The organism is Streptomyces sp. NPDC050416 (genome assembly GCF_044458845.1).
GTDB lineage: Bacteria > Actinomycetota > Actinomycetes > Streptomycetales > Streptomycetaceae > Streptomyces.
Window position 1 is genome coordinate 691681 of the sequence record NZ_JBITII010000004.1, and the last position, 44443, is coordinate 736123.

Annotated in this window: 43 protein-coding genes and 1 pseudogene (1 of these 44 cut by a window edge); 22 read left to right on the forward strand and 22 right to left on the reverse strand. The window is 70.9% G+C overall.

Features of this window, described 5'->3' with window-relative positions; translation table 11 throughout:
- Positions 1–1510 carry the 3' portion of a carbon starvation CstA family protein gene (locus ACIBL4_RS16450; protein WP_399410483.1) on the forward strand. It extends 638 nt beyond the left edge of the window, so the window shows 1510 of its 2148 coding nt (coding positions 639–2148); its start codon lies off the left edge, out of view; its stop codon occupies positions 1508–1510.
- Between the two features lie 165 nt (positions 1511–1675).
- On the opposite strand, the gene ACIBL4_RS16455 is transcribed toward ACIBL4_RS16450, so the two are convergent.
- From ACIBL4_RS16455 to ACIBL4_RS16465, 3 genes are all read right to left on the reverse strand, one after another.
- A complete protein-coding gene (locus tag ACIBL4_RS16455; protein ID WP_399410485.1) occupies positions 1676–2473 on the reverse strand; it encodes an SURF1 family protein in 798 nt (265 codons plus the stop codon).
- A 49-nt stretch (positions 2474–2522) separates the two neighbouring features.
- Entirely contained in the window at positions 2523–2756 is a 234-nt protein-coding gene (locus tag ACIBL4_RS16460; RefSeq protein ID WP_082319948.1) for a hypothetical protein, read from the reverse strand.
- Between the two features lie 137 nt (positions 2757–2893).
- Positions 2894–3895, reverse strand: coding sequence for a DEDDh family exonuclease (locus ACIBL4_RS16465; RefSeq protein ID WP_399410488.1), 1002 nt, complete (start codon positions 3893–3895; stop codon positions 2894–2896).
- A gap of 246 nt (positions 3896–4141) precedes the next feature.
- Here ACIBL4_RS16465 and ACIBL4_RS16470 point away from each other — a divergent pair, with 246 nt between their 5' ends.
- Together ACIBL4_RS16470 and ACIBL4_RS16475 are read left to right on the forward strand one after the other, a co-directional pair.
- Positions 4142–5026 carry a sterol desaturase family protein gene (locus tag ACIBL4_RS16470; RefSeq protein WP_399410490.1) on the forward strand — a complete coding sequence of 295 codons (885 nt, stop codon included), beginning with the start codon at positions 4142–4144 and terminating at the stop codon, positions 5024–5026.
- Positions 5023–5703 (forward strand): lysoplasmalogenase, encoded by a 681-nt coding sequence (locus tag ACIBL4_RS16475; protein ID WP_399410492.1) that lies wholly within the window; start codon positions 5023–5025, stop codon positions 5701–5703. The genes ACIBL4_RS16470 and ACIBL4_RS16475 overlap by 4 nt, the downstream gene beginning before the upstream one ends.
- Positions 5704–5721: 18 nt before the next feature.
- Here ACIBL4_RS16475 and ACIBL4_RS16480 read toward each other — a convergent pair whose 3' ends face one another.
- The 4 genes from ACIBL4_RS16480 to ACIBL4_RS16495 form a co-directional block, all read right to left on the reverse strand.
- Positions 5722–6735: a CopD family protein gene (locus ACIBL4_RS16480; RefSeq protein WP_399410494.1), complete on the reverse strand. Its 1014-nt coding sequence runs from the start codon at positions 6733–6735 to the stop codon at positions 5722–5724.
- A 51-nt stretch (positions 6736–6786) separates the two neighbouring features.
- Entirely contained in the window at positions 6787–7317 is a 531-nt protein-coding gene (locus ACIBL4_RS16485; RefSeq protein WP_399410496.1) for a hypothetical protein, read from the reverse strand.
- A gap of 77 nt (positions 7318–7394) precedes the next feature.
- A complete protein-coding gene (locus ACIBL4_RS16490; protein ID WP_399410498.1) occupies positions 7395–8915 on the reverse strand; it encodes a S8 family peptidase in 1521 nt (506 codons plus the stop codon).
- A 58-nt stretch (positions 8916–8973) separates the two neighbouring features.
- Positions 8974–10503, reverse strand: coding sequence for a S8 family serine peptidase (locus tag ACIBL4_RS16495; RefSeq protein ID WP_399410500.1), 1530 nt, complete (start codon positions 10501–10503; stop codon positions 8974–8976).
- A gap of 256 nt (positions 10504–10759) precedes the next feature.
- Here ACIBL4_RS16495 and ACIBL4_RS16500 point away from each other — a divergent pair, with 256 nt between their 5' ends.
- The 3 genes from ACIBL4_RS16500 to moaA all read left to right on the forward strand — a co-directional run bounded on the left by ACIBL4_RS16500 (position 10760) and on the right by moaA (position 13863).
- On the forward strand, positions 10760–11116 hold the full coding sequence (locus tag ACIBL4_RS16500; protein WP_399410502.1) for a DUF485 domain-containing protein: 357 nt from the start codon (positions 10760–10762) through the stop codon (positions 11114–11116).
- Positions 11113–12738 (forward strand): cation acetate symporter, encoded by a 1626-nt coding sequence (locus ACIBL4_RS16505; protein ID WP_399410504.1) that lies wholly within the window; start codon positions 11113–11115, stop codon positions 12736–12738. Before ACIBL4_RS16500 ends, ACIBL4_RS16505 begins: the two co-directional genes overlap by 4 nt.
- A gap of 135 nt (positions 12739–12873) precedes the next feature.
- On the forward strand, positions 12874–13863 hold the full coding sequence (gene moaA, locus ACIBL4_RS16510; RefSeq protein WP_399410506.1) for a GTP 3',8-cyclase MoaA: 990 nt from the start codon (positions 12874–12876) through the stop codon (positions 13861–13863).
- A gap of 20 nt (positions 13864–13883) precedes the next feature.
- On the opposite strand, the gene ACIBL4_RS16515 is transcribed toward moaA, so the two are convergent.
- Together ACIBL4_RS16515 and ACIBL4_RS16520 are read right to left on the reverse strand one after the other, a co-directional pair.
- Entirely contained in the window at positions 13884–14099 is a 216-nt protein-coding gene (locus ACIBL4_RS16515) for a hypothetical protein (protein WP_399410508.1), read from the reverse strand.
- Positions 14100–14315: 216 nt separating this feature from the next.
- Positions 14316–14711 carry a DUF3099 domain-containing protein gene (locus ACIBL4_RS16520; protein ID WP_399410510.1) on the reverse strand — a complete coding sequence of 132 codons (396 nt, stop codon included), beginning with the start codon at positions 14709–14711 and terminating at the stop codon, positions 14316–14318.
- 243 nt (positions 14712–14954) lie between these two features.
- Between ACIBL4_RS16520 and ACIBL4_RS16525 the strand changes: the two genes are divergently transcribed.
- A complete protein-coding gene (locus ACIBL4_RS16525; protein ID WP_399410512.1) occupies positions 14955–15230 on the forward strand; it encodes a GlsB/YeaQ/YmgE family stress response membrane protein in 276 nt (91 codons plus the stop codon).
- 89 nt (positions 15231–15319) lie between these two features.
- Here ACIBL4_RS16525 and tyrS read toward each other — a convergent pair whose 3' ends face one another.
- The 3 genes from tyrS to ACIBL4_RS16540 all read right to left on the reverse strand — a co-directional run bounded on the left by tyrS (position 15320) and on the right by ACIBL4_RS16540 (position 19645).
- On the reverse strand, positions 15320–16588 hold the full coding sequence (tyrS, locus tag ACIBL4_RS16530) for a tyrosine--tRNA ligase (RefSeq protein ID WP_399410514.1): 1269 nt from the start codon (positions 16586–16588) through the stop codon (positions 15320–15322).
- Between the two features lie 56 nt (positions 16589–16644).
- Positions 16645–18039 carry a metallopeptidase TldD-related protein gene (locus ACIBL4_RS16535; RefSeq protein ID WP_399410516.1) on the reverse strand — a complete coding sequence of 465 codons (1395 nt, stop codon included), beginning with the start codon at positions 18037–18039 and terminating at the stop codon, positions 16645–16647.
- Positions 18040–18121: 82 nt separating this feature from the next.
- The gene (locus ACIBL4_RS16540; protein WP_399410518.1) at positions 18122–19645 is read right to left on the reverse strand and encodes a TldD/PmbA family protein; all 1524 of its coding nucleotides are present in this window, start codon (positions 19643–19645) and stop codon (positions 18122–18124) included.
- A 273-nt stretch (positions 19646–19918) separates the two neighbouring features.
- Here ACIBL4_RS16540 and fabG point away from each other — a divergent pair, with 273 nt between their 5' ends.
- From fabG to ACIBL4_RS16555, 3 genes are all read left to right on the forward strand, one after another.
- On the forward strand, positions 19919–20638 hold the full coding sequence (fabG, locus tag ACIBL4_RS16545) for a 3-oxoacyl-[acyl-carrier-protein] reductase (protein WP_399410520.1): 720 nt from the start codon (positions 19919–19921) through the stop codon (positions 20636–20638).
- Positions 20639–20643: 5 nt separating this feature from the next.
- Positions 20644–21411, forward strand: a complete 768-nt coding sequence (fabI, locus tag ACIBL4_RS16550) for an enoyl-ACP reductase FabI (protein WP_399410522.1) — start codon at positions 20644–20646, stop codon at positions 21409–21411.
- Positions 21412–21590: 179 nt separating this feature from the next.
- Entirely contained in the window at positions 21591–21941 is a 351-nt protein-coding gene (locus ACIBL4_RS16555) for a hypothetical protein (RefSeq protein WP_399410523.1), read from the forward strand.
- On the opposite strand, the gene ACIBL4_RS16560 is transcribed toward ACIBL4_RS16555, so the two are convergent.
- Positions 21919–22611, reverse strand: a complete 693-nt coding sequence (locus tag ACIBL4_RS16560; protein ID WP_399410525.1) for a FadR/GntR family transcriptional regulator — start codon at positions 22609–22611, stop codon at positions 21919–21921. The genes ACIBL4_RS16555 and ACIBL4_RS16560 overlap by 23 nt on opposite strands.
- 91 nt (positions 22612–22702) lie before the next feature.
- On the opposite strand from ACIBL4_RS16560, the gene ACIBL4_RS16565 reads away from it, so the two are divergent.
- From ACIBL4_RS16565 to ACIBL4_RS16580, 4 genes are all read left to right on the forward strand, one after another.
- Positions 22703–24319, forward strand: a complete 1617-nt coding sequence (locus ACIBL4_RS16565) for an MFS transporter (protein ID WP_399410527.1) — start codon at positions 22703–22705, stop codon at positions 24317–24319.
- Positions 24320–24387: 68 nt separating this feature from the next.
- Positions 24388–24504 (forward strand): SGM_5486 family transporter-associated protein, encoded by a 117-nt coding sequence (locus ACIBL4_RS16570; protein ID WP_086012488.1) that lies wholly within the window; start codon positions 24388–24390, stop codon positions 24502–24504.
- Between the two features lie 167 nt (positions 24505–24671).
- Positions 24672–24881, forward strand: a complete 210-nt coding sequence (locus ACIBL4_RS16575) for a hypothetical protein (RefSeq protein ID WP_399410530.1) — start codon at positions 24672–24674, stop codon at positions 24879–24881.
- 65 nt (positions 24882–24946) lie between these two features.
- Complete coding sequence (locus tag ACIBL4_RS16580) at positions 24947–25465, forward strand: histidine phosphatase family protein (protein WP_356923301.1); 519 nt, start codon at positions 24947–24949, stop codon at positions 25463–25465.
- An 83-nt stretch (positions 25466–25548) separates the two neighbouring features.
- Here ACIBL4_RS16580 and serB read toward each other — a convergent pair whose 3' ends face one another.
- Positions 25549–26763 carry a phosphoserine phosphatase SerB gene (serB, locus tag ACIBL4_RS16585; protein WP_399410532.1) on the reverse strand — a complete coding sequence of 405 codons (1215 nt, stop codon included), beginning with the start codon at positions 26761–26763 and terminating at the stop codon, positions 25549–25551.
- Between the two features lie 119 nt (positions 26764–26882).
- Positions 26883–29342 (reverse strand): streptophobe family protein, encoded by a 2460-nt coding sequence (locus ACIBL4_RS16590; RefSeq protein ID WP_399410534.1) that lies wholly within the window; start codon positions 29340–29342, stop codon positions 26883–26885.
- Positions 29343–29583: 241 nt separating this feature from the next.
- Between ACIBL4_RS16590 and ACIBL4_RS16595 the strand changes: the two genes are divergently transcribed.
- Positions 29584–32145 (forward strand): FHA domain-containing protein, encoded by a 2562-nt coding sequence (locus tag ACIBL4_RS16595; RefSeq protein ID WP_399410536.1) that lies wholly within the window; start codon positions 29584–29586, stop codon positions 32143–32145.
- A gap of 93 nt (positions 32146–32238) precedes the next feature.
- On the opposite strand, the gene ACIBL4_RS16600 is transcribed toward ACIBL4_RS16595, so the two are convergent.
- The 3 genes and pseudogenes from ACIBL4_RS16600 to ACIBL4_RS16610 form a co-directional block, all read right to left on the reverse strand.
- Complete coding sequence (locus ACIBL4_RS16600) at positions 32239–32967, reverse strand: transglycosylase SLT domain-containing protein (RefSeq protein ID WP_399410538.1); 729 nt, start codon at positions 32965–32967, stop codon at positions 32239–32241.
- A 355-nt stretch (positions 32968–33322) separates the two neighbouring features.
- Complete coding sequence (locus ACIBL4_RS16605; protein ID WP_399410540.1) at positions 33323–34366, reverse strand: S-adenosylmethionine:tRNA ribosyltransferase-isomerase; 1044 nt, start codon at positions 34364–34366, stop codon at positions 33323–33325.
- A pseudogene (locus ACIBL4_RS16610) lies at positions 34363–35060 on the reverse strand (SDR family NAD(P)-dependent oxidoreductase). Before ACIBL4_RS16610 ends, ACIBL4_RS16605 begins: the two are co-directional and overlap by 4 nt.
- A 223-nt stretch (positions 35061–35283) precedes the next feature.
- On the opposite strand from ACIBL4_RS16610, the gene ACIBL4_RS16615 reads away from it, so the two are divergent.
- The 3 genes from ACIBL4_RS16615 to ACIBL4_RS16625 all read left to right on the forward strand — a co-directional run bounded on the left by ACIBL4_RS16615 (position 35284) and on the right by ACIBL4_RS16625 (position 37462).
- Positions 35284–36429 carry a GAF domain-containing sensor histidine kinase gene (locus tag ACIBL4_RS16615; RefSeq protein WP_399410542.1) on the forward strand — a complete coding sequence of 382 codons (1146 nt, stop codon included), beginning with the start codon at positions 35284–35286 and terminating at the stop codon, positions 36427–36429.
- Complete coding sequence (locus tag ACIBL4_RS16620; RefSeq protein WP_399410544.1) at positions 36422–37063, forward strand: response regulator; 642 nt, start codon at positions 36422–36424, stop codon at positions 37061–37063. The genes ACIBL4_RS16615 and ACIBL4_RS16620 overlap by 8 nt, the downstream gene beginning before the upstream one ends.
- Positions 37064–37219: 156 nt before the next feature.
- A complete protein-coding gene (locus ACIBL4_RS16625) occupies positions 37220–37462 on the forward strand; it encodes a chaplin (protein WP_086847493.1) in 243 nt (80 codons plus the stop codon).
- 293 nt (positions 37463–37755) lie between these two features.
- On the opposite strand, the gene ACIBL4_RS16630 is transcribed toward ACIBL4_RS16625, so the two are convergent.
- Entirely contained in the window at positions 37756–38541 is a 786-nt protein-coding gene (locus tag ACIBL4_RS16630; protein WP_399410546.1) for a hypothetical protein, read from the reverse strand.
- A 161-nt stretch (positions 38542–38702) separates the two neighbouring features.
- Between ACIBL4_RS16630 and ACIBL4_RS16635 the strand changes: the two genes are divergently transcribed.
- From ACIBL4_RS16635 to ACIBL4_RS16645, 3 genes are all read left to right on the forward strand, one after another.
- Entirely contained in the window at positions 38703–39500 is a 798-nt protein-coding gene (locus ACIBL4_RS16635; RefSeq protein ID WP_020272309.1) for an ABC transporter ATP-binding protein, read from the forward strand.
- A gap of 95 nt (positions 39501–39595) precedes the next feature.
- Entirely contained in the window at positions 39596–40027 is a 432-nt protein-coding gene (locus ACIBL4_RS16640; RefSeq protein ID WP_399410549.1) for an NfeD family protein, read from the forward strand.
- 131 nt (positions 40028–40158) lie between these two features.
- Positions 40159–41118 (forward strand): SPFH domain-containing protein, encoded by a 960-nt coding sequence (locus ACIBL4_RS16645; protein WP_306968239.1) that lies wholly within the window; start codon positions 40159–40161, stop codon positions 41116–41118.
- Between the two features lie 63 nt (positions 41119–41181).
- Here ACIBL4_RS16645 and ACIBL4_RS16650 read toward each other — a convergent pair whose 3' ends face one another.
- The 3 genes from ACIBL4_RS16650 to ACIBL4_RS16660 form a co-directional block, all read right to left on the reverse strand.
- Positions 41182–41688 (reverse strand): HNH endonuclease, encoded by a 507-nt coding sequence (locus ACIBL4_RS16650; RefSeq protein ID WP_399410551.1) that lies wholly within the window; start codon positions 41686–41688, stop codon positions 41182–41184.
- A 209-nt stretch (positions 41689–41897) separates the two neighbouring features.
- Positions 41898–42437 (reverse strand): YbhB/YbcL family Raf kinase inhibitor-like protein, encoded by a 540-nt coding sequence (locus ACIBL4_RS16655; protein WP_399410553.1) that lies wholly within the window; start codon positions 42435–42437, stop codon positions 41898–41900.
- 52 nt (positions 42438–42489) lie between these two features.
- Positions 42490–43272, reverse strand: a complete 783-nt coding sequence (locus ACIBL4_RS16660) for a sporulation protein (RefSeq protein ID WP_355844194.1) — start codon at positions 43270–43272, stop codon at positions 42490–42492.
- A gap of 145 nt (positions 43273–43417) precedes the next feature.
- Here ACIBL4_RS16660 and ACIBL4_RS16665 point away from each other — a divergent pair, with 145 nt between their 5' ends.
- The gene (locus ACIBL4_RS16665; RefSeq protein WP_399410556.1) at positions 43418–44068 is read left to right on the forward strand and encodes a DNA-3-methyladenine glycosylase; all 651 of its coding nucleotides are present in this window, start codon (positions 43418–43420) and stop codon (positions 44066–44068) included.
- The last annotated feature ends 375 nt before the right edge of the window (positions 44069–44443 follow it).

Genomic DNA, 44443 nt, shown 5'->3' on the forward strand with positions numbered 1-44443 from the left:
GACCGTCCCCATCGCCTTGTTCATGGGCTTCTGGCTGCACGTCATCCGCCCGGGCCGGGTCGTCGAGACCAGCCTGATCGGCGTGGTCCTGCTGCTGCTCGCCATCGTCGGCGGCAGCTGGATCCAGGAGTCCTCGCTGGCCTCCGCCTTCACGCTCAGTCCCACGACCCTGGTCTTCTGCCTCGTCGGCTACGGCTTTATCGCCTCCGTCCTGCCGGTGTGGATGCTGCTCGCGCCGCGCGACTACCTCTCCACCTTCATGAAGATCGGCACCATCGCCCTGCTCGCGGTCGGCGTGCTCGTCGCGGCGCCGGTGCTGCGCACGGACGCGGTGAGCGACTTCGCCTCCTCGGGCGCCGGGCCCGTCTTCGCCGGGGCGCTGTTCCCCTTCCTCTTCATCACCATCGCCTGCGGCGCGCTGTCCGGCTTCCACGCGCTGGTCTCCTCCGGGACCACCCCGAAACTGATCCGGAAGGAGTCCCAGGTCCGGATGATCGGCTACGGCGCCATGCTGATGGAGTCCTTCGTCGCGATCATGGCGCTGATCGCCGCGGCGACCCTCGAACCGGGCCTCTACTACGCCATGAACGCCCCGGCTGCCCTCCTCGGCACGACCGCCGAGTCGGCCTCCCACGCCGTCGCCGGTCTCGGCTTCGCCATCACCCCCGACCAGCTCACGCAGGCCGCCAAGGCCGTGGAGGAACAGACGCTGATCGCCCGCTCCGGCGGGGCCCCGACCCTGGCCGTCGGCATGTCGGAGATCTTCTCCGGGGTCTTCGGCGGCGCCGGGATGAAGGCCTTCTGGTACCACTTCGCCATCATGTTCGAGGCGCTGTTCATCCTCACGACGGTGGACGCGGGCACCCGCGTCGGCCGCTTCATGCTCCAGGACATGCTCGGCAACGTGTGGAAGCCGGCCGGCCGGGTCAACTGGAAGCCGGGCATCTGGATGTGCAGCGCCCTCGTCGTGGCGGCCTGGGGCTACTTCCTCCACACCGGCGCCACCGACCCGCTCGGCGGGATCAACCAGCTCTTCCCGCTCTTCGGCATCGCGAACCAGCTCCTCGCCGCGATCGCCCTCGCCGTCTGCACCACGATCCTGATCAAGTCCGGCCGGCTGCGCTGGGCGTGGGTCACGGGCGTCCCGCTCGCGTGGGTCGTCGCCATCACCTTCACCGCGGGCTGGCAGAAGATCTTCTCCGCCGACCCGAAGATCGGCTTCTTCGCCCAGCGCGCGCGGTACGCCGACGCCCTCGAAGCAGGTCAGGTGCTGCCGCCCGCCAAGAACCTCGACGACATGCACACCGTGGTCACCAACTCCACGGTCGACGGGGTGCTGATCGCCCTGTTCCTGCTGCTGGTCGCCGTGGTGATCGGCAACGCGGCGGTGGTCTGCGTGCGCGCGATACGGGCCCCGGGTTCCACTCCGGTCACCGAGGCGCCGTACGTCGAGTCCCGCCTCGACGTGCCGGATGTGCCGGACGAGCCGCTGGCGGGAGTCCGTACGTGAGGGCGGTGCACGGGTCACGGGCGGTGCACGGGTCAAGGGCGGTGCGCTGGGCGCGGGCGGTGCGTTGGTACGTGCGGGAACTGACGGAGGTGCTGAACCGGTCGCACCGCGAGGAGTGCCGGCAGGGGCGCTGCTGCTGACGCGGCCGGGGGAGGCCGGCGGGGGTCACACCGCCGCCGGCTCCGTCTCACTCGCGTCGGCTTCCCGGGCCGCCGCCTGCGCCCGGTCACGGGCCTCGCGGCGGGCCAGGACCACCCAGCCCACCGGGACGGCGGCGGAGAACAGCCACCACTGGATGGCGTACGCGTAGTTCAGCGCCGCGTCCTCCTTGCCGGGGTCGCCGAGCAGCTCGGGGATGTCGCCCTTGGGCTCGGGCGCCGTCTGCGCGATGTAGCCGCCGAGCACCTGCGCGTCCAGGCGCCGGGCCTCCTGCTCGCTGTTGATCAGCATGATCTGCCGGTCCGGCAGGCCCTTGAGGTCCTTGATCCCGCTCGCCGCGGTCGTCTCACTCGGCATCAGCCGCCCCTCGACGGTCACCTCGCCGCTCGGCGGTGCGGGGACCTTCGGGAACGTGGTCTGGCTCGGGCCGTCCGAGGGGATCCAGCCCCGGTTGACCAGCAGGACCTTGCCGTCGTCGAGGACGAACGGGGTCAGCACGTGGTAGCCGACCTCGTCGTCGGAGTTGGTGCGGCGGCGGACGACGACCTCGTCCTCCGTGTCGAAGCGGCCCTTCGCGGTCACGGTCCGGTACCGCTCGGTGCTGGTGACGGTGTGCCCTGGCGCGGTGAGCTTCTCCACGGGCACCGGCTCGGCCGACAGCGCGTCGGTGACCAGCTGGTTCCGGGCGGTGCGCTCCTCGTAGCGATGCATCTGCCAGATGCCCAGCCTGATCATCGTGGGGATGAGAAGCAGGGCGATCAGCGTCAGGATCACCCACTGCCGGGACATCAGGAAGCGGTACACCCCACGACCGTACAACTCGGTCGTGGGGTGTTCTCAGGCGGGTACGGGTTCAGACCTTGTCGACAATTCCCACCTTTCCCTCCGCGCGGGCGCAGTGGGCTCCGCAGAACCAGTGGCCCTCGACCTCGACGCCCTGGCCGATGATCTGGACCCGGCAGTGCTCGCAGATGGGGGCCATGCGGTGGATCGCGCAGGCGAAGCAGTCGAAGACGTGCACCGCCCCCTGCGCATGCACCTCGAAGGTCATTCCGTACTGATTGCCACATACCTCACAGGTCGCCATGCGCCACAGGGTGAGCCGTCACCCCGGCCGGGGCGAGCGGCCGCCGGGCGAGTCGCCCGTCAATCACCCGTCCGTACGGTCGCCCCCGCGACACCGCGCCGTCCGCGGTCGCTCCCGCAGCACCGCGCCGCGTACGGTCACCCCTCCGCCGCCGGCTCCACATCCGCGAGGAGTTGCCCGAACGCCGCCTCGTCCACGATCGGCGTGCCGAACTGCCGGGCCTTGACCACCTTGGACGTGCCCGAGTCCGGGTCGTTCGTGACGAGCAGGCTGGTCAGCCGGGACAGGCTGGTGGCCACATGCAGCCCGGCCTCGCTCGCCCGGTCCTCCAGCAGCTCCCGCTCGGTCGAGGTGTCGCCGGAGAAGGCGACCCGCATGCCCTGCTTGAGCCGCCCGCCCGCCTCGTAGCGCCCCGGGTTGGGGTACGGGCAGGCGGGGCGCTTCCGGGAGGGGCGCCAACTGCTCTGGCGGTAGCCGCCGTAGCCGCGCGGTCCCGCCTGCTGCCCGATGCGGGGCGTGGCGGGGCGGTCCGACCACTCCGTCAGCGGCCGGCACTCGTGCAGCGGCAGCCGTACGCCGCTCGCCGCCGCGGCCCTGAGGCTGGGGCGGAACGCCTCCGCCAGCACGCGCGCGTCGTCCAGCGCGTGGTGCGCCTGCCGCTGGACGACGCCGAAGTGCGCGGCGAGCGACTCCAGCTTGTGGTTGGGCAGCGGAAGCCCCAGTTCCTTGGAGAGCGCGATGGTGCACAGCCGCTGCCGCACCGGCGCCTCGCACTTCGCGCGTGCGTACTCCCGGGCGATCATCTGCCAGTCGAAGACGGCGTTGTGCGCGACGAGTACCCGCCCCTCGAGCCGGGCCGTGAACTCCTCGGCGATGTCCTGGAAGAGGGGCGCGCCTTCGAGCGCCTCGCTCGTCAGTCCGTGGATCCACACGGGGCCGGGGTCGCGCTCCGGGTTGACCGTCGTGTACCAGTGGTCCTCGACCTCGCCGCGCGCGTCCAGCCGGTAGACGGCCGCCGAGATGATGCGGTCGTCCCGGGCGAGGCCCGTGGTCTCCACGTCAACGACCGCGTAACCCTTGGGATACGCGGCCGGCCACGCCGTGGGAGAGAACGCTGCGGTCGTCAGGTCTTCCAGCATGGTCACTGAGGATACGGGCCGCGACTGACACCGCCGTCCGCCAGGTGCGCGAGCTCCGCCCTTCCGATACCCCCTCAGGCGCCTTGTCCGGTCTGTCCGTTCCTGAGGCGTACGTCTGACCGAGGCTCAGGAACCGCCGTTCGATTCGCTTTGGCGGAGATCACCAAGAAGCAAGCGCGTACCGTCGGTAATACTTGTCGGTAACAACGTCTGGCCGGGACGGGACGGCCGCCCTACGGTTCAGGCATGCCGAACCTGCCCGATGTCGTGCTGTGGTCGATACCCGCATTTGTGCTGCTCACCGTGGTCGAGATGGTGAGCTACCGTCTCCACCCCGACGAGGACGCGGCGGGCTACGAGGCGAAGGACGCCGCGACGAGCGTCGGCATGGGGCTCGGCAGTCTCGTCTTCGACTTCGTCTGGAAGATCCCGATCGTCGCCGTCTACACGGCCCTCTACGAACTCACGCCCCTGCGCGTGCCCGTCCTGTGGTGGACCGTCCCGCTGATGCTGCTCGCGCAGGACTTCTTCTACTACTGGTCCCACCGCGGCCACCACGTCATCCGTATCCTGTGGGCCTGCCACGTCGTCCACCACTCCAGCCGGAAGTTCAACCTCACGACCGCGCTGCGCCAGCCCTGGACGTCCCTGACGGTGTGGCCGTTCTACGTCCCCCTCATCGCCGCCGGAGTCCACCCGGCCGCGCTGGCGTTCTGCTCCTCCGCGAACCTCGTGTACCAGTTCTGGATCCACACCGAGCGGATCGACAAGATGCCCCGCTGGTTCGAGTTCGTCTTCAACACCCCGTCGCACCACCGGGTCCACCACGCCTCCCAGGGCGGTTACCTCGACCGCAACTTCGGCGGCATCCTCATCGTCTGGGACCGGCTGTTCGGGTCCTTCGTCGCCGAGACCGTGCGGCCCGTGTACGGACTGACCAAGAACATCGACACGTACAACCCTCTGAAGGTGGCGACCCACGAGTACGTGTCCATCGCGAAGGACCTGAAGGCGGCGCGCGACTGGCGTGAGCGCGCGGGGCGCGTGTTCCGGGGGCCGGGGTGGGGGCCCGCGCCGGCCGCGGCGCCGGTGTCCAAAACCACTACGACTGCTGAAAGCGCGTCGGCGTGAGCCACTCCCGGCTCCTCCTCGGCGCCTTCGGTCTCGCCGTCGTCGTCGACCTCGCCTCACTCGCGGCCGGCTTCGGCGCCGGACACGCCGTCGCCAAGCCGCTGCTGATGCCGCTCCTGGCGCTCTGGGCCGTCCTGCGCCGGGCGCCCCGGCCGCTCGTGGCCGCCCTGCTGTTCGGCTGGGGCGGGGACGTGCTGCTGCTGTCCGACGCCGAGCCGGCCTTCCTCGCCGGAATGGGCTGCTTCGCGGCGGGGCACGCCTGCTACCTCGTCCTCTTCGCACGGCACGGCAGCCGGTACGCGGTCCCACGCGCGCGTGCGGCCCTCCTCGCCCTGGGCTACGCCACCGCCCTCGTCACGACCGTCACGCTGCTGTGGCCGGACCTGCCCGCGGATCTGCGCCTGCCCGTCGCCGGGTACAGCCTCCTGCTCACGGCCATGGCGTACCGGGCCGCCCTCCGGCTCGGCCTCTTCACCGGACTCGGAGGCGCGCTCTTCCTGCTGTCCGACACGCTCGTCGCGACCGGCGTCGCCGACTGGCCGCAGCCGCCCGGGCCGGACTTCTGGATCATGCTCACGTACGTCGCCGCCCAGGCCCTGCTGGCCGGCGGCACGCTCGAAGCACTCAACGCGCGCAGGGCACCGGCCGCGACGTACGGAGAGATGCGCGCCGTCTGAGGCTCACCGGCGGCGGGGTCACCAGCGGATGGGGAGCGGAAGGGCCGTCAGCAGTCCGGACACGGCGACCACCAGGCCCAGCGCGACCACCTCCGCCCGCGCCGGCGCACAGGCGGTCAGCGGGTCGGCCGCCCGGCGCAGCCGCCGCCGGGCCCACAGGGCGAGGGCGGCGACGGCGGCCACGAGAAGCACCTTGGCGAGCAGCGTCCGCCCGTACGCCGTCGTCGTCAGCTGCTCCAGGACCGTCTCCGGCGGCATCCGGCGCAGGGAACTCCACACGCCCGTAGCGGTGATGGCGGCGAGCAGAACGGTTGCCACGCGCGCGTAGAGACCCAGCAGGGCCGCGCCCGCCTCCGTGCCGTACCGGCCGTGCCACAGCCGCAGGGTCCGCAGCGCGTGCAGCAGACCGCCCGTCCACAGTGCCGCACAGGTCAGGTGGACGAGCGTCAGCCCGGAGCCGGTCAGCGGGGTGTGCTCGGTCGCGGGGTGCGCGCGCAGGGCCTCGGCGACGACCACGGCGCCCAGCGGCCACAGCTGCGTGGCCGGCCGGCGCGAGACGGCACACAGCCCGGTCACGAGGAACGCGTTGACCTCCAGCAGGGCCAGCTTGCCGTCCCGGGAGGCGTAGAGCCCGCCGACGTCGATGTCCGACAGGCTGTCAGGGACGAGATAGCCCGTCGCCACGACCGAGGCGAGCCCGAGCGCGGCGACGAAACCGGTGACGGCCGCGAACGGCGACCAGCTGCGCGGCACGGCCGGGCGGCCGGCGGCTTCCTCCGTACCCGGCACGGAACGCGCCGGTGGCCCGTTCACGAACGCACCCGGCACGGACCGCGCCAGCCGGTTCACGAACAGCTCGCCGACCGGTATGCACAGGGCCGCGAACAGCGCCGTGCGCAGCAGGGCCATGCCACCGGTGCCGGGCGCCGCGGCCTCCCCGGTGCCGTGCAGCGCGGTGGACGGCCCGAGCAGCGGGATCAGCGCGGCCAGTGCCGCCAGCACCAGGACGGTGACGGGTCTTGTCAAGGTCACCCCGGGATCTTCACCAGCTTCACACGGCTGGGCAAATCCCCGGGGACGGACTCAGGCGGCCTTCGACGCGGCCGACCACCACAACCGGACTTCCTTGCGCACGTCCGTCGGCCGCAGCTCCCACCCCTGCGCGAGCGCGACCTCGGCGACGTACCAGCCGCCGACGCCCCGGTAGGCCCGCAGCGGTATCGCGCACTCGGCCGGCGGCCGCGGCTTGTTCGGCTCGACCGGAGCCGAGGCCCGGGCGGTCCGCTTCGCGACCGCCTTGTCGACGCGCGCCTTGTAGTACTCGGCATCTCCCTCATGCCGCAGCTCCGGCCAGGACACGCACCAGGAGGCCAGGCGTGCGACCCGGGTCGCCATCACCTCCATGGCGCGGAGGTAGCCCCGTTCGAGTTTGTCGCTGAACGCCGTGACCACCTCGGCGAACATGCCGACGACGAGAAACGCGGCCACCACCGCCGCCCACAGCACACACACCACCGGAAACCACACCAAGCTCCCGGCGAACCGCAGGGCCAGCTCCCATCTCGGCCGGACCGGTCGAGCCGTCCAGGTCGAGGAATCCACGTACACGTCCATGACGAGGAATCCTGCCCCAGACAGGAAACGGGCCGGGCGGGTGCCCCCGCCCGGCCCGGACTACCTCCACACGAGCTCTACTTGGTCACCGCGTCCAGCGCGTCCGCGATGCCCCGGCCGTAGAAGCCGTTGCGGTTCTTCGAGCCCTCGCACACCGCGTCGATCTTGCCGTCGGCGTCGATGTCGTACGGGTCCGTGCACGGCGTGGCGTCGGCCTCGGCGTACAGGAGGGCCTTCACCAGGGCCGGAGAGGCGTACGGGTGCGTCGACTTGATGAGGGCGGCGACGCCCGCGACGTGCGGGGACGCCATCGACGTACCGGCCATGTACCCCCACTTGCCGCCCGGCAGCGTGCCCAGGATGAGGCCGCTCGTGGCCGGCGCGTCCGGCTTCTGGTAGGCGGTCGAGTCGCCGCCCGGGGCGGCTATGTCGGCGACGCCGAGACCGTAGTTGGAGAAGGACGACTTGATGCCCTTCGCGCCCGTCGAGGCGACCGTGACGACGCCCGGCAGCTGGGTCGGGATGTCGAGGCACTTCGAGGGGTCGACGACCCGGTCGCCCGGCGTGGAGTCGTTCGGGGACGACGGGTCGGTGATCTCGTCGGAGGCCAGGTCGTAGTTCTCGTTGCCGGCCGCCGCGACGTTGACCGCGCCCTTCTTCTCCGCGTACCGCGAGGCCCGGCCGACCGCGTCCAGCAACGCCTTCTGGTCGGGGTCGTTCTTGCAGTTGAAGTACCAGGGGTCGGTGTAATAGCTGTTGTTCGTCACGTCGACCCCGTGCTCGGCCGCCCACACGAAGCCGCACACCACGGCCTCCGTGTAGAAGAAGCCGTCCGGGTTGGACACCTTGATGCCGGAGACCTTCACCCCGGGCGCGACACCGGTCATGCCGACGCCGTTCTTCGCGGCGGCGATCTCACCCGCCACGTGCGTCCCGTGCGGGCTCTCCGCCGCGCTCGGCCGCCAGGCCCCGTCGGACGTGTCCGGCTTGCCCGAGACGCAGTTGACCGACGCGCCCCGGTCGAAGTTGGGCGCGATGTCGGGGTGGGTGTCGTCGACACCGGTGTCGATCACGGCGACCGTGACCTTCTTGCTGCCCAGCGACTTCTGGTGCGCCTTGTCCGCCTTGATGGCGGGCAGGTCCCACTGCTGCGGCTCCAGCGGGTCCTGGCCGGCCGGGGCCTCGGCCCTGGCGACCTCGGCCGCGCTCAGCGCCTTCGGCGTTCCCAGGTCACCCGTCGACGCCGACGGCAGCGGCTTGGTGCGGGTGGCACCGGCCGACTGCACCCCGCGCACCTTGCGGATGGTCTTGGCGAAGTCGGGGTTCGAGGAGTGGACGACGATGACGCCGATCTGGTCGTACGACGTCACGATCGTGCCCCCGGCCTTGCCGACGGCCTTCTTCACGTACGCCGAAGTGCCGTCGCCCGGCTTGACGTTGACGACGTAGCTGAGCGAGGTCGCGTCGGCCGAGACCGGCGCGGGCGCCTCGTCGGCGGCCGTGGCCGTGGTGTTCGGCAGGAACGCGAGGGCCGTGGCCACGGCCATCCCGACCGGGATCGCGACGGCGCGGCGGTAGCGCGCGTGCGGCGCAGTCATGGTGTCTCCAGTTCGTTCGCGGTTCGAGCGGGTTGTGCGGAAGGTCTGGGAAGCCGCGTCACTTGACGGCGCGCAGCGCGTTGACGATGCCGTACCCGTAGAAGCCGTTGACGCGCTTGCCGCCCTCGCACACCGCGTCCTGCGTGCCGTCACCGTCCTGGTCGTACGACTCGGGGCAGGCCGTCCGGTCGGCCTGGGCCTTCATCAGGACCTGGAGCTGGGCCGGGGACGCCCACGGGTGCTTGGACTTCAGCAGCGCGGCGACGCCGGAGGCGTGCGGGGAGGCCATCGAGGTGCCCTGCAGGAAGCCGTACGCGCCGTTCGGCAGGGTGGACAGGATGCGGCCGTCCTTCGAGGGCGTGTCGGGTATCTGGTAGCGCCGGTCGCCACCCGGCGCCGCGACGTCGACGACGCCCTTGCCGTACGTCGAGAAGTACGACTTGACGCTGTCGACGCCCGTCGAGCTCACCGTGACGACACCCGGCAGCTGGTTCGGCACGTCGAAGCACTCGTGCGGGTCGATGGTGCGCTCGACGGGGGTGGAGTCGTCCGGGCTGGAGTCGTCGACGATCGCGTCCGCGTCCAGGTCGTGGTTGGAGTTGCCCGCCGCGGCGACGTTGAGCGTGCCCTTCTTCTGCGCGTACAGCTGCGCCCGGTTGACCGCGTCGACGATGGCCCGCTGGTCGGGGTCGTCCATGCAGTTGTACAGCCACGGATCGACGTAGTAGCTGTTGTTCGTGATCTCGACGCCGTGGTCGGCGGCGAACACGAAGGCGCACACCACGCTCTCCGGGTAGAAGAGACCGTTCGCCCGGTCGGTCACGTTGATGCTGGAGACCTTCACACCAGGTGCGACGCCGGCCACGCCGATTCCGTTGCGCGCGGCGGCGATCTCACCGGCCACGTGCGTGCCGTGGTAGTCCTCCGGGGTGTACGGCCGCCAGGCGCCCTCGCTGGTGTCGGGCTTGCCGCCCGCGCAGTTGGCGGACTGGGACGCGGAGAAGTTCGGGGCGATGTCGGGGTGGGTGTCGTCCACGCCGGTGTCGATCACGGCGACGGTCACCTTGCTGCTGCCCGGGTCGATCTTCGCGGCCTTGTCGGCGCCGATCGCGCGCAGGTCCCACTGGTCGGCCTCGAGGGGCTCGCTCTCTGGCGTCTTCGCCGAGGCGGCCTCGGTGCGCTTCTCCTGAGCGGCCGTCAGGTACTCGACCGCGCCCTCCTCCTTGGTCCCCGCGGCCGTCAGGGGCGTCGTACGCGTGGCACCCGCCGACTGGACCCCGCGGGCCTTTCGTACGGTCTTGGCGAAGTCGGCGTTCGAGGAGTGGACGACGATCACGCCGATCCGCTCGTACGTCGCCACGACCGAGCCGCCGGCCTGCCCGATCGCCTTCTTCACCGACGCGATCGTGTGCCGGTCCGTCTTGGTGTTGACGACGTACGCCAGTGTCGGCGCCTCCGCCGTCCGGGTGGCCGACTCCGCCTGCGGGGCGGCCGACGCGGCGGCGGGCAGGAAGCCCAGCGAGGCAGTCAGAGACAGCACGACGGGCACGGCGAGGGCGAGCCGGCGTCTGGAACGCAAGTGAGACATGGGGTCTCCACATCCTCCGGAAACGAAACCGGCCCGAGGCACAGGTGGTGCTCGGGCAGGTACATGACGAGGTGGTGCAGGGCGAAGCTATCCCGCGCTCTCGCTGGCCAGCAACGTTTTGTCGAAACGACTTCGGAAAGAACGCCGCGCGGTTGAACCGGTTCTCATGTGCCGCCGTGACGTTGGACAAGGAGCGCGAGGACACTCGCCTCCGTCCCTGATCACAACCGCTTCCGTCATCGCGAGGAGACTCTCCGTGGCCACCGACGCACCGCCCCCCTCGAAAGAGCAACACAAACTCCCCTCGCCCGAGGAGTTCAGCGAGGTGCAGGAGAGCGCGGAGTTCGGTGAACTGCGCCGCTCCTACCGCTCCTTCGCCTTTCCGCTGACCATCGCCTTCATCGCCTGGTACCTGCTGTACGTCCTGCTGTCGAACTACGCGGGCGGCTTCATGGGCACCAAGCTGTTCGGCAACATCAACGTCGCCCTCGTCTTCGGCGTCGCCCAGTTCGTCACCACGTTCCTCATCGCCTGGTGGTACTCCAAGCACGCCGCCGCGAACCTCGACCCCAAGGCCGAGGCCATCAAGTCCCGGATGGAGGGCGGCGCATGAGCACCGCACAGCAGACCCTTCTCGCCGCGAACGAGGCCAGCCAGCACCGCCCGCTGATCATCACTCTGTTCGCGCTGTTCGTCCTCGCCACCCTCGGCATCACCATCTGGGCGGGCCGCCAGACCAAGGACGCCGCCGACTTCTACGCGGGCGGACGCCAGTTCAGCGCCTTCCAGAACGGTCTCGCCGTCTCCGGCGACTACATGTCGGCCGCGTCGTTCCTCGGCATCGCCGGCGCGATCGCCATCTTCGGCTACGACGGTTTCCTCTACTCCATCGGCTTCCTGGTCGCCTGGCTGGTCGCCCTCCTCCTGGTGGCCGAGCCGCTGCGCAACTCCGGCCGCTACACCATGGGCGACGTGCTCGCGTACCGCATGCGCCAGCGCCCGGTCCGCACCGCCGCCGGCACGTCCACGATCGTCGTGTCGATCTTCTACCTGCTGGCCCAGATGGCCGGCGCGGGCGTCCTCGTCTCGCTGCTGCTCGGCATCACCTCCGACGCCGGCAAGATCCTCATCGTCGCCCTCGTCGGCGTCCTGATGATCGTCTACGTCTCCATCGGCGGCATGAAGGGCACCACCTGGGTCCAGATGATCAAGGCCGTGCTGCTCATCGGCGGCACCATCCTGATCACCTTCCTGGTGCTGCTGAAGTTCAACTTCAACATCTCCGACCTGCTCGGCACGGCCGCCGAGAACAGCGGCAAGGGCGCCGCCTTCCTGGAGCCCGGCCTCCAGTACGGCGCGACCGGCACCTCCAAGCTGGACTTCATCTCCCTCGGCATCGCCCTGGTGCTCGGCACCGCCGGCCTGCCCCACATCCTGATCCGCTTCTACACGGTGCCCGACGCCAAGGCGGCCCGTAAGTCCGTGAACTGGGCCATCGGCATCATCGGCGGCTTCTACCTGATGACGATCGCGCTCGGCTTCGGCGCCGCCGCGCTCATCTCGCAGGAAGAGATCATCGCCTCCAACCCGTCCGGCAACACGGCGGCACCCCTGCTCGCGCTGCACCTCGGCGGCGTCGACTCGACCTGGGGCGCGATCCTGCTCGCCACGATCTCGGCCGTGGCCTTCGCGACGATCCTCGCCGTCGTCGCCGGCCTCACCCTGGCCTCGTCGTCGTCCTTCGCGCACGACATCTACGCCAACGTCATCCGCAAGGGGAAGGCCTCCGGCGCCGAGGAGGTCCGCGCGGCCCGCTGGGCGACCGTCTTCATCGGCGTCGTCTCCATCGGCCTGGGCGCCCTCGCCCGCGACCTGAACGTGGCCGGCCTGGTCGCGCTCGCCTTCGCCGTCGCGGCCTCCGCCAACCTGCCGACGATCCTCTACAGCCTGTTCTGGAAGCGGTTCACCACCCAGGGCGCCCTGTGGTCGATCTACGGCGGTCTGATCGTCGCCGTCGGCCTGGTGCTGTTCTCGCCCGTCGTCTCCGGCGACCCCAAGGCGATGTTCCCCGAGGTCGACTTCGCCTGGTTCCCGCTGAAGAACCCGGGCATCATCTCCATCCCGTTCGGCTTCCTCATGGGCTGGCTCGGCACGGTCCTGTCCAAGGAAGAGCCGGACGTCAAGAAGTACGCCGAGCTGGAGGTCCGGTCCCTGACCGGTACCGGCGCCCACTGAGCACGAACCCCCTCACGCGGCCGCGTCCCGTGTCGTGGGATCGGGCCTGTGGTGATGTCAGTGGTGTCACGTAGGCTCTCAGGTGTCGGAGAAGAAGTGCTCCGGGCACGATCCGCGTCGAGGGAGGGGGCCCACGTGCTCATCGACACCTACGGCCGAGTGGCCACCGACCTGAGGGTCTCGCTGACCGACCGGTGCAACCTGCGCTGCACGTACTGCATGCCCGAGGAGGGCCTGCAGTGGCTGGCCAAGCCGGACCTGCTCAGCGACGACGAGATCGTCCGCCTGATCGACATCGCGGTCACCTCCCTCGGTATCGAGGAGGTCCGCTTCACCGGCGGCGAGCCCCTGCTGCGCCCCGGCCTGGTCGGCATCGTCGAGCGCGTCGCGGCCCTGGAGCCGCGCCCCCAGATGTCCCTCACGACCAACGGCATCGGCCTCAAGCGCACCGCGGCGGCCCTGAAGGAGGCGGGCCTGGACCGGGTCAACGTCTCCCTCGACACGCTCCGCCCGGATGTCTTCAAGACCCTCACCCGCCGCGACCGCCACAAGGACGTCATCGAGGGCCTGCACGCCGCGCGCGACGCCGGTCTGACCCCGGTCAAGGTCAACTCGGTCCTGATGCCCGGCCTCAACGACGACGAGGCCCCCGACCTCCTCGCCTGGGCCGTCGAGCACGACTACGAGCTGCGCTTCATCGAGCAGATGCCTCTGGACGCCCAGCACGGCTGGAAGCGCGACGGCATGATCACGGCAGGCGACATCCTGACGTCCCTGCGCACGCGCTTCGAGCTGACCCCCGAGGGCGACGAGGCACGCGGCTCGGCACCGGCGGAGCGCTGGCTGGTCGACGGCGGCCCGCATGTCGTCGGTGTGATCGCCTCCGTCACCCGTCCCTTCTGCGCGGCCTGCGACCGCACCCGCCTCACCGCAGACGGACAGATACGCACGTGTCTGTTCGCCCAGGAGGAGACGGACCTGCGCGCCGCCCTCCGCTCGGACGCCCCGGACGAGGAGATCGCCCGCATCTGGCGCCTGGCGATGTGGGGCAAGAAGGCGGGAGCGGGCCTGGACGACCCGACGTTCGTGCAGCCGGACCGGCCCATGTCGGCGATCGGTGGTTAGAGGTACTCAGGCGCGAAGCCTCAGCCGTCGGTCGCTTCCCACTCCTTGAGAAGCACCACGTCCCTCAAGAAGCCGCGCACCCCGAGGAACTGCGACAGATGCTCGCGATGCTCCTCGCACGCGAGCCATGTCTTGCGCCGCTCCGGCGTATGGATCTTCGGGTTGTTCCACGCCAGCACCCACACGGCAGCCGCACGGCAGCCCTTCGCGGAACAGATGGGCGTCTCGTCACTCACAGCTTCGTCTCACCACTGCACACAGAAAAGGCGACGCCGAGCAGCCACGGGGGGAGCTGCCCGGCGTCGGTCCGTCGCTCCGACGGGGGATGCGGAGCGCGTACGAAGTATGTCACGGGTAACCCCGCGCCCGGCACCTGAACAGCATGATTGATCTGAGCTTTTCTTGAGCTTGGCGGGAAGATGACTTCCGCTTGTGATCGCCCGCGAGCGCCCCTACCGCTCCTGCTGCTCGGTCCGCGCCCCCGGCACCGTCCCGGACACGGCGTCTTCCGCGACGGATTCCGCGGGGCCGTCCTGCGTGCCCGGCGGCGCGATCATCGGCCGCAGCGGCGGCACCACGAACGTCGACGGCAGAGACGGCGCGTTCTCGCGCCCGGCGTTCGCGATCACCACGGCGATGTACGGCAGCACCAGCCCGAGCACCAACGCCACGACGGCGACGTGCCGTTCGACGTTCCACAGGGTGGCCGCGAGGATCACGGAGATCGTGCGGACCGTCATCGAGATCACGTACCGGCGCTGCCGCCCGCGGACGTCCTCCTGAAGCCCGGCCCGGGCGCCGGTGATCCGGAACACCTCGACGTGTCCGCCGCCATGCTGCTTCCGCATCGCATTCCACCATCCGCCCGTATCGGATCTCCCCGCCCCGTAGCCGCCCTCGGCCGGTCGGGGACCCTGCCCAGAGCAGCTTCCACGTTACGCCGCGCCTGCGTCGGCTACGAGACCGGGGCCGGTCCGGCCGGGGCGAACGGCCTGAGCCGTGATACGTACGGCCATCCCCGGCATGCGGCGTAGGGCACCTGGGCCGACACTGGGCGTAGTGCTCACGTCGAGCCGTACGAGGAGGCAGCGATGGGCTGGTTGTGGGCGATCATCGTGGGACTGGTACTCGGTCTGCTCGCCAAGGCGATCATTCCGGGCAAGCAGCACGTACCCCTGTGGCTGACCGTCATCCTGGGCATGATCGGCGCCATCGCCGGCAACGCCATCGCCCGGGCGGCCGGTGTCGACGCCACAGCGGGCATCGACTGGTGGCGGCATGTCTTCCAGCTGGTGATGGCGGTCATCCTCGTCGGTCTCGGCGACCGGGCCTGGACGGCGGTCAGGGGAAGCAGACGAAGGGCCTAGAAGGGCACAACGGGGCAACAACGGGGCACATGGCGAGGGGGCGGTCTCCGGGCACCGGAGACCGCCCCCTCGCTCGCGTTCTCGCGCGCTCAGGCGCCGGTGACCTCGACCGCCGCCAGGTTCTTCTTGCCCCGGCGCAGCACCAGCCAGCGGCCGTGCAGCAGGTCCTCCTTGGCGGGGATGGCGTCCTCGCCGGCGACCTTGACGTTGTTCACGTAGGCACCGCCCTCCTTGACCGTGCGGCGCGCGGCCGACTTGCTGGCCACCAGGCCGACCTCGGCGAACAGGTCGACGACCGGACCGAGCTCGGCGACCCGGATGTGCGGCACCTCCGACAGGGCCGCGGCCAGCGTCCGCTCGTCGAGCTCCGCCAGCTCGCCCTGCCCGAAGAGGGCCTTGGACGCGGCGATCACGGCGGCCGTCTGGTCGGCGCCGTGCACCAGCGTCGTCAGCTCCTCAGCCAGCGCACGCTGCGCGGCGCGGACCTGCGGACGCTCCTCGGTCTGCTTCTCCAGCTCCTCCAGCTCCTCCCGGGAGCGGAAGGACAGGATGCGCATGTACTTGGAGATGTCCCGGTCGTCCACGTTCAGCCAGAACTGGTAGAACGCGTACGGCGTCGTCATCTCCGGGTCGAGCCAGACGGCGCCGCCCTCGGTCTTGCCGAACTTGGTGCCGTCCGCCTTGGTCATCAGCGGTGTCGCCATGGCGTGCACCGTGGCGTCCGGCTCCAGCCGGTGGATCAGGTCCAGGCCCGCCGTGAGGTTGCCCCACTGGTCGCTGCCGCCCTGCTGGAGCGTGCAGCCGTACCTCCGGTAGAGCTGGAGGAAGTCCATGCCCTGCAGGATCTGGTAGCTGAACTCCGTGTAGCTGATGCCCTGGTCGGACTCCAGACGACGGGCGACGGAGTCCTTCGTCAGCATCTTGTTCACGCGGAAGTGCTTGCCGATGTCCCGGAGGAACTCGATCGCGGAGAGGTTCTCCGTCCAGTCGAGGTTGTTGACCATCACGGCGGCGTTCTCACCCTCGAAGGAGAGGAACGGCTCGATCTGACCGCGCAGCTTGTCGACCCAGCCGCGGACCGTCTCCGGGTCGTTCAGCGTGCGCTCCGCGGTCGGACGCGGGTCGCCGATCAGGCCCGTGGCACCGCCGACCAGCGCCAGCGGCCGGTGACCGGCCTGCTGGAGCCGGCGCACGGTCAGCACCTGCACCAGGTGCCCCACGTGCAGGGACGGGGCCGTCGGGTCGAAGCCGCAATAGAACGTGACGGGACCGTCCGCGAGCGCCTTGCGCAAAGCGTCCTCGTCAGTGGACAGGGCGAACAGCCCGCGCCACTTCAGCTCGTCGACGATGTCCGTCACGGTTCTCGTGTCTCCTCGATGATCTTCGGGCAGTCGGGTGACAGCCGACTACGAGGTTATACGCCCTGACTGACAGAGCTCATATTGAAATCGGGGACGCGCAGCGCGGGCATCGCGGCCCTGGTGAACCAGTCGCTCCACTCCCTGGGCAGCGTCTTCTCGGTGCGCCCGGCCTCCGTGGCCCGGCCGAGGACACCGACCGGCGACTCGTTGAAGCGGAAGTTGTTCACCTCGCCGGTCACCTCGCCGTTCTCGACCAGGTAGACGCCGTCCCGGGTCAGGCCGGTGAGCAGCAGCGTCGCCGGGTCGACCTCCCGGATGTACCACAGGCACGTCAGCAGCAGCCCGCGCCGGGTGTTCGCGACCATCTCCTCCAGGGAGCGGTCCTCGCCGCCGTCCAGGATGATGTTGTCGATGCTCGGCGCCACGGGCAGCCCGGTCAGGCCGGCGCTGTGGCGGCTGGTCGTCAGGTGGCGCAGCTCGCCCCGGCTCATCCACTCGGTGGCCGCGAGCGGCAGCCCGTTGTCGAACACCGACTGGTCGCCCCCGGAGGAGTGCGCGATCACGAAGGGCGCCGACTCCAGGCCGGGCTCGTTCGGGTCGCTGCGCAGCGTCAGCGGCAGGTCGGTCAGCTTCTCGCCGACCCGCGTACCGCCGCCCGGCTTGGAGAACACCGTGCGGCCCTCCACCGCGTCCCGGCCCGACGCCGACCACATCTGGTAGATCAGCAGGTCCGCGACGGCCGTCGGCGGCAGCAGCGTCTCGTACCGGCCCGCGGGCAGCTCCACACGCCGCTCGGCCCACCCGAGGCGCACGGCCAGCTCCGCGTCCAGCGCCGCCGGGTCGACGTCCTTGAAGTCCCGCGTCGAGCGACCGGCCCAGGCGGACCGGGTCCGGTCCGGCGACTTGGCGTTCACCTCGAGCGTCCCGTTCGGCTGGTCGTGCCGCAGCCGCAGCCCCGTGGACGTCCCCATGTACGTCGACACCAGTTCGTGGTTGGCGAAGCCGTACAGCTCCCGGCCGCCCGCACGCGCGCGTGCGAAGGCCTCGCCGAGCGCCGGAGCGAAGTCGGCGAACACGGCGGAGGAGGTCTCGACGGGCGCCTCCGTGAAGTCCGGTGCCTGCGCGACACCTGTGACCAGCGGCTGCGCGTCCTCGGCGGGCCCGGCGCCGCGCGCGGCGGCCTCGGCGGCCCGCACCAGGGGCTCCAGCTCGTCAGCCGTCACGGCGGACCGTGACACGACCCCCGAGGCCGTGCCCTCCTTGCCGTCGACCGTGGCGACGACGGTGAGCGTGCGTCCGCGCGTGACCCCGTTCGTGGTCAGCGCGTTGCCCGCCCAGCGCAGGTTGGCGGTGGACTGCTCGTCGGCGATGACGACACAGCCGTCCGCCCGGGACAGTTCGAGGGCCCGCTCGACGATCTCGTGCGGCTTGCTGGTACGCCCGCTCATCGACCGGCCTCCTGCGTGGTGTTGAGACTGTGCTTTGCCGGGGGATAACCCCCGGACCCCCAGCCGATCCCGTAGCTGACGTTCATCGACCGGCCTCCTGGGTCGTGTTGAGGATGTTGACGCCCTTGAAGAGGGCCGACGGGCAGCCGTGCGACACGGCCGCGACCTGGCCAGGCTGGGCCTTTCCGCAGTTGAAGGCGCCGCCCAGGACGTAGGTCTGCGGACCGCCGACGGCGGCCATCGAGCCCCAGAAGTCGGTCGTCGTCGCCTGGTAGGCCACGTCCCGCAGCTGCCCGGCGAGCCGCCCGTTCTCGATCCGGTAGAAGCGCTGCCCGGTGAACTGGAAGTTGTACCGCTGCATGTCGATCGACCAGGACCGGTCGCCGACGACGTAGATGCCCCGCTCCACGCCCCCGATCAGGTCCTCGGTGGACATCCCGGCCGGATCCGGCCGCAGCGACACGTTGGCCATGCGCTGCACCGGCACGTGCCCGGGGGAGTCGGCGTAGGCGCAGCCGTTGGACCGCTCGAAGCCGGTCAGTCTCGCGATCCGCCGGTCCAGCTGGTAGCCGACGAGCGTGCCGTCCTTCACCAGGTCCCAGGACTGCGCCTGGACGCCCTCGTCGTCGTACCCGATGGTGGCCAGGCCGTGCTCGGCGGTGCGGTCGCCGGTGACGTTCATCAGCTCCGAGCCGTAGCGCAGCTTGTTCAGCTGGTCGAAGGTGGCGAAGGAGGTGCCCGCGTAGGCGGCCTCGTAACCGAGCGCCCGGTCCAGCTCGGTGGCGTGCCCGATGGACTCGTGGATGGTCAGCCACAGGTTGGACGGGTCGACGACCAGGTCGTACAGGCCCGCCTCGACGCTCGGCGCCCGCATCTTCTCGGCGAGCAGTTCCGGGATCTGCTCCAGCTCGCCCTCCCAGTCCCAGCCGGTGCCCCGCAGATACTCCCAGCCGCGTCCCGCGGGCGGTGCGAGGGTGCGCATGGAGTCGAACTCGCCGCTCGACTCGTCCACCGACACGGCGTTGAACACCGGGTGCAGCCGCACCCGCTGCTGCGTGGTCACGGTCCCGGCGGTGTCGGCGTAGAACTTGTTCTCGTGGACGGTGAGCAGCGAGGCGTCGACATGGTCGACCCCCCGCGCCGCCAGCAACCGCGCGCTCCACTCCGCGATCAGCCCGGCCTTCTCCTCGTCGGGCACGGTGAACGGATCGATCTCGTACGACGAGACCCATGTCTTGTCGGCGTGCACGGGCTCGTCGGCCAGTTCCACACGCTCGTCGGACCCGGCCGCCTTGATCACTTGCGCCGAGAGCTTCGCCATGGCCACCGCCTGGGAGGCCACCTTGGCGGCGGCGTCGAGGGTGAGGTCGACGCCGGATGCGAAACCCCACGTGCCGCCGTGCACGACGCGCACCGCGTACCCGAGGTCGGTGGTGTCCGAGGACCCGGCGGGCTTGGCGTCCCGGAACCGCCAGGAAGCGCCCCGCACCCGCTCGAACCGGAAGTCCGCGTGCTCGGCGCCCAGCGCACGCGCGCGTGCGAGGGCCGCGTCGGCGAGGGCGCGTAGGGGGAGGGCCGTGAAGGCCTCGTCGATGGTATGAGGCACCGCCGTCTCTTTCTGTCGAGGTGAGCGTGGTCGCCGTACTTCGTGACTGCTCCGATCATGTCGTCTCGGCCCGCGCGCGGGCCACGAGTTTCATGACCCGGGTGCGCGGGTTTCTGTAGGGACCCGACAGTGAGTCCCCTACGCCACTGTCGGTGCCCGATTGTCCGCGGGAGCGCCCGGACCGATAGGTTTTCGAAAGAAGCCGCCTGTCATCGCCGCCTGTCGTCCAGGCGCCCGGGCGGGGTATCAGACCGCTACCGAAAGGGTGATCCGTTGAGCCGCTCGGTTCTCGTCACCGGAGGCAACCGGGGCATCGGCCTCGCCATCGCCCGTGCTTTCGCCGATGCCGGCGACAAGGTCGCCATCACGTACCGCTCGGGTGAGCCCCCGGCGGCCCTGACAGACCTGGGCTGCCTCGCCGTCAAGTGCGACATCACCGACGCCGAGCAGGTGGAGCAGGCCTACAAGGAGATCGAGGAGGCCCACGGCCCCGTCGAGGTCCTCGTCGCCAACGCCGGTGTCACCAAGGACCAGCTCCTGATGCGCATGTCCGAGGACGACTTCACGTCCGTCCTCGACACCAACCTCACCGGCACCTTCCGAGTGGTCAAGCGCGCCAACCGCGGCATGCTGCGCGCCAAGAAGGGCCGGGTCGTCCTGATCTCCTCGGTCGTCGGGCTGCTCGGCTCCGCGGGGCAGGCCAACTACGCCGCCTCCAAGGCCGGCCTCGTCGGCTTCGCGCGCTCCCTCGCCCGTGAGCTGGGCTCGCGCAACATCACCTTCAACGTCGTCGCGCCCGGCTTCGTCCAGACCGACATGACCGCGGTGCTCTCCGACGAGCAGCGCGCCGGCATCGTGAAGCAGGTCCCGCTCGGGCGGTACGCGCAGCCGGAGGAGATCGCCGCGACGGTGCGGTTCCTCGCCTCGGACGACGCCTCGTACATCACTGGAGCCGTCATCCCCGTTGACGGCGGACTGGGAATGGGTCACTGATCACCATGAGCGGAATTCTCGAGGGCAAGCGCGTCCTGATCACCGGTGTGCTGACGGAGGCCTCCATCGCCTTCCACACCGCCAAGCTGGCCCAGGAGCAGGGCGCCGAGGTCATCCTCACGGCGTTCCCGCGCCCCACGCTGACCGAGCGCATCGCCAAGAAGCTCCCCAAGCCCGTCAAGGTCATCGAGCTCGACGTGACCAACGACGAGCACCTCGGGCGCCTGGCCGACATCGTCGGCGAGGAGCTCGGCGGCCTCGACGGCGTCGTGCACTCCATCGGTTTCGCCCCGCAGGACGCCCTCGGCGGCAACTTCCTCAACACGCCGTTCGAGTCGGTCGCCACGGCCATGCACGTCTCGGCGTACTCCCTGAAGTCGCTGACCATGGCCTGCCTGCCGCTGATGCAGAACGGCGGCTCCGTCGTGGGTCTGACCTTCGACGCGCAGTTCGCCTGGCCGCAGTACGACTGGATGGGCCCGGCCAAGGCCGCCCTGGAGGCGACCAGCCGGTACATGGCCCGTGACCTGGGCAAGCAGAACATCCGCTGCAACCTGGTCTCGGCCGGCCCGCTCGGCTCGATGGCCGCCAAGTCCATCCCGGGCTTCAGCGAGCTGGCGTCCGTGTGGGACTCCCGCTCCCCGCTGGAGTGGGACCTGAAGGACCCGGAGCCGGCCGGCCGCGGCATCGTCGCGCTGCTGAGCGACTGGTTCCCGAAGACCACCGGCGAGATCATCCACGTGGACGGCGGTCTGCACGCCATCGGAGCCTGATCTCTCCTACGGAGCCTGATCTCCCGTACCCCGTAGGCGCCCCGTTTCCCGCAGTGCGCGGCGAGCGGGGCGTCACCCGTTCGGCTCATCCGGCCGGGCGGGGGAGGCACAAACTGGGCACCCTGGAGTACGCGTTCACCACGCGATCCCCTCCCCAGCACCGCCGAGGAGGTCCCCTTGTGCGCTTGTCCCGCCGAACGGCCTCACTGTCCCTCGCCGTCGCCCTCGTGATGACCCTGGCGTACGAGGCGGTGCCCCACGCGCGCGTGCCCGCCGACGAGCACGAGTCGGCCGGCCCCTTCGGCGCCGCGTGCCGGGTCCGAGTCACCGGGTCCAAGGTGACCGTGTACTGCCACAACCCGTACCCCGAGGCCGACCGTGTGAGCCTGCACGTCGAGTGCGCCCGCTGGTGGGACATCGACACCGACAGCACCCCGGTGGAGGCCGGGCCCGCGCAGACCGTACGGCTGACGGGACGCTGCTGGAAGGAAGTCGGCGACGTGTGGATCAGTCACCGGCGGGCGAGCTGATCCCGCCCAGGCGGCACAGGAACGGATAGCGGGCGGCCTCCGCCGCCGCCTGAGCCGCGTCGCCCGCGCGGATCGCGTCGAGCAGCCGCCCGTGCTCCAGGTACGTCTCCGGCGTCAGCTCCTCGCCGACGTCCTCGCGCAGCCAGTCCCGCAGAACCTCGCCCAGGTCCGCGTACATGGCCGTCATCACGTCGTTGTGGGAGGCGGACACCACGGCCAGGTGGAAGGTCGCGTCCGCCGTCACGAACGCCTCCGCGTCACCCGACTCCCAGGCCTCCTCGCGCCGCAGCAGCAGCGCGTCGAGCTGCTTGAGGTCCTTCTCCGTACGCCGCTCGGCGGCCAGCCGGGCGGCCGCCGACTCCAGCGTGGAGCGCAGCTCGGCGATGTGCCGGGGGTCGGCACCGGCGAACCGCCGCTGCATCACCCCCGCCAGCTCGCTCGTCGCCACGACATACGTGCCGGAGCCTTGGCGGATGTCCAGCAGGCCGTTGTGCGACAGGGCGCGCACGGCCTCACGGACCGTGTTGCGGGCGACACCCAGCTGCTCGACGAGCTCGGGCTCGGTGGGGATGCGGGAGCCGACCGGCCACTCGCCGGAGGTGATCTGCGCCCGCAGGGCGGCGATGACCTGCTCGGAGAGGGCTGAACGTCGGGGATGGCTCAGGGGCATGGGACACCTTCGCACGACCGGGGCGCCGGAGCGCGGCCTGGGCGGGAGCCGAGTGGACAGTCAATCATCCTATGATTCTATGATGGGCCGCATGGCTAGTGAGGAAACCCGGACGATGACGCCCCCGACCGTACGCGGCTCGGCCGCGCACGATGCCCGGGAACCCGGCGGCTCCGCCACGCGCGCGTGGACGACGCGGCTGCTCGTCCTCGGCATCGTGCTGTCCGCGCTGAACCTCCGCCCCGCCATCACCAGCCTCGGCGCCCTCCTGGAGGAGGTCCGCGACGGGCTCGGCATGAGCGGCAGCGTGGCCGGGCTGCTCACCTCCGTGCCGCCGCTGTGCTTCGCCGTCTTCGGCGTCACGGCCCCGCGGCTCGCCCGCCGCTTCGGCGCGGGCGCCGTGGTGTGCGCCGGCATGGCCGCCATCGCCACCGGCCTGGCGATCCGGCCGTACGCCGGCGGCACAGCGGGCTTCCTGGCCGCCAGCGCCCTCGCCCTCATGGGCATCGCGGTCAGCAACGTCCTGATGCCGGTCATCGTCAAGCACTGGTTCCCCGACCGTGTGGGCTCCATGACCGGCCTGTACTCCATGGCCCTCGCCCTGGGCACGGCCCTCGCGGCCGCGATCACGGTGCCCCTGACCGACGCCCTGGGCGGCAGCTGGCAGTCGGGCCTCGCCCTGTGGGCGGGACTGGCCGTGGCGGCTGTGCTGCCGTGGCTGCCGTTCGTACGGGGGCGTGGGGCGGACACGGCGGCGTCCGGGCCGGGGGAGCGGGCCGGAGTCGTGTCGGGGCCGGGGGAGCGGGCCGGAGTCCAGCCCCGGCCGGGGGAGTGGGCCCCAGTCGCGTCCGGGCCCGAGGAGCGGAGCCGGGGCGCGGAGACCGGGCCGGAGCGGGCCAGGGGCTCGGAGAAACTGTCCGGGGAGCGGGCCGTGGGCTGGGAGACACGGTCCGGGGAGCGGGCCGTGGGCCGGGAGACACGGTCCGGGGAGCGGGCCGTGGGCCGGGAGACACGGTCCGTCGAGCGGGTCGTGGGCCGGGAGCCCGACGGCGACCGGTCGGCACGGGACCGTGAGACGCCGGGCTCGGCTCCCGCCGGATCCGCCGCCGGCGAGGCGCCACGGCTGCGGATCACCCGGAGCCGCACCGCCTGGGCCCTGGCCGTCTTCTTCGGGCTCCAGGCGACCGCCGCCTACATCACCATGGGCTGGATGGCGCAGATCTTCCGGGACGCCGGCGTGCCCGCGGGCACCGCGGGGCTGCTGCTCGCGGTCACCATGGTGATGGGCGTGCCCCTGGCCTTCGTCATACCGCGCCTGGCCACACGGCTGCCGCACCAGGGCCCGATCGTCTTCGCCCTCGGCGTCTGCGGCCTCGCCGGCTACGCCGGGCTGTACCTCGCGCCGGCCGCCGGTGCCTGGGCCTGGGCGCTGCTGCTCGGCGTCGCCAACTGTGCCTTCCCGCTCGCCCTCACCATGGTCGGCATGCGGGCCAGGACCGGCGCGGGCGTGGCCCAGCTGTCGGCGTTCGCGCAGAGCACCGGCTATCTGATCTCCATCCCGGGGCCTCTCCTGGTGGGTGTCCTCTACCAGCACAGCGGCGGCTGGGGCCTGCCGATCGCACTGATGAGCGCCCTGATGATCCCGCAGATGGCGGTCGGCTTCCTGGCGGGCCGGGACCGTACGGTGGAGGACGAGGCCGGCCGCTGAGCCCCTCCTCGGGGGCTCGAGGACACCCCCGGGCGTCAGGCGCCCGGGGTGGGTGCGAGACTTGCTCCATGCCAGTGCTCGACCCGAATCCCCAGCACGGTCAGAAGAAGATGCTGCTCGTGTTCGGCGCCTTCTTCGCGATCTTCATCATCATCGGCGTCATCGCGACCATCGCCTCGCCATGACCGGGCCCCGCCTCGCCCATGGTGGGGTTAGCCCCCTGTCCCCTAGGGGGTGAGGGTCAGGGTCAAGTGGGTGGATCACCGGATGGGTCGGCCGCCTCGGATTCCGTAACTTCGACGTGTGACCGCGAGACGCGGGATCACGGACCATTCGAAGAGCGGAGGCACCCATGTCGGCTCCTACGCACACCCGGCCCCATCCGGCGACCCGGGCCGGCGTCGGCAGCCGGCTGCCCTGGTGGGCCGTCGCCCTGCCCACGCTCGCCTTCGTCACGCTGCTCGTGCTGATCCTGAACCCGTCCGATGCCCAGGCGGCCAGCGGTGGTGACCCCTTGATCACCCACCTCTTCGCGTGGCTCCGGCAGCTGACAGCCCACTGAGCACGGCAGAAACCGGTGGTCAACTCCCTGCGCCCCGTGGCCTGTTTCGTGCGAAGCTGGATCTTATGAGCGTCGCAGAACCCCGCAGGATTGTCCTCTTCCGCCATGCGAAAGCCGACTGGCCACAGGTGAGCGATCACGAGCGTCCGCTCGCTGACCGGGGCCGAAAAGAAGCGGCGGAGGCCGGGCGCAGGCTGGCCGACACCGGCATCGCCTTCGACCTGGCCCTGTGCTCCACCGCGGTCCGGACCCGGGAGACCTGGAAGCTCGCCGTCCAGGAGTTCCCGCAGCGGCCGAAAACCGTCTACGAAGAGCGGATCTACGAGGCCTCGCCGGGCGAACTGATCGCCCTGCTGAACGAGACCCCCGACGACGCGCAGAACATCCTCGTGATCGGCCACAACCCGGCCATCCAGGGCCTCGCCGACATCCTGGCGGGCACGGCCGAGGGCGACGCCCGCGACCGCATGAGCCGCCGCGGGTTCCCGGCCGCCGCCTTCGCCCTGCTGTCCTTCACCGGCTCGTGGAAGAGCCTGGAGCCGGGCGCGGCCACGCTGCAGGACTACTGGGCGCCGACCGAGTGACCGGCTCCCCGACTGACTCCGAGTGACCGACTCCGGGTGAGCGGGGCCCGGCACCGTACCGGTGCCGGGCCCGTCCGGCAGGCTCAGACCGTGTCGAGGGTGTCCGCCGCCTCGACCTCTTCGCGCGTGATGCCCAGCAGGTACAGCACGGTGTCCAGGAAGGGGAAGTTCACCGCGGTGTGCGCGGCCTGGCGCACCACCGGCTTGGCGTTGAAGGCGACGCCCAGACCGGCCGCGTTCAGCATGTCCAGGTCGTTGGCACCGTCACCGATCGCCACGGTCTGCGACAGCGGCACGCCCGCCTCGGCGGCGAACCGGCGCAGCAGCCGGGCCTTGCCGGCCCGGTCGACGATCTCGCCCGTGACCTTGCCCGTCAGCTTCCCGTCGACGATCTCCAGCGTGTTGGCGTGGGCAAAGTCCAGCCCGAGCCGCTCCTTCAGATCGTCGGTGACCTGGGTGAAGCCGCCGGAGACGACACCGACTTGGAAGCCGAGCCGCTTCAGCGTACGGATCAGGGTGCGGGCGCCCGGCGTCAGCCGCACCTCGCTGCGCACCTTGTCCACGACCGAGGCGTCCAGCCCCTCCAGCAGCGCCACGCGCGCGTGCAGGGACTGCTCGAAGTCCAGCTCGCCGCGCATCGCGGCCGCCGTCACCTCGGCGACCTGGTCCTCGCAGCCGGCGTGCGCGGCGAACAGCTCGATGACCTCGTCCTGGATGAGCGTCGAGTCGACGTCCATGACGACCAGGCGCTGCGCGCGCCGGTACAGACCGGCGGCGACGACCGCCACGTCGATGCCGAGCTTCGCCGCGTCGGGCGCCAGGGCGGTGCGCAGCGGCTCGGTCTCCACGCCGGACACCGCGAACTCGACGGCGGTGACGGGGTACTTGGCGAGCCGGAAGATACGGTCGATGTTGCCGCCGGTCTTGGTGATCCGCGCGGCGATCGCCGCGGTCGCCTCCGCGGTGAGCGGATGCCCGAGCACGGTCACCAGGGAGCGGCCCAGCCCGCGCGGGCGGTTGTCGCCGAGGCCGGAGATGATCTCCGCCTGCATCTTCATCGACTCGGCCCAGCTGTGGACGGTCGCCCGCAGGTCGCCCTCGAGCCCCTTGGGGGGCTCGGTCACGAGCGCGCACAGCACCATTCGGCCTCGGGTGACGACCTGCTCGATGTCGACGACGTCGACGGAGTAGGCGGCGAGGGTGTCGAAGAGGCCGGCCGTGATGCCCGGGCTGTCCTTGCCGAAGATCTTTACAAGGAGGGTGGGAACGTCGGAGGACGAGGTCTGCGAAGCGCTCATGGTGGTTCCACCGTATCCGGCGGGCAGGTCGGACCGCCCGTGAGGTCCGCCTGGCGGACAGCGAACACTGGGTGACGCGTGGGTGGCGCGAACCTTGCGTCCCCTGTCTCCCCGGGGGCCTACTTCCCCCCACGAGGTTTCCGCGGCGGCGGCGGCGGCGGTGGTGGGGGAGGAGGCGGCGGCGGCGGCCGGTCGTCCGGCCGGGCCGGCGGCCGTTTCCCGCCCTTCGGCCCACGCGGCGGCGGCCCGACCGGCCGCGCCACGGTGGGCGCACCGTACACGTCCCCGTCCCGGTGAGCAGCGGGGTCACCGCCCGAGGGCGGTTCATGAGGCGCCGTGGGTTCGCCGGGGGGTGGTGGTTGGGCGGGTGATGGGGCTTGGTTCGGCCGCGGGACTCGGCCGGGCCCGCGGGCCTCGCCCGGTGGCCGGCGGCTCTCGTCTCGCTCCCGACCCACACCGGTCTGCCGCCCGCGCTCCAGCGGCCCACCGGAGGACCGCTCCTCGACGTCCGGCCGCGCGTCCTCCGGCTCTCGCAGTTCGTCCGGCACCCGGAGGTAGGGGTTGGTGGCCGGGTTCGGCGGCCGGTACGGCACTCCCGGCGCGTATGGGCCGGCCTCCTCCCCGTACGACGACGCCCGCTCGGCACCAGCCGCGCCCCAGCGCCAGGGCCGCCCGGCACTGGCGTCGTGTCCGACCTCTCCCGTGCGGGTTCCCGGCCCTGCCTCGTGCCCGCCCTGTCCCGTCGTGTCGGCTTCCGGCCCTGCCGTGTGCCTGGCGCTGGCGTCGTGTCCGGCTTGCCCCGTGCCGGCCCCCGGCCCTGCCGCGTGTCCGGTACTGGTGCCGTGTCCGGCTTGCCCCGTGTCGGCTCCCGGCCCGGCCGAGTGCCAAGCGCCGGCGTCGTATCCGGCTTGCCCTCTGTCGGCTTCCGGCCCTGCCGTGTGCCTGGCGCTGGCGTCGTATCCGGCCTGCCCCCTGTCGGCCCCCAGCCCTGCTCCCTCCCCGTGCCCAGCCCACCCAACCTCTGACCGGCTCCCTGCTCCACCGACCCCAGACGCGCCGACCCCGGACCCACCGGCCCTGGCCGCCCCGGCCACACCAACCCCGGCCGCACCGACCACCCCCGCCACTCCAGCCCCAGCCAGCCCAGCCCCGGTCACCCCCACCCTCCGAGCCAAAACCGAAGCCCGCCGCCCCGCGCCCCCGCTCGCCCACGCCAGCAACGCCCCCACCGCCCCGGCCCCCGCACCCCACACCGCGCCCAGCAGCAGGGCCATGCCGAGGTGGCCGTGCAGTTCGATGCCCGCGCCGAACGCGTCGAAGCCGAGGACGGACAGGGAGGCGGTCACGGACACGTCCGTCAGCCAGGCGAGCAGCGGCAGGGCCAGCGCGGTAGCGACCCCCAGCCGCAGCGCACACCGCTCCGCGAAACCGAGCGCACCCGGACGCCGTACGTCCCCAGGGCCAGGTACCGGCGTCCGCACCGCCGTCAACACCCCCGCAAGCAGCATCATCAGCGCCGCAGCCACCACCAGCAGCCACACCCGCCCGTCCAGCTCGGCCAGCCGCCCCAGCGTCACCGGCTGGTCGGAGTGGACGGCGAGCAGGTCGTGCAGGGGGTCCGGCAGGAGGCGGGTCAGTTCACCCGTGGCCCGGCCGTCCCACGGCACGAGCAGGCCGACCGGGACGCCCAGCCACACCCCGTTCGGCGCCCCGAGCAGCGCCGCGCCGGCGATGCGCCGGGGATGGTCGTCACCCGTCGCCGCGTACGCCGCCGCCGCGAGCCCCGCGGCCACCGCGACCAGCAGCACGGTCACCACAGCGGAGACGGCGGGCCGCACGACCCGGTGCACGGCCTCCCAGCCCCGCGGCAGCGGCGTACGGCGCGAGGCCAGCAGGGCGATGAGGAGGATCCCGGCCGACCAGCCGGCGCCGCCGAGCAGCGTGGGCGCGGTGTCGACCGTGAACCCGACCGCCGCCCGCGCGTCGACCAGGTCGCCGATCCGGTCGGGCAGCAGCCCGCCGATGTCCCCGATGTCCCCGAGCCCCGGAATCCCCAGGCCGTCTCCACCTCCACCGCCCCCGCCCGTCAGGTCGTCCAGGCCCAGCGCGCCGCCGTCGATCGTGATGACGTCGTGCCCCGCCCACGCCAGCCCGCCCAGCATCGCCACGAACAGCGCGACCACCGCGCCCGCACGCGCGAGGAGTTCGGCGGGCGATATCACAACTCCCGCCGCCCGCAAGGACCGTAGGAAGAAGTACGACAGCAGCACCGCCCCGACCAGGCTCACCCCCAGTGGCGTGATCTCGATGGCCGTGTCCGCCTGCGCACCCGTGAGGCCGAACGCGGACACATCACCGGACGGCGTGACCGAACCACCCGCCCCGAGGGCGACCAACGCCGCGGTCATCGGCCCCAACGAGCCCGCCGCGTCCGCCTCCAGCAGCCGCAGACCCAGGGCCGCCGTACCCGTCATCCCCATCAACGCCCAGCTCACGGCGGCGACGGCGGACATCAGCACGTCTCCCCACGGCACCCGCGTGCCGTACCTCGCCGTCCCGACACCCGTACCGGCACCCATGGCAGACCCCCCGATCCGCTCTGCGGCGGGAACACCGCGCATATCCCCCTCGCGTCGAAATACCACTCTCCGGCCCGTTTTCAACCCCGTCAACGGAAACGGCTGATGCGTCCGAACGCGGTCTTCACAAGGCCCGACTTTCGGTCAGGCGGCCGCTACTGAAATAGTTCCTCCCGATGTTCGACATCCCTAGACTCCCCATGTCGGGGGTAACTCGGGGGACAACTCAGTGGGGCATGGAGTGCCGGAACTCGTACTGGAATCAAACGGACGTACCTGGACGCTCGATCCGTCCAGGGCATACACCCTCGGACGTGATCCGCAGGGGGACGTCGTCTTCGACGACGCCAGGGTCTCCTGGCGTCACGCCACGGTCAGCTTCAACGGCCGCAGTTGGGTCATCGAGGACCATGGCAGCACCAACGGCACGTTCGTGCAGGGGCAGCGGATCCATCAGCTGGAACTCGGCCCGGGCTCGGCGGTCAACCTGGGCAACGCGACCGACGGCCCGCGCCTGGACTTCTCCGGAGCCGCCGCCTCCGTCGCCACGCCGCAGGCCCAGCCGCAGCAGCAGCCGTACGCCGCACAGGGCGCGAACCCCGGCTGGGCCCAGCAGGCCCCCGCCCAGCAAGCGCCGCACCAGCAGGCGCCCCACCAGCAGCCCCAGGCCCCGCAGCAGCAGGCCCAGGCCGGCTGGCAGCAGCAGCCGCAGCAGCACGCGGCGCACATCCCGCAGCAGCAGGGCCCCGGCGGCGTCGCGGGGGCGCCGCCGGTCTACGGCGACCGCAGCCCGACCACGTTCCACCAGTTCTCCCTCGGCCGCGTGATGCGCATCGGCCGTGCCCTGGAGAACGAGCTGGTCGTCTCCGACCTCCAGGTCTCCCGGAACCACGCCGAGTTCCACTCGACGCCCGACGGGCGCATGGAGATCCGCGACCTGGGCTCGCACAACGGCACGTACGTCAACGGCCAGCCGATCCCCAAGGGCGGCACGCAGCTGCTCGGCCCGGCCGACGTCGTCGGCGTCGGCCACTCGACGTTCCGGATCGTCGGCGACCGGCTCGAGGAGTTCGTCGACACCGGTGAGGTGTCCTTCTCCGCGCGCCACCTGACCGTCACCGTCGACGGCGGCAAGCAGATCCTCAAGGACGTCTCCTTCGGCGTCCCGGAGAAGTCGCTGATCGCGGTCATCGGCCCGTCCGGATCCGGCAAGTCCACCCTGCTCAAGGCGCTCACCGGCTACCGTCCGGCCGACCAGGGCGAGGTTCTCTACGACAACCGGAACCTCTACAAGCAGTTCGCCGAGCTGCGCCAGCGCATCGGTCTGGTCCCGCAGGACGACATCCTGCACAAGGAGCTGACCGTCAAGAAGGCCCTCAAGTACGCGGCCAAGCTCCGCTTCCCGGCCGACACCACGGCCGCCGAGCGCGACGCCCGTATCGACGAGGTGCTGCGCGAGCTGAAGCTGGACATCCACAAGGACAAGAAGGTCACGTCCCTGTCCGGCGGCCAGCGCAAGCGCGTCTCCGTGGCCTTGGAGCTGCTGACCAAGCCGTCGCTGATCTTCCTGGACGAGCCGACTTCCGGCCTCGACCCGGGCATGGACCGCGATGTCATGCAGCTGCTGCGCGGCCTCGCCGACGACGGCCGTACGGTCCTCGTCGTCACCCACTCGGTGGCGGAGCTGGCGATCTGCGACAAGCTGCTGGTGATGGCGCCGGGCGGCTCGGTCGCCTACTTCGGCCCGCCCGAGGAGGCGCTGAACTTCTTCGGCTACGACACCTGGGCCGATGTCTTCTCCGCCTTCGAGAACTACCGCGACTACGACTGGGCGGGCCGCTGGAAGGGCTCGCAGCACTACCAGATGTACGCCGCGGACATCGACGCCACCCCGCCGCAGTCCGTACAGGTTGCGCCGATGCAGGCGATGAAGCCGCCGAAGCCGCAGGGCTGGATGTCCCAGTTCGTCACGCTCGTCCGGCGTTACGTCTCGGTGATCGCGTCCGACAAGGGCTTCCTGGCCCTCATGGTGATCCTGCCGGCCGTGCTCGGCGCGGTGAGCCTGCTCATCGACGCGGACAAGGGCCTGCTGCCCAACCCGGCCAACCCGCAGACCGGCCGGATCATCCCGAACGGCACGGCCACCACGGTCCTGCTGATCCTCGCGGTCGGCGCCTGCTTCGCGGGCGCGGCGAACTCGGTTCGCGAGCTGATCAAGGAACGGGTCATCTACGAACGGGAGCGCGCGACCGGCCTGTCGCGCTCGGCGTACCTGATGTCGAAGGTGTTCGTGCTCGGCATGATCACCGTCCTGCAAGGCCTGCTGGTCGGCGTCATCGGCTTCTCCAGCCGGGAGATCCCCGAGGAGGGCCTCGTCCTCGGCAGCGCGACCCTCGTCGAGCTCTCCATCCCGATCATGGCGCTGGGCTTCACCTCGATGATGTTCGGCCTGATCATCTCCTCGCTGGTCAAGACCGCCGAGAAGACCATGCCGCTGCTGGTGATGTTCGCCATCATCCAGGTCGTCTTCACGGGCTGCCTGTTCACGCTGCACGGCTCGATCGGCGTCAACCAGTTCTCGTTCCTGATGCCGTCGCGCTGGGCGGTCGCCGCCTCCGGGGCCACGCTGGACTTCAACAAGATCAGCCCGCCCGAGACGGCCGGCGACACCGACCCGCTGTGGGAGCACACGGTCGGGGCCTGGGCCATGGACATGGGCGCGCTCCTCGTCCTCGGCGTGATCTGCGGCTTCTTCGTGGCCCGCTTCCTGCGCCGCCACGAGCCGGAGGTCATGCGCAAGTAGTCACCGCTCCACCGCGGCCGAAGGGCGGCACCCCGTCAGGAGGGTGCCGCCCTTCGGCGTTCGTTCAGCGAAGCAGAGAGGTCCGCGCCAGCCTCAGTACGCGCTGTTGACGTTGTCCATCGAGCCGTACTTGTCAGCCGCGTAGTTGCAGGCGGCGGTGATGTTGGCGACCGGGTTGTAGATGTCCCAGGAGGTGCCGGGGACGTGGTACGCCTTGAAGGTCGGCGGGATGACCTGGAGCAGGCCCTTCGACGGGATGCCGTTGATGGCGTTGATGTCCCAGTTGTTGATCGCCTTCGGGTTACCCGAGGACTCCCGGATGATGTTGCGCTTGATGCCGTCGTAGGAGCCGGGAATCCCGTGCTTCTTCATGACGTCGAGCGACTCGCGGATCCAGCCGTCGAGGTTGTTCGGGTAGCTCTTGGCGGCGGCCTTCTTGACCTGGGCGCGCTCGGCGGCCCGGCTCGCGGCCTCCTTGGCCTTGCGCGCGGCCTCGGCCTTCTTCTTCGCGGCCTCGGCGGCGGCCTTCTTCTTGGCGGCGGCCGCGGCGTCGGCCTTCTTCTTCGCCGCGATCTGCTCCGCCTTCAGGCTGGCACCGGCCATCTGGTCGGTGACGCTCGCCTTGACGTCCTTGATCTGCTCGGTGCTGAACGCCACCGCAGCCGGCTGAGCGGCCTCGGTCGTGGTCTTGGTCGACGCGCCGCTCGGCACCGCGGAGAGGCCGATGGCGGCGGCGCCGAGGGTGGCGACACCCGCCATGGCGATCTTGTGGTGACGGGTCAGGGTGCGACTGCGGCCACGGCTGAAGATGTTCTTGGGCATGGTGGTGTGGACCTCTTCGAATAGCGCGGGAGTCGCTCGGCGTCCGGCGTTGGACTCGGTGTGTTTCCGACACGAACGCCGCGGAGGTGAACCCACGGCGCTGAGCGACGAGAGCAATTCTTAGCGGCCGCAAAATTGCGTGGCAAAGGTGTGACGTACGAAGCCCGATAGTGGATCAGGGAGGGGCAAATCGGGGCAGATTGGACCGTATGTGCCGCTCAAAAGGTGGGGCTTTGTCTCCTACGCCCTTTCGTACGTGACGTGGGTCCTATGCGCGGGCTCACACCGGGCGGGGCGCGGTCTCACTGCTGGTTGCACAAGCGATGCTCAGCGTGAGGGCTCTGCCACACCCCTGCTACGGCAGGACGAAGTGCACGTCCCCGAACTCGTGCCACAGGTAGCGGCCCCGCACCGCCGCCTCGTACCCGCGTCGGACCGCCTCCCGCCCGGCGACCGCCTCCAGCATCAGCAGATGCGAGGCCTCCGGTTCGTGCAGCCCGGTCAGCAGCCCGTCCACCACACGCACCCCGCGCTCCGGCGTGACGACGAGATCCGTCCACCCCGCACGCGCGTGTACGCCCCCGTCGGCGCCCACCGCCGACTCCACGGCCCGCACCGCCGTCGTGCCGACCGCCACGACCCGGCCCCCGCCGGCCTTCGCGGCGTTGATCTGCCGCGCCGACGCCTCGGGCACCGCGAAGCGCTCCGGATACGGCGGCTCGTGCGCCTCCGCCGACGCCACCCCGGTGTGCAGCGTGACCGGCGCGAACTGCACGCCCCGGCTCACCAGCTCCGCCACCAGCCGAGCCGTGAAGGGCCGCGCCGCACTCGGCATCTCCGCACTGCCCGCCCCGTCCGCGGACGGCAGCGCGAACACCGTCTGGTAGACGGACAACGGCTGGTCGCGCTCCGTGTACGCGTACCGAATGGGCCGCCCGTGCTCCCGCAGCAGCCCCGGCACCCCCGCCCCGGCGACCCGCGCCCACCACAGTCGCCCGCTCCGCCCGCTCAGCGGCTCCTCCAGAACCAGCCGCCCACCTCCCGGCAGGCACACCTCCGTCCCCGCCGGCCCACCCGCACGCGCGCGCGTGGTGCCCCGCCCGTCGGGCTCCCGCAGCTCCACCGCCCAGCGGCCGTCGTCCCCACGCGTGGAGAAATGCACCACCACGCGCGCGTGCCCGATCCACCCGTCCACGGCCGCCGCCAGCGTGGCCGAGGTGTTGACCACGAGCAGATCCCCGGCCCGCACCAGCCGCGGCAGCTCCCTGAACGTGTGATGCGCCACCTCCACACCCCGGGACACCAGCATCCGCACGGCATCCCGGTCCAGCCCGGGCCCCCGCTGCTCGACCGGCACCCGGGCCGACAGCTCCTCCGGTACTCGCACGGCCGCCGTCATCGGACCCCGTCCACCAGAGCCGGGGCCCCTACCGCCCGCTCGCCGGCCGCTCGTCCAGCAGCCGCAGGAACCCCGGCACCACAGCCGCCGGCTCAGGCCGCCGGTCGTGATCGTCCGGTACGGCCGCCGTATACAGGTCCGTGGCCATGTCCCCGGGGTCCACCGCCCAGACCCGCAGCCCCGGCTCCTCCACGGCGAGCACCGCCATCAGCTGGTCCAGGGCCGCTTTGGACGCCCCGTAGCCGCCCCAGGTCTCGTACGCCTCGGCGGCCGCGTCCGAACTGATGGCCATGACCGTGCCGGCCCGCGAGGCCCGCAGCAGCGGCAGCGCCTCTTGGACCAGGCCGAGACCCGCGACCAGGTTCACCTCCAGCGCCCGCCGCAGCCCCTCCAGGGGCAGCTCCTCCAGCCGAACCAGCGGCTCGGCACCCAGCGCGCTCGCGTTGTGCACCAGCAGGTCGACGCCGCCGAGCCGCGACGCCGCCGACACCAGCGCCGCCCGGTGCGCGGCGTCCGTGACGTCCCCCGGCAGGGCGGTCACGTGCGTGCCGTGCGCGGAGACGGCCGCTGCCGCGACCTCCAGTGCCTCGGCGCCCCTGGCATCGAGCACCAGATCCCAGCCCCGCCCGGCCAGAGCCTCCGCGAGCGCCCGGCCCAGGCCCTTCGACGCTCCCGTGATGATCGCAACCGGCATGATCCGCTCCCTCGCCGTGACCGTGTGCCCTCAACGTAGGAACAGGGACACCCGGACCGCCTCGGACGCGGGCCGCAGCGCACCCGGTCCCTTCGCCCTACGCCACCGGCCCGGCGCCCCAGGGCCGAGGGTGCGTCGGCCCCGCGACCTAGGCCCACAGGCCCGGGCGTCCACGGCCACCGGTCCGATCCGCGCTGTCACAGCCCGCCGGTACCGTGAGGTCATGAGTCACGGTCCCCGGTCCGGCCTCGCCGCGGTGAGCTCCGCGTTGCTGGCCATGAGCAGGCACCTCGAGGTGCGCGACGTCCTCAAGACGATCGTCGCCTCGGCCCGCGAGCTGCTCGACGCGCAGTACGCCGCGCTCGGCGTCCCGGACGACCACGGCGGCTTCGCCCAGTTCGTGGTCGACGGCGTCAGCGACGAGCAGTGGAAGGCCATCGGCCCGCTCCCGCGCCAGCACGGCATCCTCGCCGCGATGCTCCACGAGGCCAGGGCCGAGCGCCTCGCCGACGTCCGCAAGGACCCCCGCTTCGAGGGCTGGCCGAGCGCCCACCCCGACCTGGTGGACTTCCTGGGCCTGCCCATCCGTGACGGCGACGAGGTCATCGGCGCCTTGTTCCTCGCCAACAAGAACTGTCCGAAACCGGAGGGCGGTTGCGGCTTCACCGAGGACGACGAGGAACTGCTCGGCATCCTCGCCCAGCACGCGGCGATCGCCCTCACCAACGCCCGCCTGTACGAACGCAGCCGCGAACTCACCATCGCCGAGGAACGCTCCCGCCTCGCCCACGAACTGCACGACGCGGTCAGCCAGAAGCTGTTCTCCCTGCGCCTGACCGCCCAGGCCGCGGCCCGCCTGGTGGACCGGGACCCCTCCCGCGCCAAGGGCGAACTCCAGCAGGTCGCGGCCCTCGCCGCGGAGGCGGCCGACGAACTGCGCGCCGCCGTCGTCGAGTTGCGCCCCGCCGCCCTCGACGAGGACGGCCTCGTGGCCACCCTCCGGACACAGGTCCAGGTCCTCGACCGTGCCCACTCCGCCCGCGTCACCTTCGCCGGCCGCGGTGTGAAGGCCCTGCCCGCCTCCCAGGAGGAGGCCGTCCTACGGGTCGCCCAGGAGGCCCTGCACAACGCCCTGCGCCACTCCGGCGCCGACCACGTCGACGTGACCCTGGACCGCCGCGGCAGCGGAGCCGTCCTGCGCGTCACGGACGACGGCAGCGGATTTGACCCGAGGGCGGTCCGCCGCGCGGGGCGCCATCTGGGCCTGGTCTCGATGCGGGACCGGGCGAGCGGGGCGGGCGGCACGCTGACCGTGGAATCGGCGCCCGGCAAGGGCACCACGATCGAGATGGAGGTCCCCGGTGGCTGACGCAATCAAGGTGCTGATCGTCGACGACCACCAGGTCGTCCGCCGGGGCCTGCGCACGTTCCTGGAGGTACAGGACGACATAGAGGTCGTCGGCGAGGCGGCGGACGGAGCCGGGGGAGTCGACCGCGCGGAGGAGCTGCGGCCCGACGTCATCCTCATGGACGTCAAGATGCCGGGCATGGACGGCGTCGACGCCCTGCGCAGACTCCGCGAACGGGACAACCCCGCGCGCGTGCTCATCGTCACCAGCTTCACCGAGCAGCGCACGGTGGTCCCGGCCCTGCGCGCGGGCGCCGCCGGCTACGTCTACAAGGACGTCGACCCCGACGCCCTCGCCGGCGCCATCCGTTCCGTCCACGCCGGGCACATCCTCCTCCAGCCGGAGGTCGCCGACGCCCTGCTGTCCCAGGAGGAGGCCAACTCCGGCCCGGGCAGGGCAGGTTCGCTCACCGACCGGGAGCGCGAGGTGCTCGGCCTGATAGCGGACGGCCGCTCCAACCGGGAGATCGCCCGCGCCCTCGTCCTCTCCGAGAAGACCGTCAAGACCCACGTCTCGAACATCCTGATGAAACTCGACCTGTCCGACCGAACGCAGGCCGCCCTGTGGGCCGTTCGCCATGGAGTGACCGGCTGACACGCTCCTCCCACGGCAACACGGAGGGTTCCATTCCGAGCCGAGATTCATACTGTCGTGGGAACGTCCCCCATATGGCGCAACCTCCGTGGATCTCCGCCGTTCTCCAGTGCGTGCTGCGGCGCCTGCCGCGGCAATCGCAAGGAGGGCTCAGAAGTGAAGAACCTGAAGAAGGCCGCTGCCGTGACGATGGTGACGGGTGGCCTGCTGGCCGCCGGCGCGGGCATCGCCTCCGCCACCAGTGCGCACGCCGACGGCCAGGCCGTGGGCTCCCCGGGCGTCGGCTCGGGCAACGTCGTCCAGGCCCCGGTGCACGTCCCGGTCAACGTCTCCGGCAACAGCGTGAACGTCGTGGGCGTCCTGAACCCGGCCTTCGGCAACCTCGCCGTCAACCACTGACACTCCACCTCCGTCTCCGAGCCGGAGGTACCACCGGCCTCCCGGGTCTCCTGGGGGGCCGGTCAGGCATGTGCCCAGCCTGCGGGCAGTCGTGCCGCCTAGCTGTGGGCACCCGTCTCGCCTAGCTGCCGGCAGTCGTGCCGCTTGGGGCGGCACGGGTGCGCAGCGGCACCCCGCAGCGCCGGGTTGCGCACCCACCCGACCCCAGCACAGACGTCGAGAACCTTCACAACCGACAGTCACCGCACCGCACTCCGCTCAGCACCAACGCCGAGCACCAGAACAACCCCCGGTCACCGCACCCCCCGCTCCCGCTCCTCCACAACGGAGTTGTACGCCGCGACCTGCGCCCGCCGAGCCGTCCGCTCCACCGGCCGCAACGCCTCCCCCCGCGCCGCCATCTCACCCGCACTCACCGCACCCCCGGGCCCACTCTCGGTCGCCACAGCGATGAGCATCCCCACCCGCTGCGCCAACTCCAGCACCCGCACGGCCCGCGCCGGATACCCGGGCGCCAGCACCTCCCGCCCCCGCTCGGCCCGCGCCCGATACGCGTCGGCCGCCGCCTCCGCCATCGGCCCCGCCCCGGCCACATCCAGCCGCGTCAGCACCTCGGTCGCATCCCGGAGGGCCTCGGCGAGCTCCCGCTCCGCCTCACCCAGCGACGGCACATCCGCCGGCGGCGCCTCCCGCACGGGCAGCACATGCCACACCACCTCGTCCCGCACACCCTCAGGCCCGGCCTCGTACACGTCCGGCACCAACCCGAGGGCGGCCCCGTAACAGACCACAGCCTCCTCGGCCTCCAGCGCCCGCGCGTTGAACTCCGGCGGCCCGCTCAGCCCCAGCGGATGCCCCGGCGCGGGCAGCGCCACCCGCAGCCCGGTCACCCCGAGCGTCCGCAGCCGCCCCAGCGCGAGCGTCAGCCCGACCTGGCCCGCCTCTCCCGGCAGCCCCTCCACCCGATGCACCGCGTCCTCACCGACGATGGCGAGCACGGCGTCATCCGGTGAGACAAGTCCGGCCAAAAGGGCATTTCCCCATGCAGCGAGACGTCCAGCGCGCGGTTCCGTGAGCATGTCCCCACCCTAGGACCCTCCAAGGACCGGACCGAGGGAATGTCCGGGCCGACCGGTGGCGTAGATTTCATGGAGGGCTGCGCCCACCGGCGCGGCGGACCGAGCCACAGGCTTACGCGACAGCCGAGACCGGCCACACTGCAAGGGGAGACAACGCGCTCATGAGCGATGTTCTGGAGCTTCAGGACGTATCCGTGGTCCGCGAGGGCCGGGCTCTGGTGGACCAGGTCTCCTGGTCGGTCAAGGAGGGCGAGCGCTGGGTCATCCTGGGCCCGAACGGCGCCGGCAAGACCACCCTCCTCAACCTCGCTTCCACCTACCTCTTCCCCAGCTCGGGCACCGCCGCCATCCTCGGCGAGACCCTCGGCAGGCCCGGCACCGACGTCTTCGAGCTGCGCCCCCGCATCGGCATGGCCGGCATCGCCATGGCCGACAAGCTCCCCAAGCGCCAGACGGTCCTGGAGACGGTGCTGACCGCCGCGTACGGCATGACCGCCACCTGGCACGAGGACTACGAGGAGATCGACGAACAGCGCGCCCGCGCCTTCCTCGACCGCCTCGGCATGAGCGAGTACCTGGAGCGCAAGTTCGGCACGCTCTCCGAGGGCGAGCGCAAGCGCACCCTCATCGCCCGCGCCCTGATGACCGACCCCGAGCTGCTCCTCCTCGACGAGCCCGCCGCCGGCCTCGACCTCGGCGGCCGCGAGGACCTCGTCCGCCGCCTCGGCCGGCTGGCCCGCGACCCGATCGCCCCCTCGATGCTCATGGTCACCCACCACGTCGAGGAGATCCCCCCCGGCTTCACGCACGTCCTCATGATCCGCCAGGGCAAGGTCCTCGCCGCCGGCCCGATGGAGCTCGAACTCACCTCCCGCAACCTCTCCCTCTGCTTCGGCCTCCCCCTCGTCGTCGAACAGGCGGGCGAGCGCTGGACCGCCCAGGGCCTCCCGCTGTCCTGACCCGACCCCTCGCCGCACAAATCCCAAAGTAAGAAGGGCATTTCACACGCTGGGTGCCCTGTCGGCGACAGGGCCGTCCGACCTACCATGCCCCTGTGGACATCGACGCATGGCTGTGGTGGCTGATCGGCGCGGCAGCGCTCGGCATCGCCCTCGTGGTCACCGCGATGCCGGAACTCGGCATGCTCGCGGTGGGCGCCATCGGCGCCGCGGTGGTCAACGGCCTCTTCGGCGGCGGAGCCGTCGCCCAGGTCGTCGTCTTCGCCGTCATCTCGACCGCGGGCATCGCCGTCGTACGGCCCATCGCGAACCGACATCGCGCCCAGCGGCCCCAACTCGCCACCGGCGTGGACGCGTTGAAGGGCAGACAAGCCGTCGTCCTGGAACGCGTCGACGCCTCCGGTGGCCGGATCAAGCTGGCTGGAGAGGTCTGGTCGGCCCGCGCTCTCGACACCGGCCGCGCTTACGAAGTGGGCCAGGAAGTGGACGTCGTGGACATCGAGGGAGCCACTGCGATCGTCATGTGACCTCGCAAGACGTAACTGGAGTGAACTCCTCGCCAGCTACGCGACGGTCTGACAGACTCGACCAGCAAGATCTTCGACAACCATAAGATCTGCCGAAGTCGCCGAGGCGGAGAAGGGTACGGGGAACGACGATGGAACCGGTCATCATCGTCCTGATCATTCTGGTGGTGTTGGTCTTCATCGCCCTGATCAAGACGATCCAAGTCATCCCACAGGCCAGCGCGGCCATCGTCGAGCGCTTCGGCCGCTACACGCGGACGCTGAACGCCGGCCTCAACATCGTCGTCCCGTTCATCGACACCATCCGCAACCGCATCGACCTGCGCGAACAGGTCGTCCCGTTCCCGCCGCAGCCGGTGATCACCCAGGACAACCTGGTGGTCAACATCGACACGGTCATCTACTACCAGGTCACCGACGCCCGCGCCGCGACCTACGAAGTCGCCAGCTACATCCAGGCGATCGAGCAGCTCACCGTCACCACGCTCCGCAACATCATCGGCGGCATGGACCTGGAGCGGACCCTGACCTCCCGCGAGGAGATCAACGCGGCCCTGCGCGGCGTCCTCGACGAGGCCACCGGCAAGTGGGGCATCCGCGTCAACCGCGTCGAACTCAAGGCGATCGAACCGCCCACCTCCATCCAGGACTCGATGGAGAAGCAGATGCGCGCCGACCGCGACAAGCGCGCCGCGATCCTCCAGGCCGAAGGTGTCCGGCAGTCCGAGATCCTGCGCGCCGAGGGTGAGAAGCAGTCCCAGATCCTGCGCGCCGAAGGTGAGGCCAAGGCAGCCGCACTGCGCGCCGAGGGCGAGGCACAGGCCGTCCGTACGGTCTTCGAGGCCATCCACGCCGGCGACCCGGACCAGAAGCTGCTCTCCTACCAGTACCTCCAGATGCTCCCCAAGATCGCCGAAGGCGACGCCAACAAGCTCTGGATCGTCCCCAGCGAGATCGGCGACGCCCTCAAGGGCCTCTCCGGCGCCATGGGCAACTTCGGCGGCATGGGCGGCGGTTCCGGCGGCAACGGCGGCGCGTCCGGCGGCGTCGTCCCCGCCCAGGAACGCCGCGAGAAGCCGTCCATCGACTGACCGGCACCCATACGACCGGGGGCCCGCTTCCCAGGAAGCGGGCCCCCGGTCGTATGGGGACCGCTAGGCAGCAGGCTGGGCCAGCCACTCCGGCAGCGCGTCGAAGTCGTCCTGCCCGAGCGCCAGCAGCATCGCGTCCGCCGGAGTCGGCTCGAACGGCTGTCGCAGCAGCGGCATCCCCGCCTCCTCCGGAGTCCGGTCCGCCTTGCGGTGATTGTCCTGCGCGCACGAGGCCACCGTGTTCAGCCAAGTGTCCTGACCGCCCTGCGACCGCGGCACCACATGGTCGACGGTCGTCGCCCGCCTCCCGCAGTACGCGCACCGGTGCCGGTCCCGGACCAGTACACCCCGCCTCGACCACGGCGCTCGTCTTCGGAAAGGCACCCGAACGTACTGGCAGAGCCTGATCACACGGGGCGCCGGTATGTCGACCGCGGCCCCCCGCATCCGCAGTTCGGGGTGGGCCTGCTCGACGACGGCCTTGTCCTGAAGCACCAGAACGACGGCTCGGTTCAGCGTCACCGTCGACAGCGGCTCGAAGCTCGCGTTGAGTACCAGCGTGTCCCGCATACCAGCCCACCTCCCGTGTGCACCGGCCCACCCCCTGGCGGGCTGGGATCAACTCTGGCCGGGCACGCCGAGATGGACAACGCAATATCTGCTGCTCCTACGGGGGTGACCCCCGCGACCCCCGGCAACAAAAATGCCCGCTCCTGATCAATTCCAAGACCAGGAGCGGGCAAACGTTCCGTGAACGCCGGGATCGCGGGGGCGGCTCGTCAGCCCTCGGCGGGCACCTCGTACTCACCGATCAGCTGAGCCCGCGCGATCGTGTGGAACCGCAGGTTGAAGCCCACGGCGGCAGGCGAAGCGTCCGCGTCCGGACCGAGCTTCTCCTGGTCCACGGCGTACACCGTGAACACGTACCGGTGCGGCCCGTCCCCGGGCGGCGGCGCGGCACCGCCGAACTCCTTGCCGCCGTAGTCGTTACGAGCGTGGACCGCACCCTCGGGCAGACCCTCCAACTTGCCGCTGCCCGCGCCCGCCGGCAGCTCGGTCACCGACGCCGGGATGTCGAACAGCACCCAGTGCCAGAACCCGCTGCCCGTCGGGGCATCGGGGTCGTAGCAGGTCACGGCGAAGCTCTTGGTCTCGGGCGGGAAGCCCTCCCACCGCAGCTGCGGCGAGGTGTTGCCGGCCGCGTAGACCTGAGCGTCCTTGAGCGTCGCACCCTCCTGGACGTCCTCGCTCGTCACCGTGAACGACGGCACGGGCGGATGGAAGTCGTGGGGGAGCGGCCGCCGCTTGAGCTCGGTCACCTCGGTACCTCCTGATCGGTTCTTGCAGTTGATCCCGAGCCTAGGGGGTGCGCTAGAACCAGTTGCGCTTGCTGCCCACCTCGGAGAGCCACTGGTTGAGGTACGCCGCCCAGTCGGTCCCCTGGTAGTCGTTCAGACCCACCTGGAAGGACCGGAAGGTGTCGCTGCCCTCGCTGAACAGCCCCGGCTTCTTGTCCATCTCGAGCACCACGTCCATCGCGTGCGCGTCGGCCACGAAGCTCAGCTCGACCTGGTTCAGCCCCCGGTACTGCTGCGGCGGGTAGAACTCGATCTCCTGGTAGAACGGCAGCTTCTGCCGCGTACCCCGGATGACCCCGCGCTCCATGTCCGCGTTCTTGAACCGGAAGCCCAGCTGGATGAAGGCGTCCAGGATCGCCTTCTGCGCCGGCAGCGGGTGCACCTTGATCGGGTCCAGGTCACCGGAGTCCACCGCCCGCGCGATCTCCAGCTCCGTGGAGACCCCGATGTGCATCGAGCGCAGCTCCTGCCCGTCGATCGTCGTGATCGGCGTCTCCCACGGGATCTCCAGCCCGAACTGCACCGCGTGCACCGCGTTCGCCTGAAGCTCGAACGCCCCACCCAGCCGGGACTTCGTGAACTCGATGTCCTGCTTGTACTCCTGGTCGCCGCTCTCCACCTCGACCTTGGCCTGGAGCCCGACCGAGAGTCCCTCGATCTGCTGGTTCACGGACCCGCCCTGGATCCGCACCTCACCCTGGACGACACCGCCCGGGACGACGTTGACCTCATGCAGCACCGTCTCGACCGAAGCCCCGCCGGCCCCCAGGCTCGCGAGCAGCTTCTTGAACGCCATGTCTCTCCCTCTCGCCCACTACGGGTGAATCCCTGATCCCTACAAACGCGATCCGGCCGTGGCCGGTTCCACGCCCTCACCCTGGCAAGGCCGGTGCCCTGAGGCCACCCCGCCGCGCCACCCGTCTCCAGTACCCTCGGACGGCATGATCGCGACCCCCGACCGTACGCCCCTGCCCAGGGAGTTCTTCGACCGGCCCGTCCTCGATGTCGCCCCCGACCTCCTCGGCCGCATCCTGGTACGCACCAGCCCGGACGGTCCGATCGCCCTCCGCCTCACCGAGGTAGAGGCCTACGACGGTGCCGACGACCCCGGCTCTCACGCCTATCGCGGCCGCACGGCCCGCAACGACGTGATGTTCGGTCCCCCCGGGCACGTCTACGTCTACTTCACGTACGGCATGTGGTTCTGCATGAACCTGGTGTGCGGCCCCGAAGGCAAGGCGAGCGCGGTCCTGCTCCGCGCCGGCGAGATCGTCGAGGGCGCCGAGCTGGCCCGCACCCGTCGACTCTCGGCCCGCAACGACAAGGAACTGGCCAAAGGCCCGGCCCGCCTGGCCACGGCGCTGGACGTGGACCGCTCCTTGAACGGCACGGACGCCTGCACCTCCGGTGCGACACCCCTGAAGGTCTTCGCGGGCACGCCCGTACCCCGTGACCAGGTACGCAACGGCCCGCGGACCGGAGTCGCGGGCGACGGGGGCAACGGCGACATCCACCCCTGGCGCTTCTGGATCGCCAACGATCCGACGGTGAGCCCCTATCGGGCCCATGTCCCGAGGCACCGCCGAAGTTGACGCGTCCCCGCAGGATGCGTAATGTAGCCCGAGCCGCTTGACCCGGGTACGGCATTCGCCAGCAGCCGGAAGCGGCCAACCCACTACCTAACGACTCCCCTCGGCAGGGGCGAATTCGGCGTGCTCGCATGCCTGAATTCGGCGCCGACGGACTCGATTATGAGTTGGCCGGGGAATCGGTTAGCGTAGTGAATGTCGAAAGGCCGACGAGCGAAAGCCAAGGCCGCCCGGCAAATCCCGCCGACAGGGAATCGGATCGAGAAAAAGATCTGATAGAGTCGGAAACGCAAGACCGAAGGGAAGCGCCCGGAGGAAAGCCCGAGAGGGTGAGTACAAAGGAAGCGACCGTTCCTTGAGAACTCAACAGCGTGCCAA

Excerpts from the sequence above, each read along its gene's own strand:
- ACIBL4_RS16630 (WP_399410546.1), bottom strand. The coding sequence starts at position 38,541 with ATGCTCACGGAACCGCGCGCTGGACGTCTCGCTGCATGGGGAAATGCC.
- ACIBL4_RS16590 (WP_399410534.1), bottom strand. The coding sequence starts at position 29,342 with ATGGGTGCCGGTACGGGTGTCGGGACGGCGAGGTACGGCACGCGGGTG.
- ACIBL4_RS16470 (WP_399410490.1), top strand. The coding sequence starts at position 4,142 with ATGCCGAACCTGCCCGATGTCGTGCTGTGGTCGATACCCGCATTTGTG.
- ACIBL4_RS16485 (WP_399410496.1), bottom strand. The coding sequence starts at position 7,317 with ATGGACGTGTACGTGGATTCCTCGACCTGGACGGCTCGACCGGTCCGG.
- ACIBL4_RS16505 (WP_399410504.1), top strand. The coding sequence starts at position 11,113 with ATGAGCACCGCACAGCAGACCCTTCTCGCCGCGAACGAGGCCAGCCAG.
- ACIBL4_RS16465 (WP_399410488.1), bottom strand. The coding sequence starts at position 3,895 with ATGCTGGAAGACCTGACGACCGCAGCGTTCTCTCCCACGGCGTGGCCG.
- ACIBL4_RS16650 (WP_399410551.1), bottom strand. The coding sequence starts at position 41,688 with ATGCGGGACACGCTGGTACTCAACGCGAGCTTCGAGCCGCTGTCGACG.
- ACIBL4_RS16615 (WP_399410542.1), top strand. The coding sequence starts at position 35,284 with ATGAGTCACGGTCCCCGGTCCGGCCTCGCCGCGGTGAGCTCCGCGTTG.
- ACIBL4_RS16575 (WP_399410530.1), top strand. The coding sequence starts at position 24,672 with ATGTCGGCTCCTACGCACACCCGGCCCCATCCGGCGACCCGGGCCGGC.
- ACIBL4_RS16490 (WP_399410498.1), bottom strand. The coding sequence starts at position 8,915 with ATGACTGCGCCGCACGCGCGCTACCGCCGCGCCGTCGCGATCCCGGTC.
- serB (WP_399410532.1), bottom strand. The coding sequence starts at position 26,763 with ATGAGCGCTTCGCAGACCTCGTCCTCCGACGTTCCCACCCTCCTTGTA.
- ACIBL4_RS16635 (WP_020272309.1), top strand. The coding sequence starts at position 38,703 with ATGAGCGATGTTCTGGAGCTTCAGGACGTATCCGTGGTCCGCGAGGGC.
- ACIBL4_RS16645 (WP_306968239.1), top strand. The coding sequence starts at position 40,159 with ATGGAACCGGTCATCATCGTCCTGATCATTCTGGTGGTGTTGGTCTTC.
- ACIBL4_RS16560 (WP_399410525.1), bottom strand. The coding sequence starts at position 22,611 with ATGCCCCTGAGCCATCCCCGACGTTCAGCCCTCTCCGAGCAGGTCATC.
- ACIBL4_RS16605 (WP_399410540.1), bottom strand. The coding sequence starts at position 34,366 with ATGACGGCGGCCGTGCGAGTACCGGAGGAGCTGTCGGCCCGGGTGCCG.
- ACIBL4_RS16660 (WP_355844194.1), bottom strand. The coding sequence starts at position 43,272 with ATGGCGTTCAAGAAGCTGCTCGCGAGCCTGGGGGCCGGCGGGGCTTCG.
- ACIBL4_RS16535 (WP_399410516.1), bottom strand. The coding sequence starts at position 18,039 with ATGAGCGGGCGTACCAGCAAGCCGCACGAGATCGTCGAGCGGGCCCTC.
- ACIBL4_RS16520 (WP_399410510.1), bottom strand. The coding sequence starts at position 14,711 with ATGCGGAAGCAGCATGGCGGCGGACACGTCGAGGTGTTCCGGATCACC.
- ACIBL4_RS16460 (WP_082319948.1), bottom strand. The coding sequence starts at position 2,756 with ATGGCGACCTGTGAGGTATGTGGCAATCAGTACGGAATGACCTTCGAG.
- ACIBL4_RS16525 (WP_399410512.1), top strand. The coding sequence starts at position 14,955 with ATGGGCTGGTTGTGGGCGATCATCGTGGGACTGGTACTCGGTCTGCTC.
- fabI (WP_399410522.1), top strand. The coding sequence starts at position 20,644 with ATGAGCGGAATTCTCGAGGGCAAGCGCGTCCTGATCACCGGTGTGCTG.
- ACIBL4_RS16600 (WP_399410538.1), bottom strand. The coding sequence starts at position 32,967 with ATGCCCAAGAACATCTTCAGCCGTGGCCGCAGTCGCACCCTGACCCGT.
- ACIBL4_RS16570 (WP_086012488.1), top strand. The coding sequence starts at position 24,388 with ATGCCAGTGCTCGACCCGAATCCCCAGCACGGTCAGAAGAAGATGCTG.
- ACIBL4_RS16495 (WP_399410500.1), bottom strand. The coding sequence starts at position 10,503 with ATGTCTCACTTGCGTTCCAGACGCCGGCTCGCCCTCGCCGTGCCCGTC.
- ACIBL4_RS16580 (WP_356923301.1), top strand. The coding sequence starts at position 24,947 with ATGAGCGTCGCAGAACCCCGCAGGATTGTCCTCTTCCGCCATGCGAAA.
- ACIBL4_RS16565 (WP_399410527.1), top strand. The coding sequence starts at position 22,703 with ATGGCTAGTGAGGAAACCCGGACGATGACGCCCCCGACCGTACGCGGC.
- ACIBL4_RS16665 (WP_399410556.1), top strand. The coding sequence starts at position 43,418 with ATGATCGCGACCCCCGACCGTACGCCCCTGCCCAGGGAGTTCTTCGAC.